A 57,671-nucleotide genomic window follows, 5' to 3' on the forward strand; every position below is an offset into this window, starting at 1 on the left:
CCTAGCATCTGGATTTATTTTTTTCTCAAAATCCCTTGAAAAATCCGTTAAAATCGGTTGCCAGGCCTCCTTGGCGTTAATAAAAATAAAAGCTGCCAACACTAAAACCCCCAGTGTACTGAGGGGTTTTAGTGTTGGCAGTTTTCCATTTAATAAAACAAAATCTACATTCCACTGGCGTAACACTGTTTTACAATCTGTAATAGAATTTATCTAATCCTAATCTATTTAATAATTTGTTACCTCAAACAATATAACAGTCCATCGCCCTCTTCAAACTCCACATTTACGTTGGTGTGCCTGCTTTTTTGGGGGAAAGGATTACAACCGTCTCCACATGTGCTGGAACAGCAGTTCTATACTATATAATGAAAATTGAAATTATGCCATTGACATTTTCATTTTTTTAATAATTTCTTCTAATGACTCCATCAGAACCTTTGCCTTTTCAAATTCATTCGTTTGAAGCAGTTGTTGAATTCTGGTTTCTGTCTCTTTTTTCTTTTGCTCCAGCAGCAGATAATCTTTGTCAAAATGATTGGCATAAATCATCTGTCGGAATTTACGGCTGCTCATTCTGCGCACAGTATTGTTTTCTACCAAAAGTACATAGTCCATGCAATTGGCCACCGTATAATAATCATGGGATACCATAAGAATTGCACCTTTGTACTCTGAAATCGCCTGTTCTAATGCAATCTGCGCATAAACATCCAAATGCCCCGTCGGTTCATCCAGCAGCAGGAAGTTGGCTTTTTTTAATGAGAGCACCGCTAATTGAAACAAATCTTTTTCTCCACCAGATAATTCACTCACTTTCTGGCCAAGCGTATCTCCTTCAAAACCATATTTTTTCAAATAGTCCTCTATATCATTTTTTGTAACAAACCCTTTTTCTTCGAAAATTTCAAGCATCGTTTTCGTGTCGTCATATAATGAGCCCGTAATCTGGGAAAACATGCTGACCTTTGCATCTTCACTAATCCTGATCGTGTCTTTCTTATTTTCAAAGATTTCACATAGCATTGTTGTTTTTCCGGTTCCATTATTCCCCACAATTGCTACATGCTCTGCAGGCTTCATTTCAAAATTCACATGCTCTAAAAGCTGCTCATCAAATGCAACGCTGTAATCCGTCAATTCCAGAATATTTTCATCTGTCACTTCGTTTTCCAGTCCAAAATAAATCTCCGGCTGTTTGATATCCACGAAAGGAGCCTTTGTTTTTCTTGCTTTCAGCCGATCCACCAAGGTCTGTCTTGCGTGTACGGCTCTTCCAAGGGATGCGTTGTCCATTTCCGACGCTCTCGCTCTGGATTTTTGTAAGATTTTACTTTGACGGTCAATCTCAGCTTGGTCTGCAGCTGCTGCTTCTTCTAAATCAATCTTCGTAGCGAGAAGTTCATAATTATATTCTGTATAGGTTCCATCAAATTCCTGAACATCCATATTTTCCATGTGAAGTATCTTGTTAAAGCAATGGTTTAACAAGTACCGGTTATGCGTGATAATAAGAAGCGTTCCTTTGTGGGCATTGATCAGATTTCTTAACGCATTCAGATGTTTAAAATCTAAAAACACATCCGGTTCGTCCATAATAAGAAACCTTGGACTCAGCATCATCTCTCTGATTACCTGAACCAGCTTAAATTCTCCACCACTCAGACTATTGATCTTCTGTTCTTCTAACTTTTGCAGATTAGCTAGTTTTAATTGCTTCTTAATATTGATTTCGTAAGACTCACCATCAATCGCATTCCATTCATCTAATTCTTTTTGATACCCCTCGAAGATCTTTTCCAGATCTACAGCAGTCTCCATTTCCTTACAAAAGTCAAATATTTTCTGCTCATGCTTTACAAACTCATCGCTGATATACTGAAACACGGTCATATCTTCTTTTGGGTCTAATTGCGAAAATTGACTGACATATCCGATTCTGTCTGTGTTGTCAATTACTATTTTTCCATCGTACAGATACTCTTCGGAGTGCATCAGTAAATCGAGTAACGTACTTTTTCCTGTACCGTTGGTACCAATCAATGCACAATGTACATCATCTTCTATTGTAAATGAAACTTTTTTATATAAATCCTTTTGCGGATACGAGTAGGACAAGTTTTGAACTTTAATCATGATTATCTCCTATGGCATTTATTTTTAACATAATTTGACACAAACTTCACAATGCGGGGCAGCCGTTCTTTTATACTTCATATCAAAATCCCTCTTTCCACCACCTACTATTAATTAAACAAGAAATATTTTCAACTTTCCAAATACTTGATTACTATTGTACAACAAAGAACCAAATCTCACAATAAAAAACAAGGCACAGATTATTATTCCTGCCCCTTGTTTAAAATATCGGCTCATAAACATTTCATAAGTAATTTATAATACTATTTTGGTCACAATTCTACTACGCTCTCCACATTCCATGTTACTGCAATTCTGATGACCGTCGTTGATGAGTTCTTCTTGTATTACTTATAAAATATCTTCGTATTCAAAAAAATCAAAATCTGCAAAATGTTGGTGAAGCATTCGATCTGCACAGGTCATACCTACAAATGTTCCTGTAAACTCTCCATATTTACAATATTCATCTGAAAACTTCGTAGTATCAAACTCTTTGCCAATCCGAAAATACTGTTCTCCATCGTAACTCCATTCAAAAAAGGTCTTTCTATTATCAATTCGAAGCCGGAGATAAACAGGCACATCCTTTACCGGAGTTCTAGTATCCAGATACTCTGTTCTTGTTCCGTTTTCCAACTGTATCACGGAAATAGCACTTTGTCCCAATGTCTGACTATAATATTTTCTTAAATTGATATAATTCATATTATCATAATACATAATCAATCCTGCACTATGCTGATATATCTCCGGCTTAAATTCCATTTTAGTGGTTATGACTGCATTTACTGAGGTTAACTTTCTGGCAAGGATGCTCACTTTGTTTAGTGATGTTCTGGATTCCTGACCTCGAATACGCACATATCCTGGCCTTGCTTTGACATCTGTAAAGCTTTCCGGTGAAATTCTTGGTGCACAATACTGGATTCCTAATGTATCACTGTTAAAATCATCAAAGTCCGGGATCTGTGGCATCGGGTATTCCGGAAGCTTGCTTTCTTCAAAATTTTCTTTTGCAAAATTGCTTTTATCTGCCATGCGCAGCCACCCATCATCTGTCCACGTCATTTTCTGCATGGCTGTTTCTCTTCCCAGTGTACACCGCAGCTCTGGTACAAACGGTCTGGCTGTTAAGTGTACCAGATAAACTTCTCCCAATTCATTTTCCACATAGCTTCCATGCCCTGATTTTTGCAGCGCGGACTCTGGATTGTAATATTTCGGTTTTAAATGATCCGGATCTTTTCTTTCGTTAAACTCTCCGGGAATAGAAGTCACGATTGGATTCATGGGATCTTTTTCATAAGGACCCCAGACATTTTCTGAACGTCCCATAGTTACGCTGTGACCATACCCTGTACCGCCTTCCGCACACATGATGTAATAAAATCCTTTGCGCTTATACAAATGGGGTGCTTCAATGCAGCCTCTGTCTGTCCCCCCATGCCAGAAACGTTTGGGATAACCGATAATCTTCTTTTCAACTGGGGAATACTCTGCAATACAGACTGCCCCCGGCTTTTCATATCCTTCCCTCGTCTCCCATTCCAGTGAAACAATATATTTCTTACCGTCATCATCATGAAGGATAGACGCATCAAAGCCTGCCGAATGAAGATAGATTGGTTCACTCCATGGACCCTTTATATCACTGGCTGTAATCAGATAGTTATCTACATCGAAATATCTTGCGTTCATAGAATTCATAACACCATAGATCACATAAAACAGCTTCTCTTCTTCGCAATATGTTAAGCATGGTGCCCAGATTCCTTTCGCGGACGGTAATTTTCTAATATCCGCCTGTTTTTCACTGCGAATGACATGAGTATACAATTCCCAGTTTTTTAAATCTTTAGAATGATAAATGGGAAGTGCCGGCATCCACTCAAAAGAAGATACTATGACATAATAATCATCTCCTGCCTTACATATACAGGGATCGGGATTAAATCCTGGAAATATTGGATTTTTCATCATATGATTCGCCTTCTCCTTCTTTATGCGTGTTCAACGGGAAACCACCCCTGGGCTACTGATTTGTCAAAATCCCAGGAATCCCAGCCAATCCATACCGGTTCATTGACCGTATCCAGCAATAGTTTATAATTCCAGTAAAAATATCCATTTCCGACATTCCATGCATCCAGCTGTACTTTTGCAAGTTCCTCATAGATTTCCTTTTTTTGCTTAGGCGTATAAAATTCCTTTTCCACACCTTCTATGCCATTGAGTACCGATTGTCCGCCTTTGGTGTCATGTCCGCATATAAGCGAATTAAACAAACACCATTCTCCGCAAATTACAGGGCAATACTGCGCCATCTCTTTAATGGGTGCCTCATATTTTTCTTTCACATAAGTGACATATCCTTCCACACTTTGGGGACAACCGTCTATTTCTGCCATCATCAGATATTGGTGGGTATCCAAAATAATATTTTCAAACTCTTCTTTCAGCATGAAATCCTTCCAGACGGAAAAATTAAATCCATCATGAAATACGACTGACTTTTCTGCCGTCATATGTTTCCGAATCCGCCCGTACGCTTCTATATAGAATTGTTTGAGAAACTCCATGGGAACCGGGGCGTTATACTTTGCCATTTCCTTATCTACCGGTTTGTACCTTTCCTCTATATTGAAGGAATCCCATGCCGCTTCCGTTAATGGTTCATTGACAGGCTCTATGCCTAGAAGGCCTTTTCTATTTCCATATCTTTCTGCTAATTTTTCCAAAAGGCCTAATGTGAATTCCACATTTTCTCTGCTGCTTGCCCAAGTACACACCCCGGATAATCCACCATTATCAAATCCGTTCTGGCTGCCTGGCACTGTATGCAGATCAATCAAAATCTGCAATTCATACTTTTCTGCCCAGCCAAACGCCTTATCCAGTTCTTCAATACAACCAATAAACGGGGGGCAGTCACCAAATATAAAATAAGGAACCGGTATTCTAACTGCATTCATATGATGAGATTTAATAAGCGCAAAATCCCTTTCCGTGATATACTCACTTCGATGCACCTTAATTCTTGCCTCATACACTTCTTTTGACAGCTGCCGGGGAAGATAGTATTCATCTTCAGCTGTTGTTCCGGCAAATAATGCCGGACTCATCCATTTCTCCAGCACCAGCCAATTTCCAAGATTTACTCCTTTGATCTGCATTGTTCTCCTCTCCTTCTTCTTATCTTTACTATACAAGAAAATCTCTGAATTTTTCTGTCACTTCTATTTCATCATCACTATCCACCAGTAATGTCAGCGGCTGTTCCAAATCCAAACTGAAAATTCCCATAATAGATTTTGCATCTACATAATATTTTCCAGTCTGTAAATCTACATCACAGCTATATTTTGAACATATATGATTAAACTTCTCTACTTCTTTCATGCTGTTTAATTTTACACTTTTTTTAATCAAAATTTGAACCTCCGGTGTTTTTTTTATTTGACTGCACGTTCTTTTAAGTCTGCAATAATTCCATCAAATTCTTTATCCAGTTTCCAGAACTTCATAATAACCAATCCGATCGCATATACCCCTATTGGTATCAATACAAAGCAGATACGAATAGAGAACAGTGCGGAAGCTGACTGTACTGCCGCTCCTCCTATGTATCCTCCCGCTGCCAGAATCCAGCCAAGCATTGCAGAGCCAAGACCGCTTCCAACCTTATACCCGAAACTGCAGGCGCTGTTCACCAATCCAGCCGTCCGATATCCTGTCTTCCACTCTCCATAATCAATGGTATCCGATACCATTGCCCACATGGTAGCTCCGCCACAGGCTCCACCGATACCACGAATGATACTGGAAATTATAATTAACGTTGCCGAACCACCTGAATAGGTAAGAACCAGCATTCCCGCAATATTTACAACTAACCCTGCCACAAATACATCTCTTTTTCCAAATCTCTTTACAAAGTTTGCTATAAGAAACATACATAAAATCTGAGCTACATTCATTGTGCTGTTAATGGTCGCTACCAAATTAGAATCGCCAAGAATTTCTCTTGCAAAATAAACAGTTGCACCTCCATTGATAGAAAGATTCAGAAAGAAAATGGCAAGCACTACCGTAATCATAATCCAATACTTATTTTTTAACAGTGCTTTAATTCCTTCTTTAAATGAAACGACAGTTACTTCCCCTGTTTTCTCTTCCTCCACCGTTTTTACTCTTTCCTTCGTGCCAAAGAAATTAATTAAAAATGCAATCACTGACAATAGCCCTAACACACAAAATGTCTTTGTCCAGGCACTGGCATTATTTCCAAAGAATTCCACTAACGGCAGGGTAAAAGTGTTAATGATCAATGTCCCTGCTGTTGCCAGCAGATTTCGAAAAATACTAAGTACGGAACGTTCATATGGATCCTGTGTCATTAACGCATTCAATGTAGAATATGGAACATTAATTGCAGTATAGATAATAGTAGAAGCCAAATTGTAAGTAATAAATACATACACTAATTTAGGTGTCTGTGCCCATCCCGTGGGTACTGAAAACAATAAAATTCCCGACACTGCAAATGGGATACACATTCTTAACAGCCAAGGTCTTGCTTTCCCAAAACGAGATTTTGTTCTATCTACAATCACCCCCATAATAATATCACTGATTCCGTCAAAAACTCTGGATACAAGCATAATTGTTCCTACTGCCGCTGCACTTACCCCAGCGTAATCTGTGTAATAAAATAACAGAAAAGCTGTCATTGAAGTGTAAATAATATTACACCCGAAATCTCCACACCCATAGGAAAAACGCTCCACAAATCTTCGCAAAGTTAATTTTGTCTTTATTTCCATAGTTTTCTCCTTATTTTGTACAAAAAACGTTTGCCGTAAAAGTTTATATTAAGTTCCGCGCGCCTTATATTGTGCTTAAAATATAACATAAATACTTTTTTCATCATAGATTTTATCTTGACGATAAGGTAGGTTAATATTGACTTTTTTTCTCCATGCATTATACTTAATTTGAATTTATTCAGAACCGGACTGAAATCATTGATAATAAACTATCAATAAACTATCATAACTTGGTTTAGGAGAGGCGCCTATATGAAAGAACCAGCAGAACAGCTTCGCATACATGAATATGTGGAAATACCATCTACAAAAGATATTTATTTTAAACATTATTTTGATCAGGGGCGTCTGGTATCTAACCACTGGCACAATGAAGTAGAGATTATTTATTTGTTAAAAGGAAATCTGGATGTCTCCATTGGCAGCAAGACCTTGCATTATCAGAAAAACGACCTTGTTCTTATTAATTCCAAAGTAGTTCATTCTACTATATGTACAGCACCTAATGAATCTATATTGGTACAAATCCCTTATACTTTTTTAAAACGGTATATTCCGGACGTCGATAGATATATGTTTTATATAGACTGTTTTTCTACAAATCCGATTGTCCAGACAAAAATTACCCAGCTAAAAGAAACGCTTCAAAAAATGCTCATTGTTACAGAATTTCACCCTGAAGGAGAATGGTTACACTTTGGTTCTCTTCTATTTGAATTGCTATATCTTCTATACCACGATTTTAAAATTACAGATCCTCAGGCCGGGTTTCAACAACAAGCAAAAAACCTAAACAAATTGGATTCTGTATTAGATTACACACAAAAGCATTACAACAAATCGATTTCTCTAGATGAAATTGCCGATATTGCAGGATTCCAGTCCCAATATTTTTGCCGTTTGTTTAAGAAAAATATGGGGGTGACTTATCTGCAATATCTAAACGAAATCCGTTTATCACACATTTATCAAGATTTAATTACAACTGAACTTCCTATCCAGGAAATATTGGAGCAACATGGATTTACCAATTATAAATTATTCCGGAAAGTATTTGCTCAGAAATTCCAAATGACACCTTCAGAGATCAGAAATTTACAAAACAAAAAGCAATAATAACTATACTTACTTGCCGGACAGCTTATCACATTCCCTGCAGATGTATGTATTGATGTTTAATTTAATAAAAAAAGCTGCCAACAATAAAACCCCCTATGTACTGAGGGCTTTAGTCTTAGCAGTTTTTCATTTGATAAAACAAAATCTATATTCTTCTGGCATAACACTATTTTATAATCTATGATAAAATTTATCTGTTCCTAATCCATAATAATTTGGTACACCAAACAATATAACAACCCATCGTTCTCTCCAAACTCCGCATTTACGTTGGTGTGCCACCTTTTTGTGGGAAAGATGTGCAACCGTCTCCACATGCGGTGGCACGGAGTTTTTATACTACTTGGCGAAAGAATTTATTATAACAGCACGGCGAGGTAAATTTTCCTGTTAATTCACCCCACTTACCCCTTTTAAATGAAATCATCCCTTATTTCACACGATTCGTGTGTTCAGGAGGATCACGGCCCATATAAAAAATGGCATTGGTTCTTAATCTCTCCAATGCCATTTTACTCTCTCCACAAACAATCTACTTTGTCACTTATTTTATAGAGGAGATTATAAACACGCTTAATTATCGCAGCCATTTTCGGTAACAATGGCGCTGAGTGTTGCACCACCGATAACAGGACTGACATTAAACGTAACTACAGCCAGATAGGTGCAGCAGTCATTCATGCAGGAATCACAATCACATACATTAAAGCTAAAAGTATCAGATACCGTTGTAGCAACTGATCTGGAATATACATATATTCCGCTAACCGGAATGAGGGCCATCTTATCTGAACACTCTTTAAAGATTTGAAATCTATAACTACCTATTACACCTATAACAACATTCGCAGTAAATGAAAGCAGGATACAAGGATGCTCAAATCCTGAAGTATTAATCTGTAATGTAGCAATAGTTCTCGTTATTTCTACTCCAGTTAAATTAGCAAATGAAACATATCCCGGACTTCCGCATCTTAATACAGCTGCGTTTAATTTTTCTTGTTTCTTCTCACAACAACAGTCATCGCAGTGGTATTCACATTCACAGTCATGATTCATATAAAAGTCTCCTTTGATTAGGATTATATTTAATTAAATTTGATAACAATTTTAATAATTTTTACCTGCATCTTATACATTATTATAGTACGATAATTTTAGAATTGTGAATGGCCCAGGATAATGGACTTTTAAATGGTATCCTTATGAATATATCAGGGCTTAAAGTCCTGCTTGTCTGCAAAGCTGATACTGTCCCAATTGCTCAAAAAACGAAAACCAGGGCGATTCTGCCTAGGCAAATGGCCTTGACATTCAGAATTGCTATTTTAATAGGGAACTAAAAAAAGGCCATAGGCTATCCATATATGGAAAAATCTATGGCCTTAATTTTTAAATTGGCACTGGTGCCTTTTTTAACTTTCAATAATCCTGATTCCAACTATCTTTTGTACTATTCCATATCTCTTGCTGGTCAATCTTTGTTTTCATATCTACATGCTAAGTGCATTTGCTACAATCGGTGCCATTAGCATACCCCTCTTCCTCGATCAATCAATTCGATTGATGCATGGAATCTCTTATCTTCTTTTGATGAAATCCTTCGGATGCTTGATTTCGTATCTATAATGGTATACCTGATAAGAAAACAGCCTGATGGCGTTTCACCATGAGCGGTACGTACGTTTCCTTAATTGTTTTTACGTTCTTCAACCATTTTCACAAACCATTCTACCATAGCAGGATCATAATGGGAAAAGAAGGAACTTTCATTTTTATCAAGTGCAGAAATTATTTCCATATCGCTATCACTCAATTCAAAATCGAATACGTTAAAATTTTCTTTCATTCTCTCATAATGTGTTGATTTTGGAATAACAGCAACGCCGCGTTGAATATGCCAGCGAAGCATAACCTGTGCCGTTGTCTTTCCGTATTTATCTCCGATTTCTTTAAGCGCCTTGTCTTCAAATAAACCGCCTCGTCCCTCGCCAAACGGTGCCCACGCTTCAATCTGAACACCATATTTATCCATATATAGCTTGGCTGCAATCTGCTGATTATATGGGTGTGTTTCAACTTGATTTACCATAGGTCTGATTCTGGCAAAAGAAGCGATATCTACCATGCGATCAGGATAGAAATTTGAAATACCAATTGCAAGAAGCTTTCCCTCCTCGTACAAATCCTCCAAAGCTCTCCACGCACCATAGTAATCCGAGAAAGGCTGATGCAAGAGCATAAGATCAAGATAGTCCGTTTGTAGTTTTTTCAATGATTCTTCCACAGATTTTTTACAGCTTTCATAACCATAATGCTCAATCCAAACCTTTGAAGTCAGAAAAATATCTTCCCTTGGAATACCCGATTTTTTGATTGCACTGCCTACTTCCTCCTCGTTAAAATAGGATTGTGCTGTATCAATGGAACGGTATCCTGCTTTCAGCGCATCCAATACACAGCGTTCGCATTCGTCCTTTGTCACCTGATAAACTCCGTAACCCAGTATTGGCATTTTTATTCCGTTATTAAGCGTTACATATTCCATAATAAACCTCCTCGTATTAATTCAAATTTGTCTTAAAGAATTCTTCCATTTTATTAAATGGAATCGCATCCTTACCACCGCCATCATACAAGTCTGTATGCACGATACCGGGAAGAATTAGCAATTCTTTGTTATCTGCATAAGGATTATCCTTTACCATATTGGAAAAAGCGTCCCTGCTGAAATAGCAAGAATGTGCCTTTTCTCCGTGAATGACCAGAACAGCACTACGGATTTCGTTGCTGTACTGTAAAATCGGCATATTCAAAAAGGACATACCACCCGTAATATTCCATCCCTCGTTGGAGTTCAGCGAGCGCTCATGATAGCCACGCCGGGTCTTATAGTAATCATAATAATCCTTTACAAAGAACGGTGCGTCATCAGGAAACGGATCAACAACACCGCCGCCACGCACATAAACGCCATCGTTGTATTCCTTGGTTCTCTGTTTGTTTAGGGCTTTACGCTTTTCATAACGTGCGGCTTCGTTGTCCTCGGAATCAAAGTAACCATTGGCATTTACTCGACTCATGTCATACATCGTTGAGGTTACGGTTGCTTTAATTCGTGTATCTATTGCAGCAGCATTCAGTGCAAGACCGCCCCAACCGCAGATACCTATAATGCCGATTTTTTCAGGGTCAACATTGTCCTGAACGGACAGAAAATCCACTGCCGCCTGAAAATCCTCTGTGTTTATGTCCGGGGACGCCATATATCTTGGCTCGCCGCCGCTTTCGCCTGTAAATGACGGGTCAAAAGCAACGGTCAGAAAGCCACGCTCCGCCATCGTCTGTGCATACAAGCCTGAGGACTGCTCCTTTACTGCGCCGAAGGGGCCGCATACGGCGATTGCAGATAATTTATTATCCTTTGCATCCTTTGCATCTTTTGGTTCATAAAGGTCTGCTGCAAGTGTAATTCCATAGCGATTATGGAATGTCACCTTACGATGATTTACCTTATTACTTTTAGGGAACACCTTATCCCATTCTTCTGTCATATTCAATTGTACCATCATACACTACCATCCTTACTTAAAATTGTCTTATTTCTTCTGTTTCAATTCTCCATAGTAAAAAGAAGCCGTTGCACCACCGTCAATCAAAAACGTAGAACCAGTAATAAACGCACCCTTGCCGCTCATCAAAAGTTCTGCAACATTTGCAACCTCATCAGCAGTTCCGGGACGTCCGGCAGGACATTTTGCAAACATATTCTTGTAGAAATCTCCTCTCGGTCCGTTGAACTCATCTATTGCCAAAGGAGTCACAATTATCCCCGGTGCTATGGCATTCAGCCTTGAACCTCGTTTTCCCCATTCCACCGCTTGCGCCATTACTCGCTTTTCATTACAGCGTTTTGCAAGCTGATATGCATGAAGTGTATCTTTGATGTTTTCTTTTTGCAGAAGCTCAAGACCTAAAAGCTTCTCTGCAGGTGTGCAGGCAAGTTGTTCATCCTGCTCGGCAGTCAATGCAGGCATACGAAATCCCGATTGACTGGAAATCGTTACGCCAACGCCCCCCTCGCAGATTATTTTTCCAACTTCCTCAAGAAGTACTGCTGTGCCGTATAAATCCACCTTTAGAATCGTTTCAATCGGAGCCTGACTTGGTGATACCCCTGCGGCATTGACAAGCATTTTGATATCGCCATATTTCTGTCCCTCTGCAATCATAGACAGTATGGATTCTCTTGAGGACAAATCCATTTGAACCGGAATAACATCAAAGCCAGCCTCATTCATGATCTTTGCGGTGGACTGTGCATTTTCAACTTTCTTATCACCGACAATAATTTTCATGCCACAGCCCATTCTGCGGGCAATGGCCATGCCAATCTGCCCTGCACCTGCCCAAAGCATTACATTTTTAGAACCCATATTTTATTGCCTTTCCCATCTCATACGCTTCATCATAAGCAGGGCTAGCCTCGATCTCGCCAATCTGCCATGCACCTGTCCCATAGATGATACCAGCTTCCTTTGCGCCATCAAGACAATCCTCCGTAAAGCCACGAAATGCTTCCATTGTACGCTCTAAATTGGCTTTTTCGGTATCTGCTGCGGTCATAATAAAATAAAAATCCTTATTGCTGATTTCTGTATATCTCGGCACCGTTCGATCAATAAAGGTTTTCATCTGTCCGTCCATGGAATAAAAATAAACAGGAGTAGCAAGCACCATAACATCTGCATTTACCATTTTATCAAGGATTTCCGCCATATCGTCCTTCTGAACACATTTGTGAGTATGATTGCACACACCGCATCCATGGCAGTAACCGATATTTTTTGACGCTATAAATACCTTTTCCACATTGTGCCCGCTTTCTCTTGCACCCTGTGCAAAGCGGTCGCACAGCATATCTGAATTGCCGTTTTTTCTCGGACTTGCCGATAGGATCAGTACATTCTTCATTTTGCCGCCTCCTCCCATACCTCTTTTGCCATGGGAAAAGCCGCCCATGCCTTAGGCCAGCCTGCATAAAAAGCAGCATGGGTCAGTATTTCCACAATTTCTTCCTGCGTAACTCCATGACTTTTTGCATTTTGCAAATGAAATTTCAAGGAATTATCCAAAATCCCACTTGCCATAAGTGCTGTAACTGTGACAATACTTCTATCCCTTGCTGATAATTGATCTACTCTTGACCATACCTGGCCAAACAGAACATCATCATTCAGCTCTGCAAACTTCGGAGCAAATACCCCAAGCTCATCCCTTCCTGCTGTTACCTTTGCCAATTTTACACCTCTATCTCCAAATTTTCGTATTCGTTGTCCGAAACCGGCTCGCACCATTCTGTTTTACAGTTCTCTCCAGGTACTTCCATGGCCAAATGCTGAAACCATGAATCAGCCGAAGCGCCATGCCAATGCTTAACACCCGCCGGAATGTGAACCACATCTCCCGGTTTTAGCTTTCTCGGCTTCTGTTCCCACTCCTGATACCAGCCCTCGCCAGCAGTAACAAGCAGCATCTGACCGCCGCCATGATCAGCGTGATGTACATGCCAGTTGTTACGGCACTTCGGCTCAAAGGTTACGTTGCCGATTGCCACCTGTTCGGTGGAAAGCATATTCAAATAGCTCTGTCCGATAAAATACTTTGCAAACATATCATTTGTATTACCAATGGGGAACACACTCATTTCTGTTGGTTTCATTCTTTTGTCCACCTTTCCATCGCTTTTCTTGATTTTTCTACATTACTTCCGTGAATTGCAAGGCCTTTAGCTACATTAGCAGTCGGACACAGCCGTTTTATGTCCCTTTCGCTTACTCCCATACCGCTGCCCTCATGAGTACAAAACGGCTTAATCGTTTTGCCACTGAAATCAAAATGCTCCAGAAACGCAAATACTGCCATGGGCATAGTACTCCAGTAATTCGGAAAGCCAAGATAAATGGTATCGTACTCACTGAGGCTATCGGGATATGTCTTTAGTTCAGGGCGGGCATCTCGTTTTTGATCGGCCTGCGCCTCGGCGATGCACTCGTTATAACCTTTTGAATAGGGCCTTACCTGTTCGACTTTTAATATATCTGCATCCGTAAACTCTTTGATGATAGACGCAGCAACTTCCGTATTTCCAACTGTAAGATATTTCAGTATGCCGCTCACATAGTTTTCATCCGCTCTTGAATAAAATGCTATCAATTTATTAGACATTTCCTGCACCTCTTTCTTTGTTCCTGCCTTTATTATAGAGCGGAATCCCTTGACCGAGAATCTCCGATGTGTTAATGTAGTATAAACCATAAGTTTATACTTTTGATGGAGGTATGACATGTATAATCCACTTTTAAATACATTTATTACTGTTGTCGATTGCGGCAGCTTTGCAAAAGCAGCCGGAGTTCTGTATATTTCCTCGACTGCTGTTATGAAGCAGATGAACTCTTTGGAAAGTCATCTTGATTTGAAGTTAATCGAACGCACTCCTGCCGGAATACATTTAACAGAAGCCGGAGCGGTCATATATCGTGATGCGAAATTTTTGATTGACTATTCCGAAAAATCTGTTTCAGCCGCAAAGGCCGCTTTACACGCAAATGACACAACCTTTTGTGTTGGTACATCCTTACTGAACCCTGCGAAACCCTTTATGGATTTATGGTACCGTGTAAACAAAGAATTTCCCGAATACAAGCTGCACCTTGTCCCCTTTGAGGACAACCACGAGGGCATACTCTCGGAAATTGAAAAGTTAGGAGAAAAATTTGATTTTCTTATTGGCGTATGTGACTCACAGAAATGGCTTTCACGCAGTAATTTTCTGCCGCTTGGGCGATACAAAAAGATGATTGCGGTATCGAGAGAACACCGTCTTGCAGAAAAAAAATGCATAGATATAGAAGATTTGTACGGAGAAACGCTGATGATGGTACAGCGTGGGGATTCCGGCGTAAACGATTTCATCCGCAACGAGTTGGAAAAGCACCACCCGGAAATCCATATTGAGGATACACCGCATTTTTACGATCTATCTGTCTTTAACCGTTGTGCAGAAACAGGAAATGTCCTGCTTACTATTGAATGCTGGCAGGATGTTCACCCCGGACTGATTTCCATTCCAGTCAATTGGGATTACAGTATCCCCTATGGACTACTGTACAGCATGGAGGCACCGGAGGATGTACTGAGATTTGTTCAGGCAGCAAAGAATATCACTGAGAATACTTGATTGAAGATAGCAATATCAATTATACAGTAATAGCCGGAGTACTGTAATATGTACTCCGGCTATTAGATTCTTGTAGAAATTATGGGACAAGTGCACCTACTCAATCATCCTGAAATGCTTCAATGCTCCCTGAATTGCTGCCTCTTTTTCCGGTGGTCAAACCGCATTTTTGCTTAATCCGAGAAATTTACAGACTGGAAACTTTTAGCTGATATTTTCTGATACATAGGCTTTAACTCCCCCTGTACTCAAGTGCCTCTTTTAACCCTTCAAAATCCAAATAATCCTCAATAAATTGTTTGCGTAGTAAGTGAAAAGGAATAAATTCGTTATATTTACCGTCAATCTGTATTTTCTCAGGTAAAGGAAGCTCATATAAATCCAGATCAGATTTTATAATATCGAAAATAATATATTCCAATTCTTCTTTCGTTCCAGTAAAATTTACCTCTAAATAGACACAAGTGATCCAAGGATGTTTACTTTTTATTTTCCTTTTCAACAACGCATAATGAAGAGTTAATAGCTGTCGTGTCCCCACCCAAGGGAACACCGCATATTTTATATCGGAAAGAGGGGTAACCAGATTTTCTAAAATACCGCTATTCCGGGCAATGTATTGTATTTCCGTTAATCGTTCACGGCACCTTTCACTCAAGTACGGATACGTCAAATCACCCTGAAGAATGCTGCGGACCTTTTTTACTAAAACAGTATGCAGCTCCGCATCGAAATCCACGTCCCAGTCAACGACTGAAATTCCTGGAACTTTTTTAACAAAAATAACCTTTGATTTTGTATTGACATCAACCGTTTCCCATGTCATGCCCGCCAATGCAAAGCGAGTTCCAACAGGGTAAATCTTGTCAACAGTACCGATTGTGCGGTTTTCATCTTTAACAAGCAAATATTCCGGTGCAAGAAAAACCGTGAGAAAATGATGACTATTTACAATCTTTTCTCCTTCTCTTCCGATCATCAGGCCCCCATGTTCTGTTCGCTGTAATTGCTCAATGTTAATAAGATGAGTCAATAACTGTTTATAATCCTCCTGGGAAATATGGCGAAAGCAACCCAAAGTAAGGATAGCCTGCGCAAGAGCTGCAGGAGAAAGTTCACCACTGCTTTTTAAGTGGCTCATCGATTGATGATACAGAAGGTTATACGCATGATGATGCGGATATATTGGTTCTATCCAATGGTCCTTTATATACAGCTCAATAATAGCAATTGTTCGGATAAATTCCCAATTGATAGGCCCCAGTGTATCAGCTGGATTAATTCGGATATCTTCAACAAAGGTGAATAGCAGTTGTGGAACCTGACCTCGGCGTCCACATCTGCCAAGCCGCTGTGCAAAGCTGGAAACGCTGAGCGGGGCGCCGACCTGTACTGCCTGATCGAGCGAACCAATGTCAATACCTAACTCCAATGTAACGGTTGCACCGGTGACAATTTTATCATCACTTGATTTCATCTCATCCTCTGTGTATTCGCGAAGCAACGCAGAAACATTTCCGTGATGGACCCGGTAAACATCGGGCGCTTTTTTTTGTAACGCAATTTCACGAAGATTTGCCATAACAAGTTCAGTTTCTTCCCGGCTGTTTGTAAAGATGATAGTCTTTTTATCAAGCGTCATCTTAAATAAATATTCGTAATGCTCACGATCACCCATATTCCCGCCTGTTACAACCTTGTTATCGCTTGCGTCGTTGTCAGCGATATCACGCTCATCGTGCAGGTTAACAAAACGTTCCACATGAAGTTTGATACGCTTCTTTCCATCTTCCGTTATGGGAGCGGCACAGTTACGGCCGGTTCCTGTATTGAGCCAGTTCTGTGCGAAAGACACATCACCGAGCGTTGCCGAAAGGCCGATACGCCTTGGATTTACGCCAGTCAGCTTTTGAAGTCGTTCTAAGATGCACAACAGCTGAACACCGCGTGCATCGCGCATAAACTGATGTACTTCATCAATAATGACAAATCGCAAATCAGAGAACATTTGGAGGCAAGCGCCACGCTTATTGGTTAGAAGGCTTTCAAGTGATTCCGGGGTGATTTGGATAATCCCTTCCGGATGCTTGATTAACTCATTTTTCTTGGTTTGGGATGCGTCACCGTGCCATTTGCATACAGGAATATGTGAATCAGCAAGTAACTGCTCAAGGCGTTTAAACTGGTCGTTAATAAGAGCTTTCAGCGGTGAAATATACATTACGCCTACCGAACGGGAAGGTTTCTCATACAGCTCCGTAAGCACAGGCAAAAAAGCCGCTTCGGTTTTTCCAGAGGCTGTGCCAGAGGAAAGCAGTAAATTGTCATCACTGCCCCAAATGGCCTCGCAAGAGGCAACCTGAATTCCACGCAATTCCTCCCATTTGTTCTGATATATGAAATCTTGTATGAAAGGAGCAAGTCTGTTAAATACATCCATCTTCGTTTACACCTCGAAATCTAAAAAATCACTGTGTATCGTTTCATCGGACAGACCACCCTTGGCCATTTCAAAGCTGTTGCTGCCTAAAATATCAGATACACTTCTCTTTGGGTTCTGATGCAGAATATTAACAAGTTCAATGAAATCACGGATAATTTCTCTCGGAGTGATATGTGTGCCTGCACCAACACGATTATATTCCACGGTCAGAAAGTACAGTAAATCCTCGTGACTCATCGTAGGTGTATAGTTGTATAGCTGTGCATGAATGTCCCGCAGTTTTTCAACGAGAACATACACCTCTTCTTGCGTAAGCATTTGCAGCCTAATAATGGGAGCGGTTAAGTCCTTCATTTCGTCAGTGGCAAAATGTCCTTCCGCAAGGCGTGATCGAAGAGCTTCATAACTGAACAAACCTTTGTATTTATCTTCAATACACTGAGGTGTACCGCCGATTAAAAATCCAATATGCTTTGCTTTGCCCTGTAACACGTCGTTATACATAGTCAGAATTTTTTCATAATTGTTTTGTCTTGTGATGGAGTTTGGAATCTTATAGATATTGACAAGTTCATCAATGAAAACCAATAGCCCTTTATATCCGGCGTTTACTAAAAAAATAGCAAATATTTTCAAAAAATCATACCATGTTTCATCCGTAACAATGAAATTAATATCCAAATCTGCCTTTGCTTCTTTGCGGGATGCATATTCCCCGCGAAACCACTTCAGTACATTTGATTTCATTGCGGCATCATCTTGTTGGTAGGCTCTCCAGTAAGCAGCAACTGCCTTGGCGAACTCAAAACCGTTGACCATACCCTCAAGAGAACCAGCTACGGCATATATCTGTTTTTCAACTAATAGATTGAACGCTTCGCCTTCTACTTCGGACTGTGCTCTTATAGACGCCTGTATGCCTGAGATCCATTTTTCCAGAATCAACGGCAGTGCACCACCATCCGGCTTTGATTTCGTTGAAAGGTTTTGGATAAGTTCTTTGTATGTTGCAAGTCCCTGCCCTTTTGTTCCCGCAAACCGTCGTTCAGGTGAAAGGTCAGCATCGACCACCGCAAAGCCTTTTGCTGTAGCATAATTGCGTATGGTTTGAAGTAAAAAGCTCTTACCGCTGCCATACTTACCAACAATAAATCGAAAAGAAGCACTTCCATCCTCAATCATTTCAATATCATGTAAAATCGCTTCGATTTCCTGAGTTCGCCCTACGGTGATGTATTCAAGTCCTACGCGGGGAACGACACCACCCTTTAATGCATTTATTAGTATATTGGCTATCCTCAACGGCAATTTATTTTCCATTATACACCATTTCCTTAATTTTATTTATATATTCTTCATATATAATCAGACTATTGTCAAGTTCAAGAATGTTATCACCGATTGTGTCAATCGCCTTTTCATTAATACTGTCAGCCAACACTTCTAGCATAACCCCGTTGGCATCTGCAAAATGTTTCAGATTTGTATCCCCTTGAAGTATTAATTTAAGTGCATTCACTTCTGTTTCCTCTAGTATATTAAAAAGACTTGTCCAATTGTCTTGCATTGCTACAGAGGAATCGGCAAAAACAGTTTGAGATATAATAGGACTAGTCTCTACTGTGCTTGATTCAAAATACATCATAGGTTCGGTATCTGGCACGATTAGTTTTTCCTGTGTGTCATCAGCTTCAAGTCTTATTTTATAAAGAGAAGTTTCATCCACGGATACAACAATTTTTGTTGCTTCTTTGTAATACTCATTCACCGCTTCGTGTATTATATTTTTAAGGGAAATGCCCACAGATTCAAGTTTTTTTATAAGATCGCTGCCAACTAAATTAATATCAGCAGACAGCTTGTGTTTGAATTTTGTAACTTTTCGTAACTCAGATTCTGTTTGTTTCATAATATAGCCAATGAGTTGCCGACCGCTATTCATAGCCAGTGTGGAACTAAAAGACCAATTGTTTTGAGAACATATATATATTTCTTTATCGGAGAGCACAACTTTCTTATCCGGTTTCTTAATCGATGAATAAAACAGTGCATCCTTGAAAGGTGTCCATACAGACATCTTATTCGTCGGATAAAAAATCAAATCGTCAAAAATGATACCAGCTCTATTAAAAATAACTCTAAGTTTATGGATTACAGTACAAAAACAATCACTGAGCTGCCTTTTTGTATCATCAGTAAAAAAAATTGATTTTCTGATATCATATTTTGAAACATTGCAAAATAAATCAAAGTTGTCGTTCATGTCTGTTTCGTACATGAATACTTTGGCATAATGTGCTTGTAGATTATTTTCGCAGACAAATACTTTAAATGGCTTCGGAAGATCATAATAAATATGATAGTCCTTTATCCACTTAATCATATATTTATCAATCGAAGAGTCAAAACGCTTGAAAGCTCTCCAGAAAGACATTAGCTTATCAAGTCCTTCCTGAGAATCAACCACTCCGATATTATGAATCAGCTCGTAAATATAAACAAAGGCATATGATAATGAAACGTTTGTGACATTACCTTTTCTTACATCAGTCCGCCATGTAAAATATGTTCTGAGCTGCGCATAGCTCATTTGCTGGTAATAAGGAAAGTAGTTTGAAAACTCTACATAACCATTGTAATCATCCTCGTAATCCTTCATAAAAACAGCTTGTTTATAGAATACTTTGGAATTATTAATCCGTGTTTGTTTGTTATAAAAATGAGAATTGAAATTAATAGGAAGCTGGATATCTCTTGCTATTTTTCTCATTTCATTAAATATCTTACGATTCTCATCAACGATAGGATTTACTACTTGTGGCTGAGGGGTAGAAAATGCCTGATTGCTGTTTGTTCCTCCGTCAATTTCAATCTCAGCAAAAACATCATCTTCTTCAAAGGAAACAGAAGTGACATTTTGTAGAAACTGTTTTAATTGATTTTCCTTTTCTTCAAAAAAAGAAATTTGGCCCGGTATTTTAACAGATTTATATTTCTTGTCAATTTTGTTCATACGCATTTTAATTACGAGAAATACCCGCTACCTCCTTTTTTGATATAAGCTGTCTCACTTAAAGGTCTATTACTTTCAATCTTTGACGGTTGTAAACAAACTTAATCGATCATCATCTTCATCACAATTCTTTTATTGCGATTGATAGAGATAATATACCATATTTTTATGGATAACGCAAACAAATGTTCTTACCGTTGATTTCATTTATGGTAGCTGATTTGATCATAAAAGAAGCCATAAAGCATAGTCAACCTACCACCTTATGACTCCATGATTCCTTATGATATTGTTTCTTATTCTTCCTCTGGTTTCATAATTCCCATCAACCGTTTGATTTCCTCAAACTCAATGGGAGTATAATCAATCCGTTCCACACTAACACAAAAGCTCTGGCTGCTGTAATCGGTATACTGCTTACTGGCATGTACATGACCAAAAATGTTGGCATAGGGCATGTTGGCATTGGTATAAAGCGGTTCATGAGACAGTATCCAAAAGTGATCTAAAATAATAGGAGCATCGTAAACCCGATGAAATCCCATATCATAATAACTTTTCACATTTGGATTGTCATGATTCCCAAGGATCAGATATTTGATTCCCTTCAGCCGTTTTACAATCCCGGCAGTAACCTCATCCTTATAAAAAGAAACATCTCCTAACAGATAGACCTTATCCTGCTTTCCAACTACCCGGTTCCAGTTAGCAATCAGTGTCTCATCCATTTCTTTCACCGTTTCAAATGGACGATTCTCATAAGTCATAATAGCACTGTGACCAAAATGCGGATCGGCAATAAAAAATGTGTTCATAGTTCCTCCATAGCTCTACAAATAATCTAATACCAGCCGTTTGATATCCGGATGGTAATCCTCCAGCCGCACCATTTCTTCAATCAAATATTGCTCCAACTCTTCGGTTCGTGGATACCGCATGATGCAACGTAGGACATGATGATAAAGATCACCATTATGGGACTGTCTCATAAAAAACTGCCCTACCTCAATCCCCCTTGGTGACTTTAATCCGCACAGAGCCGACATCAAGTGGCAAATATCCTCCTCATCACAAGGAACGATCCCATTTAAGATATCATCCAATCGCTGGTCATCAATCACTCCCACCCGATCAATATCTGCCTGATCTGCTACCAGCGGATAAGCATTTGCCAATTCCTTAGAATTGAATGGAAGTGCATCATCTGAGCTTTGGAAAGTCATCTCCTGTTGAAGCTGCTTTACCTGATTTGCTTCCGATATCAATCCACCACCTAGATTCCATAGACGTTTTGTCTCCAATTTCTTCTGATCACTCTTTGTCAGCTGTAAATCCTTACAGGAAAAACTCATATCACCCATCTGATATTCAACACTCACATCATTACCCTGACCACCTTGCGGCCATCTAAACACTAAGGTTCCTGGCATGATAACTAAAGCATTCACATCCTGACTGTCAACAGCAGCCGCTAAGGCTTTATGATGTCCATCCAGTAATGTAGTCAGATAGCCATCCATATAGTATGCAACTGCCCGGCAACCGGGATGCTGCCGATAATATTCCACCCGCTCTTTGTTACATTTTCTGGTTGGTTCTGAAGCAATCGTAAAGTAAGGACGAAGATTTCCCCAGCCCCCATCACCATAATAATACATACAAGTACCTCGAGATACCCCCTCATGTGGAGATTCCCAGAATAAATGGCCACTGCCATCTGTTGGATGCAGGCAGGTATCTAAAATTACATAATAACCGCTTTCCAACAGCCCCAGCAATGGAAATAGATCTTGAACTGCCCTGGAAAGAGACACCTCCTGTTTACACCTGTTGATATCCGGCATGTCAAGATGAAAGCTTTGATCCATTCCATATCCACTGCGAACAATCTTTTCACAAGTCGGGCAAAAATATCCATCACCTTGAAACTGGATCAACGGCTTATCTTCCATTACAAGGCTCCACAACTGATTTCCTTCATACATAGAGTACACCTGCCGCAGCAGCCCCTTGCCATTTTGAACCCGAACCAGAATACCATCCGCATAGAATTCATCATGGGCCTGCCATTGCTTTAGGACATCAATCTGTATATCATTTTCTTTGAATAATTTCTTCCATAACATGTGTTACCCCTTCCGATGATTTCGCTCCATTACCTGAATATCACGACAATAAAAGCAAATCGATTCCTCTTCCATCTTTAACCAATTTTAATATAAACTATTGTATCAGATTCCACTTTAAAAATATACTCCTGAATGATTTCCTTCCCAAGGCTAAATTCCAATGATAGACCAAATGTATAATGTAGAGTCAACATAAATACCAACTCAACCCTGGAACTAATTGGCAGAAATCCAAGCTACCTTAAAAACGCCCATGTCCTGTTCTTGACACAGGAATAGAGATTGGCCAGGTTGGAATTGTAATCATTATACACCTCCATTTCTGCAATTAAATCCTTCTGCAATCCAAAAGTACCCAGCCACCACCGCCAAACACTTCAATGTAACGTCCGTAGTTACTCGGCAACAGCTCGTAAATAACTTTACTAAGAGCCTTTTTACCTCCTAACCTGCAGATAAAGCTATTGATAGTCCATCACCTCCTTCAAAAATTCCCGCACATTATTTCATTCCTATCTCTGAAATCTCCGACATCTCTCTTAACATTTCTTCCTCCGGCTTAATAAAAAAGCGGCTTCCAAACGTCCAGAAGCTAAGATAGAATTCTCCCTCCGGAGTGGTAATCGGACGCTGTTCCAGTACTTCTCCCCAGCCATTAGACAATTGGAGTTGCAAAAATTCCACCAACCTGTGATACTCTTCCTCATCCCGTGTTTCATGAATCTGGACTTCTGTAACGCCCCAGAGCCGGTCGTCCCATTCTTCGATCGAGGGATGAATGCTAACTACCTTTTTCTGCAAAATACCATCCTCCAAATAAACTGCCAGGCCGCATTTCCCCTCATCTGGAAGTTTCAGCAGGTCAATGGCTCCAATATTTTTTCCAGATAGGGTACAATTTCTGCTGCCGATAAATCGGTTGGATATTTTGCAACATGACCATCCTCATCCCGCTCATAGGTTTTGGGAAATAACGGATTCCACAGTCTGATTGTTTGAAGCTCTCTCTTCACCATCTCGCATTCTCTCTTTTCCTTATTTTTTGTGTTTCATAAATGTTTAGCTTTCAACTTACCGGTTTTAAGCAATAAAAAAAGACCCGTCCGTCTTACATAAAATGAAGAATGTGACTAGCCTTATTTGCATTGTCCAGGAATAAGCTGCTCAATATATAGGAAAGAGGATACACGACTTTTTGGTATCATACTTCCTCTGTATTTTCTATTTTTAGTCGGAAATGACCCATGTCATCTGTGAAAAGGTAAAAAAACGAGGGTAAAAAACGGCTTTTTAAGTCTATTTTTTGCCCAATTTTCACCCAAAAATCACTATATCTTGTGGTTTAACTTTTTTTTCCTTCAAGCCACAATTTGTCATTAATATTATCACCTCAACGTTCCCTGTTGTTGTAATTCTGATGACCAGCGAACCCACTCTCCACTTGGTGTCATGATGTATTTTCAATAATTCTAACGCTTATACTTCCTTTTTTAATAATCAGCTATGCTAATTATAGTATGACAACTCCTATTTACTGTTATATTTTTATAAAAATGAAAGCTGCCAACAATAAAGCCTTCAGCATACTGAGGGCTTTAGCCTTAGCATTTTTCGGTAGTAAATACCATCTCCAGATCTACTATCATTTCTTTTTATAAATTTTTGTTTTTCCAATTATTATCTCCTGAAGTGTAACAAAATATCCCTAACCGATTGCTCCGGTGACTGATCTGAGGTGTCGAGCCAAAATCCAATTTTAGGAGTTTCCTTCATGAAGTCCGCATACAGTGCATCCGGCGTAAAACCGATATACCCAACCTTTCCCCGCAATGCCTCACGCTTCTTTACTGTTTTCACATTTGGGCAAAGCACTATTACATGAACACTCCGATCCCCCAGCATATCTAATATGTGGGAAAGCTCTTCGCCGTAGTAATTATCCTGCATAACAACGGAAAACCCGCTATCATAATAGGTTCTGGCCACATCTGCGGCCAAGCGATAGCGCAGATGCAACTGTCGGACTGCTTCGTTGGACGGCTGTACGGACATCTCTGCACGTCCTGATATAATCATTGTACGAAATATATCACCGCGCAGGTGTACGCTGTTTCCAATTTCTGAAGCGAGCAGTTCCGCAACTGTTGATTTTCCAGACGCCATAACACCAGTAATTAAATATATTGCTTTCTCAAGCATAACACACCTCCTATTGATGCTTTTCAAATCCGTAAAGTATTTTATCCCAACGATAAAATCAAATTTGTCACTTTATCACTCTATCTTTCTAATCTAAAGAAATATTGCTTAGCAAGAATCAGAGTAAAAAAGATATTATTCAAATCGTCCCAACTATTTTCACTCTTGTTTTAGTTAATAGCACTAATCACATTATATCATGATATTTATAATTTTTACTATTTTATAGGATTATATATACTAATTCTATAATATTATTCGTAAACACCGACAGAGATAATAAAGACGTGAGCATACTTACTCACGTCTAATTATCTATCATCTATTTTCGATATAATTCGACAGCTGTCTCCACATTCCTTGAACGGTCAATAAAGATGCCCGTTGAACCTGGTGGGGCCTTGGCGGCAGAGTACATTTGCATGAAAATACGCAGTTACAACAATTCTTATCTCATACTTAATACGATACTATTCCATACATTTCTTGTACAACATCGTCAAGCATACATACGAACCCAAGATAATAAAAGAGTTATAAACTCTCTTGAATATCTATGCTCTAAATTATCAAAGTAATTATAAGAACAAGTACCAGGTAATAATTGAGATAAAGATTTTATAGCTTCAGCAGGACAGATATTATCTTTTCCACCTGCAGTTAGTAATACAGGACAATTTAATCTTTTAACATGAGAGATAGTATCTACAAATCCCAAAGCTTGCCATCCACCATCTATATTATCAATTGAACAAAGTGGTTCGTAGTTATAAGTAATAGCTCCCAGACTCTTTGCCATAGGCAAATTAGTAAGGAAAGGTACATCTGCCGCTACACATCTTACTCCCTTATCTTTAAAAATCGAACCTAATAGCAAAGAGCATCCTCCGCCTTGACTGGTTCCAAAAAATGAAACCCTATTTTCTATTACTTCAGTTTGCGCCATTGCCCACTTTATTGCTAAAATACAGTTTACAAGCCATTGTTTATATCCTTTTTCGGCATAGCTTATTACCGTGTCAGCCAATACAGGCCAAGCATTATCCCGTTGTTTGCTTTCATCTGGTCCATTAGGCGTAGCATATCCTAGTGGTGAAATGTGAAGAACATTATATCCTTGTGATACAAGTTCTGGATGAGTACTAATTTCTGCACCATATCCAGGAGTATGGATCAGTAATGGTGCTGGTCCAGACATTACTGGTTGCCAGTACCCATAAAACTCATCCATACCTTCAGGTTTGAATTTTACATATCTAAACTCGTTTTTTACATGTCTAATCCCAAAACTGAAGGAAAATCCATTGTCAGAAAGAACTTCAACATCACATTTTATTGAGTTAGCCATTTTCCATATAGATTCTACCCATTTATCTACCTCTTCAGGTATTGGATAATTTTTAAATTCTTTAAATTCTGAATACATTGTTTATCTCCTTATTTACTTTCCATATTTGTTTTTGTCATAACATTTCGAAAATTAGCTATTGATATGAAAAACTGTTCTAGTTCTTCATCACTAAGGCTTCAAATTCTTCTAATTATATTTAATTTCAAATTCTGTTTGTGATTAAATGTGAACTCTTTACCTTTTTCAGTCAATGCAATATTAATAGATAGCTTTGCTGACAGGCGTTTTACTTAATAATTGTATTCTTTTCTCATCCATTTTTATTTTTACCTTTCATTTCCTTTGCCATAATGTTTAATCTATCATTTTCGGATTCATAATCTCTTAGAATATGAAGCGCTTTTTCATTAAGAGCGCCATATAAAACAGCAGCTTCAACTTGAGGATAGATATATTCTGCGTACGGTAGCATAATCCTGATTAATCTATAATCAAGATCACCTTCTAGGATTTTCTGAAATATTATAGAAATTGAATTTCCGTCAAGAAACGGAATTAATCGTTCAAGCAAATTTTCATTGATTGTGTCATATGTTGCGTTTTCCAGCAGTTTGTCAACTGCTTCATCATTTATGTATTCCGCAAGTGAAACAATACTTGAAATATCTATTCCATGTTTTGCAAGACCTTTTGCCATTTTGTCAAGTAAACTGGGCTTTAGTAACGGTGCGATATTTACAATATCAGATATGCATTGCTTGTCCAATTCACTGCATAAATCTTGCCCTTCCACAGCGCTTTCAAGAATGGCCGCTTCCTTTTCAGTTGGATGGCCGGAACTAATAAGTTCATCAAGAGTGATGCCGAAAACATCTGCAACTTCAATTAAAATAGATATATCGGGGAAACTGTCTCCGCACTCATATTTAGATATTGCTTGACGGGTCAGGTTAAGTCGTTCAGCATTATTGGCGAACTTCGATAAGGTATACGATAAAATCAGCGATGAAGAGAAAAAATCCCTAATTTCTTCGCTTATCAAAGAAATAGAGATTTTCCATGTGACGAGGCTGAATTGCCCCTAAATTCTATTTTATTTAATTTTCCTGTTTATAAAGACGGTCGAGATGTTTGTGGGTTTTTGTGGGACAAAAGTACACACGTCTCAACATTCCTGTCGACGAAAGCTTTATACTACATGGCGAAAACCTATTTACATTTTAAGATGTGGGGTAAGCATATTGGCCCTTCAAACACATTTACTATCGCTCCATCCAGACTTATTTCCACTGACAGTCCGATGCACTCGAACCGGATTTTTTAATTTCTACCATGACAGAATTTGTACTTTTTGCCACTTCCACATGGGCAAAGTTCATTTCGTCCTATCTTCTTCGGCTTACTAATTGGCATTCTGGCCATGACAGGAATCTTTCCATCAAACATGAGTTCCAACTCGCGCAATCTATATAAGTATTCAGAGATGGACAAAATCCCCTGAAACAGATGCACTGCTTCATTCTCAAACTCCAATAAATATTCCGCTTCTTTCTTAGTTCTATCTTTTGGATTTGGAATGTATGTAATAAGCTGCGATGCTGTATTGTAATCCACATCATTATGCCCAATTGCATTACGAAGTTTTGGATTAACAATTATTTTTAGGAAATAAGTATATGCTTCTGCATCAAGACAGAAATGATATCTTTTTGCCTTAGTTAATCCTATAAAATCCTCCATCGATACAGCCTTAGGCTCAACAGGTGATAATTTGTCAAAGTCACCTCTATATTTGATATTATTCAATGCTACTGGAATTACTAACAAATTTCCTAAGGCCTCGTATGCATCTAAGTAAAATTGCTTTACAGTATTAAATGAACTAGTCGTTGTGCCTTCGTTCTCAAAATCAGTTGATCCCTCTTTGCAGTATTGTAAAACTAATGCCGGAATAAGAGCCTGATGAATATCAATAAAATCTCCAAGCATTTTGTATATAAGTGCTTGCATTTCTTCAATATGATATCCATCGTGAGAATTCATGAACTCAATTAACTTTTTTAGTTGAGCACTGTCCAATTTCAAAATATCGCTACTGAATGACAGATTATCAAGTATTTCCCTCTTAAGCGGAGAGTAGAATCCATGAACTTCTATCATATGAACAGCTCTCAAGATTTCCGATTCGTCTCTACATTGGAAAAATTCACCTTCAAACGTTTTCTTTATTTCTTGGACTACATAGTCGCTTTTATTTTGAAAGAGGTCTAATATCTTTTTATATTCTTTCCATTTACCAGCAGTTTTATTTAACTGTGATACCGATTGACAAAAACGTTCATATGAATCCTCATTCTTCATTCGATTCATTACTCTAATAAATGGCGTTATTACAACTCTCTCACCGTTCTTTACTTCACACTGTTTCACAACCGGAAACTCTCCAGAGCATTCAACTAAATAGTGTTCATAATCTTCCTCATCAATAATAGTAGCATTATCAAACTCAAAATCTAACCCCAAAGACTCTTGATCAATTGTCACATGACCTGATAAGGAAGTTCCACATTTGCCGCAAGTAACCACAACAGGATGTTCAGTTTACCAACCAACTTGTAAACGTACTCTTGTTATCCTATCGCATACTTGGCATTTTATAAAGCAATTGTATACCATATATGCACTCCTTCCTAGTGTATTATATTGAAATTTTTATATTCTCCAACTGTCATAGAAAAGTTTCTGCGGACGAATCATCACTTCAAAAAACACACGTCCATTCCTTTCACAAAATCCCTAAATCCTTTGATTTGCAGTGCTTTTCTCTCCAGTAACACCACGGTTTCGCCATTCCTGTGGATTATTAAATAGCAAATTCAAGAACATTCCTTCGTTGATGGGTTAAATTTACCCCTTCCCATTCTATCTATAAAGTATAATGAATACTCTTTAACTTGTCATACTACTAATTCTTCTGCTGCCCTTGCTGAATTATTATCCTGTGCAGCAACTATTTCTTCTTTTGTTTTCCCTCTACTATCAATTATCTTTTTTTGCTCAACTTGTAGTTTATCAAACAAGAAATCATAATTGAGTTCAAATTCTGTAAATATTTCACTCCAGGTTTTTACATATATTTTGAAATTGTCTACTGAATATACAAGAGATTTTTCACCATTATGCTTTAGGTTCCTAATTTCATTTTCTATTTGATTGTTATATTTATTACCAACTAAATAAAATTTCCATTCTATACTAGGTGCATTAAAACGAGCTTCTTTAAGTACAATATCTTTATATCTTTTAACCTGCTCTAGTTCTTTGTAACCTAATGTTATTTTAGGGTGCTTTAATTCGACAATAATGCTACTTTTGACATCACCATTTTTCATTTGGCGCACAGCAAAAATATCCATTTGCTTACGTCTGTCTGGATCATCAATATTTATCTCTTCTTTCGTATATGTGTCGCCGTCAAGAATATAAATATATCTTCTTAACGCTTCTTCAAAATCAGGCTCCTCAGCTGTTACTAAATGATATTGTTCACCAAACAACCAATAATGTTTCTCTATGAAAGGCTGTATTGCATTGATTTCACCCGCCCCGAGTTCCTTATTGAAAACTAATTCCTTTAAATCTGCAACAGCCTGAGCTCGATCTTTTAGCATTATAATAGTTCTAGAAATATTCGACATCGTCGTATATTCCAATGCTTCTGCCAACTCTGCTCTTTCATCTTTTGACATGTTTACAACACTGTCTATTATTTTAACAAAACTGTCTCTTTCCCCTGATTCCATAATTAATGCAAACATCCTTATAATGGTTTTTAATTGTGGCTTATTCAATCCTGATAATATTTTGGGTTCTACATAATACACTGTTGAAATCAATTCATCTAAACATTCTTTTTTAAAGTTATCTACTGGATTACTTTCATCGAAATCTGGATACGCTTCTTTTTCTTCAACTGTCTTTAAGAATCTTTTTGCATATTTTTTTATAAATGGAGTCCTTTTTTCTCTGATTAAATTATCAATTTCCCTTTTTATATATTTAAAAGCTTCATCTTCCCTACTACTTCCAGCAATTTTTAACCGCATTTGTCCAGTCACTGCTGAAAAGTCAAAATCATCAAATAATGTACTGGTTACATATACACTGTGATAAAAATTGTCCCCTTTATTATTTAAAGTTGTATTTTCCTTGAATTTCTCCTTGTTGCTACCATCCAAGTAATAATACTTTGAATATTCACCATTTAATTTTTGTGACCAGCGACAAAAAATAACCTCAAATTCGATATTATTGTACTTATACTTTCTTACGTCACGATCTTCAAGAATTTCGGAATAATCAATTGGTTCATCGTCTATCAGCAATTTGAATTTGTTATTTTTCATCAATTCTAAAAACCAGCAGAATTCAATATTTAAAAAACGTTTCATGATACTAATTTGAAGGTCTTCATTCATTTGAAAAAATCTCACTTTAGTTCCCAACTCAGTATTTTTGTCTACTTCTGTTGGTTCCGTTGCGATATAATCATTTAAACCATCTCTTTCTATTTGAATTGAATATTTATATTTTTTATCCTCCTCCTCATATACAGTCTCCCATACCGCTTTTCCTGCAAAAGTAAAAAATGTCAATCTACCCACACCATTTTTCCCATGATAACTAGAACTATTTGATTCACTATTACGAATAATAATTTTATTCGACTCAAAGAACGGCTTGAATTTTGTATTTAGCTGGCTAAAAGGAATGCCATACCCATTATCGGAGATACTTAATTCTTCTACACCATAAATACTATTCTGTAAAATATTTATACTGACATTGTTAGCCGTTGCATCATATCCATTCCATACATATTCAGCAATAGCTTCCTCTGGCTTATATTTCTTCAATACACGCTTTATGCCCTTTGAGCCAAGTTCAATCTTTTGAATAGCCATTCTTTACCTCCCACCAAAATTCATTGAATTCCTACTTCAAAATAGAAATTTATAATATAATTTATTTTTGCTAAAACGTTCATTTTCCTTACCCCACTACGGTAAACGGAAACATATTTCACTCTAATCAACCACAAAAGCACACCTACATATCCTGTCCAAAACCCGGAAACCCTTTGATTTACCGGGTTTTCCTCTCCAGCAACACCACCGTCTCAACGTGCGGTGAAAGTTGATAATTATACTACATGGCGGAAGTATCAAATTACCCCATTTGTATAAATATACTTTAACCTGACAGGATAGTCCTATGTTTTCTAATTCTAGATTCTCAAGAACATATATAGAAAAGCTTCTGGGAGTATTGAACCACTGCATTGTTAGGTGTTCCAATAATCCAGGTTTATACACACGCCCTTCAAAACAAGGCTTTCAAGTAAGAAAACAAACGTCCACAATATTTTATGATGAAATAAACTAATGCCACAACTATATGTTCTCGCTTATCACTTTCTATATTTCGTGAATAAGCTAATATCAAAATCCTGCACTTTTAAATTGCTTTTTTATTAAGCTGTATATATAATAATGATATACATCCTAGAAAGGAGCATATCCATGGAAATTTTAAACCAACCTTATGATGGTTCTCTTGGAGAAGAATTAAAATCAAACTTAAAAAAAGATTACGACCACCTCTATGTTATTAGTGCATTCGCAAAAACAAGCGGCGTACTTAGACTAAAAAAGTATTTAGAAAATTTTAAAGCCTTAGGGAAAAAATTTGACGCTTACATCGGAATTGATTCCTATGGCACTTCTTATGAGGCTTTAGAAAATCTATTTTACTTATGCGATTCATTATATATTATCCATAATGATAATCCAAGTATAACCTTTCATTCTAAAATATATTTATTCACTAATCATAACAGTGCTTGGCTTTCCCTCGGTTCCAATAATCTTACAGGTGGAGGTCTATGGTCTAATTATGAAAGTTGTACCTTAGGACAATTAACTTCCCCAAAAGATAAGAAAATGCTGAATTCTGTTAAAATGTTTATTAACAGCTTATCGGACAGTAGCAATCCCTGTTCATTTAAAATCAATTCCATCGATGATATAAACCAATTGCAAACTGATGGATATATAAAAAACGAAAGTATACTTAGCTTAGGTTTTTCTTCAACCCAAAAGGCAACACACAAAAAAAGCAGTGTAGCAAAAATTAAGTTTGGCAGAACCTCTGCATCCATGCCCAAAATTACACCCTCAAAACCAGGTGCTCACATTAGTCCTTCACCAACTGTATCTACTTCTCACCCCAGTTTATCAAATGATGATCCTTCAAGAATATGGTTTGCTCCAAGAAAGATGACAAGTGCGTCAAAAAATATTCTTGATTTGTCAATGCAAGGAAAAATTAAAGCAGGAAATGCAATAGGAACAACTTACTATATAAGTCCAACACATATCAAAGGTGGAGTTCACTTTTTCGGTATCAATCCAACTCTGCGATCTGACAAAAATATTAAAATAAACTATAAAGGTAAAGACTACAGCTATAGCACAGTTAAATATCCTACCGGTGGATCTGATCCTAATGGCACATGGCGCCTCCAACTAAAAGGAGAAAACCCAGACGGCAATATACTATCCATTATAGCCAATCATAACAATGAATTTGTATACAAGATACTTATTTTCGAAAAGATAACAGATGATTATTATTCGCTAACTACTGCAGATCCATCACTTCTTGATGATTTCAAGGAAATGAGCTTGGTTGTTGCGGCAAACGGAAAAGCTGGAACAGGAAAAGACTTCGGATTATATTAAAAAGGTGAGGTGCTAATAAGTAGCTTTATTAGCACCTTTACTTCTTAAAAGTTTTTACCATTATATCATATTCATTTTCAGTAAAACCATATAGCTCCACAAAGACTTGATCTAGTTTGAACCTCACACCTTCTCTATTAATACTTTTTGGCAATTTGCTCTGCATCATAGGCTCTATTAATTTATTCACCCGATCCTCTTTTGACAACAATGTTCCAACTAGGTCTATTATATATTGTTCAACGGTTAGTTTAATACCGTTAATTACAAGTTTCCTAGAATAGGCCTCCTTTGGTGGTACCGGAATTTGCTTTATAACTGTTTGTGTTAAATCTATTCCAGGCATTTTCATTCTTACCAAGTAATCAAATGGCATCGAATTAAAAAGTCCCAATAGAACTATTAAATCTTTAATATTATGAGTTTGAAGCATTTGTAAAGATTGACAAGCCGGAATAGTTGGTAAAACCATTGCTATAGTTGTCCTTGCATTTGTATTGGAAGTAAGGCTTCTCCAATATAACGTATATTCTTCATTGTAATTTTTCGATAATTCTTTCCAAAAATCTCTTTTTATAAAAAAACGACTTTGAGGTAATGGTTTATTGGGGCCTTCAGGTATTTTAATCGCAAATGCTTTATTAGAATATTTTTTATCCTCTAATACTCCATCAAAGGTCGCAAATCTTCCATCATACTGTTCAATGAATTTTCCTTCATATATAGGTAAAACACTTTTATCTTCCCTCGTAGTAATAAAATTCGAATGTGTGGTCAAATGAACGATTCTTCCAAAATGGCATTCAGGATATACACTCGTAAATAAAGCATTTTTCTTATGAGCCTTTTCCAATATGTTGAGCTCATGAAAACTTGCTATATTGGGCAGCATATTTGTTAAAGGATTAATAATACTTATGGTTTGTTTATCTACTAATCGCTTTGTTAGAGAAAACATCTCTTCTGGATTATATATTCCCGCAATTAGTTCAAACTCCTTTTTACAAGCACTACCAATTGTAACAACGCAAAATTTCTCTCTTGAATCAATATTGAATATCTTATTCTTATTCTCAAACAAAAAAATCGAGTAAATGTTGTTATTGTCTAAAAAGTAGTTAAATAATTTTCTATTGCCAGGTGATGTAATTAATGCCGTTTTGACTATTAAAGTGGCAATCCCTCTTACTGACAATATTCCATAGGCCAATTCTGTAAATAATATATATGTATTCAATTCACCATGCAAAGAATGTTTTAATAAGGGATTATTCTTTATTAATTGCTTAGCCTCTTCATAATCTTTTGATACCAGTTTATACCAATCGTAGAGATCTGGTTCTAACTTTTCTAATTTAATAATAAGCTTTCGCCGCTGATCTTTCTTTGATAGAAGCGATATTTCAGGTTTGATTGACTTAAAAAACTTCCGCTCTTCAAACCGTACTTTCTCCCATGGCGGGTTTCCAATAACCATATCAAATCCGTTTAAATACTCCGTTATATTTAACCCCATCTCTTTTGCATATATGCGCTTTAAAGCAAAGCAATCAACCTTTTTGTCCATCTCTTTCTCTTGAGCAATATAAAGTAATGGGTTCCCAAGTATGAAATGACTAATAATCTTTGTCCATTTTTCAGTCGATGCATTCATTAAAATATTACAAACTGCTATTTGTAGTGAGATCGGATCTACATCTACTCCCCACAGAAAAGTGCTACTATCATCAAAATTAATATTATATTTGTCTAACAGTAACTCTTGTATATTGTTAAAAAACTCTCCACATCCACAAGATAAATCAATTATCTTAACCTTTTTGTCTAAATCATCTTCAAGTTTTAACTGCTTAACACTTTCCTTAATGACTGCCTTAGACATATTCGTTGGGGTATAATAGGCACCTATTGCATCTTTAGATTCTTTTCCTGAAACAAAGTTAATGTTTTGATCCTTATATGTTATTTCAAAATCTAATAATGTCTCTCGCAGTTGTCCAATATCATTGGTAGATAAACTACTCCAATCATATCTACAATACTCCCTATCAATAATATATTGATGATTCTTATAAAAAATATGAATATTAGAAGGAACTAACTTTAATGAAAACATTTCACTTAACATTAAATCCAATGAAACTGTAGTACTTTTTTTATTTATTCTGTTATAATTAATATTTGAAAATACGATGAATTCTATATATAATCTAAATTTATATATCTCTTCAATACTAAGTTTTCGATTTAGTAAAATAATATTTAATACTTTTTTTTCTAAATAAACTATCTCATTAGCTGCTCTCTTCATAAATACTCCATTAAATTTATTTGTTTTTTTGATTCATCATACGTATACAAGGGGTTTTCTAAAAAAGCCTTCTGATGAAATTGGTTAAAGTTTGTTGTTATCCATAATTGAATCTGGTCTATATCATATACTAAAGATGGATAAGTTCTTACTATTCTATCTAGAATATCCTTAATACAAATATTTTTATATGATGTTTTTATAGTTGGTGAATATTCTAATGCTGTTAATACCAACAAGTGTAAATATACAGCTTTAATTTTTTTATTTAATAAGGGATACTCCTTTATATTGTTTGATATATTTTTATATAAATCTTTGGGATCTATTTCTAAATCTTGTGCAAGATATTCTAGAATCCCATCACACCCTCTGATATTTTTGTTTGGGCTCGTTCTGCTCAACATGCAATTAATAGTAAGATAATTTGAGATATAATTATCCATTTCGTTTGATAAAATTTTAGCCTTTCTTTGCTTATTTTCAAAAACAGCAAAACCAATTAAACTATTAATTACCTCCCTTTCATACCCAGATAAATTGTAAAAATCAAAAATTATCTCATCTATTATATTTTCATATATTAATTGTAATAGCTCCATTTTTAAACTATCCAAAAAAAAATTTTCAGCCCTTTCTTCTAATGACAATCCTTTCAAATCAGGTGTTAGTGGTGTATATTCTATATTAATTGGTACCATCGATAGTCGTTTTGTTTTTAGCTGATAGCATTTTTTTGCATATATCGAGATTTCGCTAGATTCTAGAAGTGATTTGCTAATAGGTATTTTTGAAATATAGCCTGCTGCAATTGTTAATTTCGGAGTTGTGGCTTTTATCCAAAATGTCGACCATCTTGAATTCAAACACCCCATATGTGCAAATTCATCACCATCCAAAAAACGAATGCCAGGACCCGATGCAATAAATATTTGCTGTTTTCTTATCTTTCTTACATTAAGACCAGCAGTACCTGTATCGCTAAAAACCATTCTGGTTTGTGAAAAATACTTCTCATTTCTTACAACTGACCCTTTTGTTTTTTTAACTACTTCACCATCTTTTCCCCAATGCACACAATAATGGTTCAAACCATTCCACCTTGAATACCCCCCACCTTTACTAACCAACTTCCAAGAGGGGTCTTCTAAATGCTTCCAGAAATAATCAACTAATCTTTTAGAGTCACCTGTAGAAGTACCTTGCATTGGACTCGCTGATGCCCCATATTTATGCTCTGACTTTTGAATACTTTTTAGTTTATCAGAATCGATCATGTTGAAAGATGAATTACCATTCTCCAGCATCTCCTTTTGCATAAAACTCAAATTATATTGTGCCATTTTCTGATAATCACTTAGACAACTTTCAATCTCTTTATATGATACTCTTTTTAAATTATAAGCCTGAAAGCAACTAGACTCTGTTGGCATGCTTTTTGAAAGTTGCAGCAAAATCACATTGGTTTTTTCACCATTAATATCATAAAAAGCATTAGTTCCTAACTCAATTATCATTTTGACTCGATAAGTACTCAGGATTTTTTCTCTAAACTCATTAAAACTATCCAAATATAACCAACTATTCTGAGTCACAAGATTACAAATTCCGTTTTTGTTTAAAATTGCAGCACAAAGCTGTATAAACGCATTGCAAACATCACATTTAACTAGTGGATAATTCTTTTTTAAAAACTCCTTTAGTTGCATACCCATTCCTTTTATAGTTTGAAATGGGGGATTCGTAAAAACTAAATCAACATTAGAAAATATCTCATCCATATATTTAATTGTTCTATCATTCACATTAATAACACAATGTTCGTTGAATAAAAACTCCAAACTGCCAATAAAATTGCTATTAACTGATGTATATATATGTGTTTCAAAGATATAAAAATCATATATATTAATATTGTAATTTTTAATTTTTAAAATTGATAATGATTTTAGTTTTAAGTTAATACTTGCTATTATCGCTAAAACTGGATCGATTTCATAACCAATAATTCTTTTTAGTATAAGGTTGATATTATTGATACAAGCTTCCTTAGTTCCACCAGATTTTTCTTCTCTTACTAAAGAATCCAAAATGAATATAAGAAAATTACCGCCCCCACAAGCTGGATCCACTATGTCACCATCAAAATCTTGCAAAGATACATTATTCACTAGAGCATGTATCATATATTTTTCAGTAAAAAACTGTGTATCTTCAAACCCTGTATCTCTTGATTGTTTATTTAGAAATTGATAAGCCCAAGCATAAGCATCATCAATATACTCATTATAATTCTCAATAAATTGTTCGAAATCTCTTGAAAAACTTACATACTTTATAGGATATTCCATTCCAAAAATATCAATAATAGTTTTTCGAACCAATTCGATTTCGTTGAAATAGTGACATAAAAGTTTTTCACCAAATATTTGCATGACATAGATTTTGGCATTGTATGGTGAATCAACTTCATTTACTATTTTTTTATAAGTTTCAATTGTAATCCTTTTTATTTGGTTCCTTGCTTCCCTAGCACCATTTAAAATGCTAAGGTCTTTATTTTTTTTATTGATCACATTCTTTTTTTTTCGTTCATCTTTTGGTTTTAAAACATTATCTGGTATTATCCACATATTACCGATTTTTTTCGCATTGTGTATTCTATTTTCATTACATAAAGTTAATACTCTGCGTTTTGATACTCCCCATCTTTTCGCAGTTTCCTGTGCCGATTTATATTCCATTCAAATCACCTCCAGCTAATTATATTCTTATTCGAGAATAATATCAATATATTTCTCATCATTTTACTATCTTAAAATGCCTATCCAAAATTTAATATCATAGCATGCCTCATTTTACGCTTTATTTACATTCAACCTCTGCCCCATCCAAAAACACAACTAATAACTCTCCATTCTCAAAAACCTTAATACATTGTAGAACTCTCAACATAAAATCCAGATACCCATCACGGTTTTCCTGCATGAATTCCAGAGAATTATGCCGTCTCGTTTCGGCACGGTTTCTCCTGGACTGCATCTTCTCCATTTCGATGATAACTTCACCAATATTTTCATCCACTTCTATTTCCAACCTCTCTCCGGTTAAAAACTCATAATTGATTCTCATGCTGCTCCTTTCTTTACCCGTGAGTAAAGCGGCAGCAGCAGAAATGGAAAAAAGGCAAAAAAATAGCCGGAGTAAGCTGGTATTCCGCTTTACTCCGGCTATTTGGTGTCGCGCTTATGTGGACCCTTTGCTCGGTAGATTTCTTTTAATAGGTTACTAATTCTTCTTTGATCTTTTCATTCTGAATGCTACGAATCCTGTAGCGAACCTGTATGATATTTCTGCAATGGGGGCATTTCAGTTCTACCCATATATCCCCGTTTGCAGATGAGCATATATCAACTGCCCGCTTCCGGCATATCGGGCAGTTCATTTTCTCCTTCATCCTGTTATAGCTCCTTTCCTGTCAATGAGTTAGTTGACATATGATACAAAAAAAATAAGCTGATAAAAAATGTCAACTATGTACTTGACACGCTCCCTTTAAAATCAGCACTCTGTCATTCACAGAGTGCCTGGCATCTGCCGGAATATGTTAAGCTGTCTTTCATTATGATTATTTTGGTTCTTGCCTGCATATTGGGTGAATCCCAACTGGGACAACCGGATACTGGCAGAAATGGGTGATACCTGAAATATCCCTGCAAGTTTCTCTGCTAAATCTGATTCATCAAAATAAGGGGTGGCAGTCAAGTCTAATACTACATTGATAAACGGTGTTTTTGGCATCAATATAGCGGCACTGAAATATTTTGCATGATGTTCCAGCCAGTCAGTATCAGTAACCAGCCTTTTCTTCCCGATTATCTCCAATCCGCCCTCAATATCTGTCTTTTTACATCCTGCGATTCCTGATGCTGATATTTTTTTCTGGTTATTTCTGCTTTTGGCATATGCATAAAAGTCCGAATGAAATACCCAGCGCCCGCATTCATGTCCTATCGTGGAGCGGAGCCGGTACTCCTTCCAGTCTTCCAACACTGTATTGTCGATAAGCATGGTACCTCTCTTTGCATAAAGATAATCCGCACATTTTTCTTCCGAAAGATAAATAGGGACTCGTTCTGTCTCCTGGAACACCATCCTGCCTAAAATCAGCCCGCAATGGGAAAGGTACGTATAATCCAAGGTCAAGTCCAGATAAAATTCTGCAAATTCTTCCATGTTTACTGGCTGTGGGGTCTTTAATAAGGAAGGATTATAATCTTTTAAAAATTCTTCTGCATGAGCATCGATCTCTTCATTACACATGATGGGAACACCATTTCTTTTTTTCCTTAACTTTGGCTGGTACATAATCGGTTCACCCTTTCCTTGCCTTTAATTCATTCAGCAGAACCTGCCACTCTTTTTCCCCTGCACCAGTTTCCATCGACAGCCGCAATGCCTCTATCACATAAGAATTGCAGAGCATATAATCTGCACAATCCTGAGGTGTTGCAATATCATTGGATGACCGAGATTCTGCTGCCATATCATAAAGTATATGGGTTTCCACATCGTCCAGCATTAAAAAATGAGCCAGTGATTTCAGTCTTTCTGACGTAAAGGTACTGCTTCTCCCTTTCTCCACCTCGCTGTAGAACTGTGGTGATACTTTTATTGCTTTTGCCGTTTCCCGCAGAGATTTTCCTTTGCTTTTTCTTAACGTCTCCACGTATTTTCCAAATTTTAATCTATGGTCTGTATTCATAGTTTTTCTCCCTATAAAGAATTTTATATGGTAAGCATTGCCATGAATACAAACATCTATTCGTCAACTTGTTAATTGACAAAAAAATTTTTATTGGTATTGGTATTTTGAATTTTGTAGACAACATCAGATTAAAAAATCCCCTGCTACCTGCTAAATATTAAGCCGACAGTGGGGATATATGATTTGAATTAGAATTGTTACTGTCAGAAATTCAAGACAGGATTCCGCATTTTAAAGCATACTGGCACATCTGCTCTTCTTCGGTGTAGGTTTCATCATATTTACTCTTAATCTTTCCTACTTTGATATCTTCCATTAAGTCTTCCAGGAACTTCTTAAAGTCTGGATTGCTGTCGACCAGACGGTTTATGGTATCCCAGTCAAGGGATTCCTTTTCCTTTGCGGAGAACAGGATTTCACTTTGCATGAAATGCTCCGCATCCAACTGGATTACTCCAATCCCGAATGCATTGTTTAAACGGCGCATTTCATCCATTAATTCCGGATTCTCCGTAATATGTAGTGCTACCAGATATCCTTCATGCGCCCAACTGGAATTAGATACTGCCTGGAAATAATACTCTCGGAGGTTGGCAAGATTGATATTGATTTTCATTTCAAAGGAATACAGTTTATAAGGATTCACTTTTAAAATATCAAATAGCTTAAGGGTATTTGGTGTATAAGATTCAAAAGGGAAATGTACACCTACAAGATCCGGGTGCAGCCATTTGTTCTTTCCACTCTTTTCACGCTTGGAAACTTCATGGTAAATGGTTTTTGTGGAGCATTTAAAATGTTCATCGGAATTAACAAAACTTGAAAGCAGGATGTGTAGATCCCGTTCTGCAAATTTCAGCTTTTTTCCCGCCCGTTCATGCCTGTCCTCATACTCCTGTAATCCTGCCGTTTGTCCTTTCATGAAAAACTTTGCAGGGCGTTTACTTACCTGTTCAAATATCGTATCTTGGTTGTTCTTAAGGTCTACATATATTCTTGCTGACAGGGTGCGGATAGGGGTTTTGCCGGAAGATGACAGTTTCTCCAGTAAGCCATATCTGCCCGCCGCTTCCCACATTTCCTCTACTGACAGTGGTATATTTTCGTGTTCTAATACTTCTTTTGCTAAATCTAAAAAGCTATAACCCATAAATTAACTACCCCTTTCGTATTTCTATATTAATCTATAATTTTAAATATCATGTTTTTGGAAATATTGAGAGAATCCTCGATAAGAATATGAGCTGATTAAATGTACTTTTATTTTATACCAAAGACATACTAAATTCAAGTGTCTTCCCAAAAAATAATCTATCTGGTTAAATGTTTTTTATCTTCTAATAAGGATTTCGCTAATTTATATGTACATTTCAGCGAAACCCCTATATGTTTTGGCAAAAGCAGTACTTTTAACAATCTGGCATTACCCCATCCCCATGAAAAAAATCATAAATTTATCTTTGCCTATATAATAACACAGGTTCATCTTTACTTGATATTCCCTCAACACCGCATAAAATCAAGGTTTCATCGACAGCAAACAAACGGTCTCAACATTCGCCGTCGAAGGAAACATATCCACACAACAAACCTTCTCCACCCGATACCCTCTCTCTTGGAAAACAACCAAATCCCTAACCAAGCTAGTCGGCTTACAAGAAACATAAACCATCCGATCCACACCAAAATCAATAATCTTACCCAACGCCTTAGGATGTATCCCATCTCTCGGCGGATCCAAAATAATCAAATCCGGCTTATCCTTCAACTCGTCAATGATCTTAAGTACATCCCCGTCAATAAATTCACAATTCTCAAGACCATTCAGCCTTGCATTTTCTCTTGCTGCTTCCACCGCCTCTTTAACGATTTCCACACCCACCACCTTTTTGGCTACCGGAGCAATTATCTGAGCAATAGTACCTGTTCCGCTATATAAATCGAATACCACCTTATCCTTTGTCTCCCCCACATATCCTCTGACCGTCTCATACAAAACTTCCGCCCCAAGGGAATTGGTCTGGAAAAAAGAAAACGGGGAAATTTTGAACTTTAGCCCTAAAAGCTCCTCATAAAAATAATCCTGTCCATATAAAATATCAGTCCTGTCACTCTTAACCACATCTGCCAGACTATCATTCAAAATATGGAGAATACCCACAATCTTCCCATTTAAAGAAAGCCCCAGCAACAGATCTGTAAGTGGCTTCAAATCCACCTCTTCCTGCGTTGTGGTAACCAGGGCTACCAGGATCTCACCGGTCTTAACAGCCCGGCGCACCAAAAGATGACGCAGATATCCTGTATGCTGCATCTTCTTATAAAAACCGGTCCCCAATTGTTCGAAATACTCCTTTACTGCCTTCAGGATGTCACAAAAATCCGGATTGACTATCTTACATTCTGTAGTAGTCACCACGTCATAAAAACTTCCCCTTTTATGCATTCCCAAAGCAAGAGGACCATCCTTATATTCATCCCCAAAGGAAAATTCCATCTTATTCCGGTATTCCGCTTCCACAGGGCTTGGCCGAATCCCTTCAAATTCATAATCCTCACAGACTCCGTCAATAAGGGCCTTAACCTGCTGCTCTTTGATCTTAAGCTGCTCCGCATAGGGAATTGTCTGATAAACGCAGCCCCCGCAGCTTCCGAAATGAGGACATGGATTCTCTGCCGATTCCAGGCTTGAATGCTCCAATACCTCAAGAATCCGCCCCTCACAGCGCCCTCCTCTTTTTTTGTTTATCATAACCCGGACCTTCTGGCCGGGAAGTGCATGCTTTACCGTAATTTTCCCCTCCGGAAGTTCAATGATTCCCTTGTCAGGAAAATCAAATCTTCCAATCGTACCCTCGTATATCTCACCCTTTTTCACTATGCGTACTCCTCTTCTATCTTTATTTCTGCAGGCAATGAGCCAGGCGCAGGAATGCTTGCGTTTCTGCATCTGGCAAATGCTGCAGGCTATATGACTTTTTCCTATTCCAATCGAGCAAAAAAGCGTGTCTCACTGTCTGAGGCACGCTCTCTCTTTATAATGCCGATCCTACTCTTCAGAACCTTCGCCCGGTTTGTCGTCTTCAAAGAAATCATCGTCGAAATCATCATCAAAATCGTCTTCGAAATCTTCTAAATAGTCCGGTGTGAAGAAACGGTATACGGTATAGGCAATTCCTGCCACCGCCGCCACTGCACCTATGATAGCCAGTATCCAGAGGATACAGTTTTTCTTCTTCTCTTCCTGTTCCCTTCTATGAAGCAATTCATTCACTCTGCTTGAGCTCATAAGATCTTCCAGCTTACTCATGGCTTCTTTACTCATTGCATCAAATCTGTTCATATCTCCACGTCCTTTCTGAGAGCCCTGCTTTTTTATGCCCATCTTTCGGGGCAGTGCCCACCCCGCTTTAATGGGTTTAAAGGTACGCCTGTAAGGCATTTCCTTCAAATCTTCCGGCTAGGTTTTAGTCTCTCTGCCTATCGCAGTTATTATACCATTATATTGATTCTTTTACTATCATTTTTGCTTTTTTTTAATAAATTATGTATTCTTAGATTAAACTCGTACAAGTTTCAGCTTTGCAAAGGAAGCAAACATTTTTTTGATGCCTGCCTGATCAAACCGGACCGTGACTTCAAAATCCCTTCCACCATCCTTGATCTCCAATACCTCGCCTTCCCCAAACTTCACATGGCTGACCCGGTCCCCTTCTTTATAGTTTAAAGAAGCCGCTTTTTCTACGGTAAATGCTTTTCCAAAGCCGGGTGTTGATGCAGGCGCTGCGGTTTTTGATGCATATGCATTGTTCCCCGGCCCAAAGCTGCTGACACCCGCCGTCCGGCCGGCTGACTTTGCTTTTCCCCATGGCAGGCCGCTGTCATCGTAATCAAGTGTACGTGCAGCTGACAGTCTTGACTCCAGTTTGCTTGAATCCAAAAGCTCGTCAGGAATTTCATCTATGAATCGGCTGACCTTGGAATATCTGGTTTCTCCATTGACCATACGCTGTCTTGCCGCGGTCATCATTAAGAAATTCTGGGCTCTTGTAATTCCTACGTAGCAAAGCCGGCGCTCTTCTTCCACATCCTCTTTATCGTCTGAAGAAATGGACATCATGCTTGGGAACAGTCCGTCTTCCATACCGCTTAAATACACTCTGGGAAACTCAAGTCCCTTGGCGCTGTGCAAGGTCATTAGAGTCACTCTGTTTTCCGAATCATCCATCCGGTCCACATCTGCTACCAAAGCCACCTCTTCCAGAAACTCACTTAAGTTGGGTTGCTCATGCTCCCCTTCAAAACTGACCGCCTTATTGATCAACTCTTCTATATTTTCCAGACGTGTCTGGTACTCGATTTCACCTTCCGCCTCTAATTCCTTCTGATAGCCGGTTTCATCAAGGACATCTTCGATCAGTTCATGGATAGAATACGTTTCTTCTTCAAGCCTTCTCCGGAAATCCTCGATCTGTTCTGTGAACTTAAGAACCTTCTCCGCCGTTTTTCCAAGTCCCGGCACAGCCTTTGCACGGCAAAAAGCATCATAAATGGAAAATCCATGTTCAGAAGCAAAAGCCTGCACTTTTCCCAGACTGGTCGCTCCAATTCCGCGCTTGGGCACATTGATGATTCTTAAAGAGGCTAAATCATCCTGTGCGTTGGCAATGGTCTTTAAATAGGACAGGATATCCTTAATCTCTTTTCTCTGATAGAAATTCACGCCACCCACCATACGGTACGGAACATTATGTTGAAGGCATTTTTCTTCAATCAGACGGGACTGAGCATTGGTCCTGTAAAGGACAGCACAGTCCTGGTAGTCAGAAGAGCTGTTTAAAATATCCCGGACAATGGCATCCGCCTCTTCCGGAGCATTTTCAAACTGCTTAAACTGCACCAGAGGTCCTTCCTCATTGGCGGTCCACAGGGTTTTGTCTTTTCGTCCCCGGTTATGGCGGATCACCTCATTGGCAGCATTTAAAATGCTCTGGCTTGACCGGTAGTTCTGTTCCAGCTTAATCACCCTGGCCCCGGGATAAGCCTTTTCAAAGTTTAAGATATTTTCAACGTTAGCGCCGCGGAATTTATAGATGGACTGGTCGTCATCTCCCACGACACAGAGATTCCTGTATTTTCCTGCAAGCAGGCTTATGAGCTTAAACTGAGCCGTATTGGTATCCTGGTACTCATCTACCATGATGTATTTAAAACGTTCCTGGTAATAATCCACGACTTCCGGATTATTCTGGAACAGCTGCACGGTCTTCATGATCAAATCATCAAAGTCCAGGGCATTGTTCTTTTTTAACTGGCTCTGATATTCTTTGTAAATCTGCGCCACTTTTCTCTGCCTGAAATCACCGCCGGCATTCAGTTCAAATTCCTGGGCCGTCACAAGCTCGTTCTTTGCCGTGGAAATAAATCCCAGCATCGCCCGGTCCTTATAAATCTTTGGATCCATATCAAGACCTTTTAATACATGGCGCATCAGAGTCTTCTGGTCATCGGAATCATATATGGTGAAATTCGTCGAATAGCCAAGGCTTTCAATATGCCGCCTGAGAATGCGCACACAGGATGAATGAAAGGTGGAAACCCAGATGCTGTCAGCACCAAAGCCCACCAAACGGTCTACACGCTCCCGCATCTCTCCCGCCGCCTTATTGGTAAAAGTGATGGCCAGGATATTCCATGGATTGATGTTTTTCTCTTCTATTAAATAGGCAATGCGGTGTGTTAGAACCCTGGTCTTACCTGACCCGGCTCCTGCCAGCACAAGAAGCGGTCCCTCCGTATGGAGTACCGCTTCCTTTTGCATTGGATTTAATGTATCATAAATACTCATAAATTATACCGTACTTTCCTTTCCACTTTATCTCCCATCTTTTCAGGGCATAAAGGTATGCTTGCAAGGTTTTTCTATAGCCTGTAAGGTGTTTCCACTTTATCGCAATCTCTCAAGGGCATAGAGGCATGCCTGTAAGGTATTTCTACTTTATCGCCTATCTTTTCGGAGCATAAAGATATGCCTGCAAGCATTTCCTCACTCTTTAATCTCCAAATACTCTTTCAACTTCCCCAAATGCTCTTCCGCCAGACGCCGCCCCTCCTCGTAAAGGGCCTCCAGCTTCCGCTTATCTTTTTCTGTTCTTTGGACCGTAACATGCTTATCCGGTCGGATGACATAGATCTTCCCTTCTTCTTCCAGACGGTCAATCTCTTCCTGCATCCGGTTATACCGGTCCGGGACGTCATACATGGCCTTTAAAAGCTCAGGCAGAGGAGAAAAATAACGTTCATACCCTCTTTTCGTCCATTTGTCAAGTTGAGGTTTCCGATACCCATGCTCCCTGGTGAGAACCACAACGATCTTATCATACCCAAGATCAATGGCCCTCTGGTAAGCAACGGGTAAGGCGCAGCCCCCATCCAGATATTTTTTCCCTTTTATCGGGATCATGCTGGACATAATGGGAATGCTGCTGGAAGCCTTTACAGCGCTAATAAAATCTTCGCAGGAACTCTTTTCAAAGTATTCCGGTTTTCCCGTCTTACATCGGGTGGCAACCACCTCAAAGGTCTGCTGGGACTTCCAAAAGGTATCATAATCAAAGGGAACCAGTGTATCGCACAATTCCCCAAACAGGAAGTCAAAATTAAAAATGGAGCGGTTTTTTACCATATTCCGAAAGCTCAAAAACCGTTTATCATTGACGTAATCCAAATCCACTTTAATGGTACGGCCGATCTGTTTGCTTACATAGCTCATGCCGCACATAGAACCGGCTGATACCCCGTTTACATAGGACATCTCAATCCCCTGTTCCATGAATACATCCAAAACCCCGGCCGTAAATACACCCCTTAAAGAACCCCCCTCTAAAACCAATGCTCCTTCTGTCATCTTATCTCACCTCGCCTTCTATTCTATTGCATTTCTCCGATCCGGTCAATCCTTTTTCCAAACCATGGAATATTTAAAGGCTCATTTTCTCGACCTGTGTGCCCTACTTTGCAGTATATTTGGCCCAAATTCAGTTGGCACAGTCCACTGCACCCCCTTCATTTGGAACAAATCTCCCACAAAGCATGCGCACATCCTGGAATAAGTATTTTATCAGATACACCTTAGGAAAACTGGCTTTGGTATAGTTTATAGTAGGCACCTTTCAGTTCCATCAGTTCCTCATGGCTTCCGGCTTCCATGATATTCCCCTGGTCAATGACAAAAATGCGGTCGGCCTTGCGGATCGTAGAAAGGCGGTGGGCAATGACAAAGGAAGTCCTGCCCCTTAAAAGGGCATCGATTCCCTTCTGCACCAGAAGCTCGGTATGGGTATCAATGCTGGAGGTCGCCTCATCAAGAATCAGAATCCCTGGCATTGACACCATGGTTCTTGCAAAAGCCAGAAGCTGCCTCTGTCCGATGGAAAGGCCCGCCCCTCTCTCACTGATCACCGTATCGTAACCGTTTTCCAGCTTCATGATAAATTCATGGGCATTGACTGCTTTGGCTGCCTCCATTACCTCCTCATCAGATGCCTCCAGACGCCCGTATTTGATGTTATCCCGTATGGTTCCGGAAAACAGGAAATTATCCTGGGTCATGATCCCCATCTGGCTTCTTAAGCTTTTTAAAGTCACTTCTTTGATTTCATTGCTGTCAATAAAAATCCTCCCGCCGGTCGTTTCATAAAAACGGCTGATCAGGTTTACAATGGTGGTTTTTCCTGCGCCTGTTGGTCCTACCAGTGCAATGGTTTCTCCCGGCTTAACAGAAAAATTCACATCATCAAGAATCAGCCGGTCCGGTTCATCTCCATAAGCAAAGGATACGTGGTCAAAGACCACCTCTCCCTTTATATCCGGCAAGAGCACAGCTCCCTCCTGATCTGTAATTTCCGCTTCCGTATCAATGATATCAAAAATACGTTCTGCAGCGGAAATGTTGGTGGTCAGTTTATTATAAAAGTTAGCCAGATTCCGGATAGGACTCCAGAACATAGCGATATAGGTTGAAAACGCAAGAAATGTACCGATTCCGATATTTTCCACTCCAACAATCCGGATTCCTATAAAATACAGCAGAAAACCGCCCAGTCCCCAGGTTACTTCTACCAGAGGGCCGAAGCCATCCGCTACAATAACCGCATCCATGAAGGACTTATAATGCTGGTTAACCAGGTCATGAAATACCTCTTTTGTCTCCGGTTCAGCCGCAAAGCTCTGTATGATCCGGATGCCGGATAAATCTTCATGCACATAAGCATTTAAGTTTGACGTTTTTTTACGGTAGATCTGCCACCTTCTATGAACCGTGGTCTCAATCAGAAACATACCTACAGCCAATATAGGAAGCGTTAGCAGCGCCGCCATTGCCAGGCGGTAATTCTTTATCAGCATGATGACCGCCACACAGACGACCGTAATCAGATCCGGTATCAGCTGAGTCACACTGTCTGACAACACATCCTTTAAAGCATTCACATCCCCAATTATCCTTGCAAGCACCTTACCCGTAGGCCGGCTGTCAAAAAAGCCAAAGCCAAGGGTCTGAATGTGCTTATAAAGCTCTTCCCGGATATTCAAAAGAACCCGGTTGGATACGTCCGCCATAAGGCGCATGCGCATCTTGGTTCCGGCAAGGAATAAAAGGAACAGCACCATTGCACCAGAACCCAGCCAAACAAGGCCTGTCATATCCTTTTTAACCACGCATGAATTAATGGCATATTCCATCATAAGAGGCGCCGACATGCTGATGGCTATGGTTCCCGCCATGATAAAAAGAACGATGATGATCTCCTTTTTAAAAACAAGGAGATACCGGTACAGGCGAAGCAGGGTATCCTTTTTGAAAACTTCTTTCTGATCTTCATCTATTCTGCTTGAATTGACTGCCATTTCATCTCCTCCTCTCCATACTGCACTTGATAGGTTTTATAATATTGTCCCTGCATTTCCATTAGCTCCTCATGGGTCCCCCGTTCCACGATCCGTCCTTCATCCAGGATCAGGATCTCATCGGCACGGCGCACCGCTGAAATGCGGTGGGCGATAATGATTTTCGAACTGTCCTTTAATTCTGTAAGATGAGCCTCAATCTCCTTCTCCGTCTCCATATCAAGAGCTGAGGTGGAGTCATCAAGGATTAACAGAGGCGTTTCTTTTGCAATGGCTCTGGCTATGCTGATCCTCTGCTTCTGCCCTCCGGAAAGTCCGACTCCCCGCTCCCCGATCACCGTATCATACTGCTCTGAAAGTTTCTGAATGAAGCCGTGGGCTCCTGCCGAGATGGAAGCCTGCTGCACGCTTTCCCATTCCGTCGCATCCTTATTTCCTGTCTTAATGTTTTCCGTAATGCTGTCTGAAAATAGGAATACGTCCTGCATAACAACCGACACCTGCCCTCTTAAGAAGGACAACGGCAGATCCTTTACATTGATCCCGTCTAAAAGAATCTCTCCTTTTGTAACGTCATAGAAACGTTCGATCAAATTGATAATAGAACTTTTTCCGGAACCAGTCACGCCCATGATACCAAGGGTCTTTCCCTTTGTTAAATTAAAATCAATATCACTTAAAATATTCTTTCCGTCCAGTTCAAAATCCACATGGCGGAAGGCCAGTTCTCCCTGGATAGTTTCCGGAAGGACCGGGCTTTCGGGATTGCAGATGACCGGCTGCTCCTCCATGATCTTTTTGATCTTCTTATTGGAAGCCACAGCGGCTGCAATATCATTGCTAAGCCAGCCCACCATTTCCATTGGCCAGATAATGTTATTGGCATACTCTGAAAATGCACCCAGATCTCCTATGGTCATCCTCTCGTTAATAACCAGAATGCCGCCTATGACAATGACCGCCATTAACATGACTTTTGACAAAAAGGATATGTTAGGCTGGTAGCGGACGATCAGTTTGGCCTGCTGCATATTTAATTTATAATACTGCTTGTTGTGCTTCCTGAATTTCTCAATCTCAAAATCTTCTCTTGCAAAGGCCTTCACAGTACGGACCCCGGCCAGGTTTTCCTGAGCCACCGTATTTAGTTCAGCGGTCTGTTCGCTGATCTTATCGTAAACATCTCCCAGGCCGTTTTCCATTTTGATCGCATACCAGGCGATCAGGGGGAGAATAACCAGCGGAATCAGGGTAAGGCTGGGGCTTAAACGGTACATGCAGACCATAACGATGACCGTGTGAATGGAACATTCCAAAATCAGCATTCCCACAAATCCGAAGGCGTTCCAGATACGTTCCGCGTCATCCTTGATCCTGGCCATCAATTCCCCTGTGTTGTGGCTGTCAAAATACCCCATGGACAGGGTCTGGATGTGGTCAAACAAATCCTTCCTCAAGTTGCATCCAATCCCGGATGCGGCATAATCAAAAATAAATTCCTTTGTGTACTGAAGCACAGCTCTGCTAAGTCCAATTCCCACAAGCCCTAAAAGCAGCCTCATGAGAATCTGCATCTGTCCCCCCACAATGACGTCATCAATAATATGTTTTGTGATTTGGGGAGCCATTGCATCCAAAAGGATGCTGACGACCATGGCCACAAGCGCCAAAACATACAAGAAACTATACTTCTTTCCATACTTCCATAGATTTTTCATACTTTTCCTCCTTTATTTACTGCAAGCATGAATGGGTTATCAGCCCTTTTATGTAAAAAAAAACCAAAAAAAACTGCATAGTGCGGTCTTTTTTGGTAAATTGCAAAAAAATAACCGCAGTCAATTCAGACTGCGGAAAAAACTCATTGAAGCAGCTCCTGATTAGAGCCGTCACTCATCCCATGACACTTATGTTCAAGAGATTCTATCTTCACTGAGGCAGACTGAATTAATATAAAATAATTTTCTTATTCTATTCATTCCGATTGCGTAATAGTTACGTTTCATAGTTTCTGCCTCCTTTTCTTAGAATTATTGGTATTTATCGTACAATTACTAGAATACAGCCAATTTTTTATTTTGTCAAGCAATATATCACTTTTCTTTATCTATTACATTTCTTCGATTCGGTCAATCCCTTTTCCATGCAAAAAAGCGGCCTTGGAACTGTGTCCTCCAAAACCGCTTTCTGCCTACTCTCTATTTATTTAACCGGATAAAAACCTGAAGGAGATTCACTTAAATTAATCATGATATTCTTTGTCTGGGTGTAGTGTTCCAGAATGACCTTATGTGTCTCACGGCCGATTCCCGAAGTCTTGTATCCTCCGAAAGGAGCTCCCTCAGGAATGGAATTATAGGTATTAACCCACATACGTCCGGTCTCCACCGCTCTGGCAACCCGTATTGCCCTATTGATGTCCCTGGTCCATACTGCTCCGCCCAGTCCGTACTGGCTGTCATTGGCCATGGCCACAACCTCATCCTCTGTCTTAAACTTAATAATACATGCTACAGGTCCGAAGATCTCTTCTTGTGCCACCCTCATCTCGTTTGTAACATTGCCAAGAAGTGTAGGCCTTAAAAAAGCTCCGTTTTCCAGTCCGCCCTCCAGAATCTGCTCTCCGCCACAAAGTACAGCAGCTCCTTCCGATTTTCCTATCTCTATGTAGCTTAAAATGTCCTTCATATGCCCTTTGCTGATCTGACTTCCCATCTGGGTATTTTCATCCCACGGAAGGCCGACCTTTACTTGGTTAAACCGTTTAACCGCTTCTTCAACAAACTTGTCGTAAATGCTTTCCTGCACAAAGACCCTGGAACCCGCACAGCACACCTGGCCCTGGTTAAAGAGAATACCCAGCTGTAAACCATCCATGGCCATCTCCCAATTACAGTCCTCAAAGAAAATATTAGCTGATTTGCCGCCCAGCTCCAAAGTAGCCGGAATCAGCTTTTCCGCTGCTGCAAGGGCCACGTTCTTTCCTACTTCCGTTGAGCCGGTAAATGCCAGCTTCCGGAAACCTTCATGTTCCAAAATATACTGCCCGGACTTGGAACCTGCTCCGGTAATAACATTGAACACCCCTGCCGGGATCACATCCTGGATCAGCCTTGCCAGTTCCAGAATGCTGAGAGAAGTGGTGCTGGAGGTCTTAAAGACTGAACAGCAGCCGCTTGCCAGTACCGGTGCCAGCTTCCAGGCTGCCATCAGGAAGGGAAAATTCCAGGGAACGATTTGCCCAACCACGCCGATAGGCTCTTTGAGGATCAGACTTAGGGTATTTTCTCCCAGCATATTGGCACTGCCCTCTTCCGCAAGAATGCAGCCTGCAAAATAGCGGAAATGCTGAGCTGCAAGAGGAATATCGACCGACATTGTTTCCCTTATGGGTTTTCCGTTGTCCAGGGTTTCCACCATGGCAAGATGTTCCTTATTTGCATCTATGATATCCGCAATCTTATTCAGAATGGCAGCTCTCTGGTTTACCGGTACATGCTTCCAGGTCTCAAAAGCCTTCCATGCTTCCCGGACCGCCTCATCAACGTCTTCCTTTGTTGCCTCGGCGCACTCAGTCAGCACCCTCCCATCGGCCGGACAGATACTTGGAAATGTTTTTCCATCAGAAGCATCCTTCCACTGTCCGCCTATGAATAACTGATATTTCTTTTGAAGCTCTACGTTCTGCATAATTTTATCTCCTCTCCTTTTATTTTCTTTGGTTCCGGTATCTTTATTTATGGTTCCATTATACCCCAGCATTTTAATCTGTCAATTTAAATATTTTTTTAACATTATTGATATTTAATTATCTTTTTGTGTTTATTTTTTAACATTATGTATTATTTTGGCTTATTAAATAAATTCTTTTAGAAGCCTATATTTTAGACAGGATTCAATTTATCAATGCTGTTATTTTCTTCTATCCCAATTCGAATTAATTTTATTAATAATTTGATATCTTTTTCACATTTTAGTTCTTTTTCAGTATAAGATTTTTAAAGGTATTTTCAGTAATTAAAAAAACCGCAGTTCAGCCAAACTGCGGTCAAAAACTTATAGAAGCAGCTCCTGATTAGAGCCGTCACTCATCCCATGATACCGCTTCTTCGTCCGGATATATTCCTTCCACTTGCAGCAATCATTTAGATGAAGCATGACATGGCGGGTAGGCGGCATCAGTAAAATCCCTGCAACGTCCTTTTTACCCCAAAAATCCAGAAGCCAAACAGAATCTTCCTGTTTTGTCACTCCGCCTTCTGAAAGGATTTTATCAAGCCCTGATGACGGAACTCTCGTTCTCATATCGGCTGATGATAAATTTTTAACTATATTTCTGGTTCTGATTCCGACCTCGTTCCGGTAATGAAGCAGCTCTGCAACATTGATTTTTCTGCTTAGATCCATGATCTCATCGTCTGACAGGGAATTGCCGGTATCTGTAATGGGAGAGTTCATTCTTTGTTTCCACCCACCATCAAAGAGCTGGTTCCCGCCTCCCACCAGGATCCCCATGGTCAGATCCTCGATCCTGGCAATATGCCATAAAACCCATGCTATGGTTTCATCCTTTCCGGTTGGCATGATGGCGTACTCATCTGCTTTCAGATCTCCAAGAAGTCTGTCCACTTCATTTTCTTCCCCTTCCGACACTTCTGAAAGGTGAAGTTCCCTGTGCAGGTCTAAAAAGAGAACTTTTGCCCGCTCGATTTTATCTTCCTTACGGATTATTTTATTTAAAGCCTTATGCGCATCGCTTAAACCTTCTCCAAAGTATTTCATATGTGTACCACCTGTATTCCCCTCTTTACTTACCGGGGAATCCTATATAAAGTTCACTCTCCCAGCAATTCACTTTGTTTCTTCTTCGTCAGCCCGGCTAATACCAGACGGTATGATTTTTCCAGTAAATCCTTCAGCAGATCATCGGGAACGTTCCCATCTGCTTTTATGGAATTCCAGTGAACCTTATTCATATAATAGCCAGGGATGATATCCTCATACTGCTGCCTTAAAAACTGCCCTTCCACCGGTTCCAGCTTCAATGTGATCAGAGAGTCCCTGCCCTGGTCATCCTTGCACACCGCCGCAAACATCTTATCACCAAGAAGATACCTGGTCCAATTCCATTCCTCCTTAAAATCACTGGTTACACCTTTCATTGATTTCAAGTATTCATCAATCCACTGATACCTCATATATTTCCTCCGAATCATTTTTATTACTTTTTATTGGGCCTTCTTTTTATCTTTAACAGCTGCATCATATCATCAAAAAGTGATTGATCCTCTATCATAAACATGATCCATTTTCCATCGTGGTAGGTCGTTGATTCATCGTACACCTTCTGGACCTCCGGGGAATAGTTCTGCCTTTCCCGTTCAAAGGTATCCCGTTCCGCTTGTCCCAGAATTACCATGAATCCAAAGCAGTCCTCTTTGGCATACAATGCACAAAGGGTTTTCCCGCCTCTGCGGTATTTGTACTCGTACTTCCATCTTTTGCCGCCGCTGTTCCACTGGCGTTCCATATCATACTTCTCTTCGATTCTTTCACAAAGGCCTTTCCATGATTCAAATAAAGTCTCCCCTATCAGGGAAGTCATTTCTTCTTGTGATGGTATCTTTTCCAGCATAATATCCCCCTCTTTCAACAAGTTTTCCTACATAGGTTACGGGTGCATCCATTCGCTTTGCCGTTTTCTCCACAGTCAGCACGCTGTTCAGAACCTCTTTATAAAATGCTTTTAATTTCTTGTTACTACCGGCAAAGAACATTGAAACCTCACAGTTCCTTCTTTATTTAGAAATTATACCAAGTCACTCGCGCGACGGCTAGCCCCTTAGGCAATTTTTTTTTAGATACTTGACAGTTTCATTCATTTGCCGCCTCTCCCCACCCAGTATGATTTTTACTGATCTGGTTTCTATGGACAACCGTTTTCCAGTCAGAGCTGTGATTTTAGTAATATCCTGAAACAGGATCTGTCTCTTCCTCCCCAAAATGTCAAATGCGTTGATGCCGGTTTGAGTGAACACATAGCATTTGACTAGAGAATATAACATGAGAAATGAACCCAGCAAAAGGCTTACAAGAAGGAAAATCACTATATTAACAACGGCATTTCTGCTGGTAAATAACCGGCTGCCATCTGCAAAGCTCCAATAAAGAAGGACCGCAGCTTCGCTCCATAGCGCAGCTCCCAATACAGCGGTAAAAAGAGTCTCACGCAGAACGTACACGTCTTTCGCCATTTTCCTGTACCGTCTTTTTCCAACAACCACAAAGGTGGCTGATACAATAGCAAAAGCAAAAAAAGCAATGAGATATAATACAGCTTTCATAATAATCTCCCTATGAAAATTTTCCATTATGCACAAGCAACAAGTCAAGAATGCATGGATGCACATTTAAAGCCAGCAGATCCCTTGCGAAAGCCATGGCAGCTATTTCAGACAGAGCAGACGCCCTGACATGAAGCTTCAGCTTACAAAAGGCTGTAATTCTTATGCGGCTGATACCGTCAGTAAGCTTGCCTTCATAATCAAGAAAATGAAAAAACTCATGTGCCAAAATTATCTGTTCTGCCAAAGAACTGTTGCAGGAACTGGTAAAGGTGTTGTCTGAAAACACCCCCAAATGTTCCTTTTCCAGAAACTGCTGAACTTTTGACACACGTTCTTCATAAACAGTAATCCGATCAGGCTCTTCAAATTCGGCAAACAAATAAGGGCGAAGCTGCTTTAAGGGATCGTCCAGAACCTTTTCTATCCGGCATCCTGCTGCTTCAATCAGGTTTTTTATTGAAACAGCCGAATGTCCTGCAATGATTCTTCTGGATGCGGATATCCCAATCCAAGCGGCAGACTGTGCAGACTGTTTTCTTAATTCAGGTTCGATTCTGTGACAAAGCCGGTCATGGCTCCATAAATATTCATGCCAGACTCGATCGGGTATATCTGCCAAATAGCGATCCAGATAACCATCCATATTACATCTCGCTTCTGGCACCAATCAAAATCACGGATTCCCCAGGAGCCAGACCGGCAAATTCCGTCCCCATAATGATTTTCAATTGCTCCAGGCTTATGGTATTGGCAAAATCCAGGACTTTGCCTTCTATGCATAGGTAAAGATCCGGCGTCCTTTCCATCTCGTTTTTATAAGAAAGCATGGATTTCCACATTTTTTCTACTTCTTCTTCCCAGACGTCTCCTGTAAATGTCACCGCCTTCGCATCGCCTCTTTGTACCTTGATAAAACCTTTCTTATCAAGAAGGCGGAGCTGCGTCTTTTGATTTTTTACGGCGGTAAATACATAGAACAGGTCATTAGATATGGGGCATTCCAAATCAGATTCCGGCAAATTCATGGAAGCCGCCGCCAGCGTTTTAGCTTCTTTTTCATCACAGGCTTTTAAAAGGTCAGTTGTCTGTACTTCTGTGGAACCTAAGGCAATGGCCGTAATCTTATTGGTCTGGGGATCAATCTCTATCTGCACTTCTATAGAATCTGGCACGGCTCCACTCTTTATGGCAAGGGTCTTGGCTTCTTTTTTAATATCCACGATATCCGCACCGGTTGGATTGGGCACGACCCGTTCTACTACATCCCGAACCATAGCCAGGGCTACGCCTATGGATGATATGACTTCCGCATATTCGGGTATGGAATAATTAAGCTTCATCGTCTCAGCGGTAAACGGCAGCAAGGCAGACGCACCGCCGCCACAGCCAACCAAAGAGATCTGATCTGCCTCGATTTTATATTTTTCGGCAAATCCGGTAATGACCGGAGCCACCTTTTCGCAGGATTTTGCCAGAATCTGGCGCGCGCATTCTTCTATGGAGACACCTAAATAGTCCGCCAAAGGCTTCATACAAATGCGTGCAGATTCCACATTTCCCCGGCTGTAATCTCCATCCTTTACATAGCCTAAAATGTTAGCAGCGCATGAGTTGGTTATGGTCACCCGTTCTCCGCTCGCCAGCCTGATTCGCACATAATCCCCGGGATCTCCTGCTTTCGGTGCAAAAAACTCCAGTTCGGGTTCATCAATATCCTTAAACGGAGTATAAACAGCATATTTTGCACCTGCTATGTGGGCGCTTCGCGGCCCCACATCCACCAGCTTCCCGTTTGCAGCTCTTACCATCGATCCCCCTGCTACTCCGAGAACAGTTACATCCAATGAATTGACATAGGTTCGGTGTCCTCCAACCACGGCATACTCCACAGCCGGACGTCCATTTTTGATAACACCTATGTTTGTAGAAGTGCCTCCTACTTCAAAGTAAATACCATTGGATGCCCTCAGATACATTAAGGCTCCGATAACACTGGCTGCCGGACCGGAAAGCATGGTCAAGACCGGTCTTTTTTTCATTTCGCCAATATCCATAACACCTCCGTCGCCG

At 39.2% G+C, this 57,671-nt stretch carries 49 protein-coding genes and 2 pseudogenes (1 of these 51 cut by a window edge); 4 read left to right on the forward strand and 47 right to left on the reverse strand.

The features are described 5' to 3' along the window. Positions 1-381: 381 nt before the first annotated feature. The 5 genes from AC27IJ_RS18915 to AC27IJ_RS18935 form a co-directional block, all read right to left on the reverse strand. Positions 382-2,136, reverse strand: a complete 1,755-nt coding sequence (locus AC27IJ_RS18915; protein ID WP_487150207.1) for an ATP-binding cassette domain-containing protein — start codon at positions 2,134-2,136, stop codon at positions 382-384. Positions 2,137-2,490: 354 nt separating this feature from the next. Further along, positions 2,491-4,122 (reverse strand): glycoside hydrolase family 43 protein, encoded by a 1,632-nt coding sequence (locus tag AC27IJ_RS18920; protein WP_487150209.1) that lies wholly within the window; start codon positions 4,120-4,122, stop codon positions 2,491-2,493. A 20-nt stretch (positions 4,123-4,142) separates the two neighbouring features. Further along, a complete protein-coding gene (locus AC27IJ_RS18925; protein WP_487150211.1) occupies positions 4,143-5,315 on the reverse strand; it encodes a glycoside hydrolase family 5 protein in 1,173 nt (390 codons plus the stop codon). 28 nt (positions 5,316-5,343) lie between these two features. Continuing rightward, positions 5,344-5,571, reverse strand: coding sequence for an HPr family phosphocarrier protein (locus AC27IJ_RS18930; RefSeq protein ID WP_312444519.1), 228 nt, complete (start codon positions 5,569-5,571; stop codon positions 5,344-5,346). A 23-nt stretch (positions 5,572-5,594) separates the two neighbouring features. Next, a complete protein-coding gene (locus tag AC27IJ_RS18935) occupies positions 5,595-6,965 on the reverse strand; it encodes an MFS transporter (protein WP_487150213.1) in 1,371 nt (456 codons plus the stop codon). A 255-nt stretch (positions 6,966-7,220) separates the two neighbouring features. Here AC27IJ_RS18935 and AC27IJ_RS18940 point away from each other — a divergent pair, with 255 nt between their 5' ends. Then, complete coding sequence (locus tag AC27IJ_RS18940) at positions 7,221-8,084, forward strand: AraC family transcriptional regulator (protein ID WP_312444524.1); 864 nt, start codon at positions 7,221-7,223, stop codon at positions 8,082-8,084. A gap of 576 nt (positions 8,085-8,660) precedes the next feature. Here the strand turns inward: AC27IJ_RS18940 and AC27IJ_RS18945 are convergent. The 8 genes from AC27IJ_RS18945 to AC27IJ_RS18980 all read right to left on the reverse strand — a co-directional run bounded on the left by AC27IJ_RS18945 (position 8,661) and on the right by AC27IJ_RS18980 (position 14,315). Then, positions 8,661-9,146 (reverse strand): DUF4489 domain-containing protein, encoded by a 486-nt coding sequence (locus tag AC27IJ_RS18945; protein ID WP_312444525.1) that lies wholly within the window; start codon positions 9,144-9,146, stop codon positions 8,661-8,663. Between the two features lie 631 nt (positions 9,147-9,777). Then, positions 9,778-10,635 carry an aldo/keto reductase gene (locus tag AC27IJ_RS18950; RefSeq protein WP_487150216.1) on the reverse strand — a complete coding sequence of 286 codons (858 nt, stop codon included), beginning with the start codon at positions 10,633-10,635 and terminating at the stop codon, positions 9,778-9,780. Between the two features lie 16 nt (positions 10,636-10,651). Next, complete coding sequence (locus tag AC27IJ_RS18955; RefSeq protein ID WP_487150218.1) at positions 10,652-11,659, reverse strand: alpha/beta hydrolase; 1,008 nt, start codon at positions 11,657-11,659, stop codon at positions 10,652-10,654. 27 nt (positions 11,660-11,686) lie between these two features. Then, the gene (locus tag AC27IJ_RS18960) at positions 11,687-12,523 is read right to left on the reverse strand and encodes an SDR family oxidoreductase (protein WP_487150220.1); all 837 of its coding nucleotides are present in this window, start codon (positions 12,521-12,523) and stop codon (positions 11,687-11,689) included. Beyond that, on the reverse strand, positions 12,513-13,061 hold the full coding sequence (locus tag AC27IJ_RS18965) for a flavodoxin family protein (RefSeq protein WP_487150222.1): 549 nt from the start codon (positions 13,059-13,061) through the stop codon (positions 12,513-12,515). The genes AC27IJ_RS18960 and AC27IJ_RS18965 overlap by 11 nt, the downstream gene beginning before the upstream one ends. Further along, a complete protein-coding gene (locus AC27IJ_RS18970) occupies positions 13,058-13,387 on the reverse strand; it encodes a carboxymuconolactone decarboxylase family protein (RefSeq protein WP_487150224.1) in 330 nt (109 codons plus the stop codon). Before AC27IJ_RS18970 ends, AC27IJ_RS18965 begins: the two co-directional genes overlap by 4 nt. 2 nt (positions 13,388-13,389) lie before the next feature. After that, positions 13,390-13,809 carry a cupin domain-containing protein gene (locus tag AC27IJ_RS18975; protein WP_312444536.1) on the reverse strand — a complete coding sequence of 140 codons (420 nt, stop codon included), beginning with the start codon at positions 13,807-13,809 and terminating at the stop codon, positions 13,390-13,392. Continuing rightward, positions 13,806-14,315, reverse strand: coding sequence for a flavodoxin (locus AC27IJ_RS18980; RefSeq protein ID WP_487150226.1), 510 nt, complete (start codon positions 14,313-14,315; stop codon positions 13,806-13,808). The genes AC27IJ_RS18975 and AC27IJ_RS18980 overlap by 4 nt, the downstream gene beginning before the upstream one ends. Positions 14,316-14,433: 118 nt before the next feature. Here AC27IJ_RS18980 and AC27IJ_RS18985 point away from each other — a divergent pair, with 118 nt between their 5' ends. Continuing rightward, a complete protein-coding gene (locus tag AC27IJ_RS18985) occupies positions 14,434-15,330 on the forward strand; it encodes a LysR family transcriptional regulator (RefSeq protein WP_487150228.1) in 897 nt (298 codons plus the stop codon). Between the two features lie 232 nt (positions 15,331-15,562). On the opposite strand, the gene AC27IJ_RS18990 is transcribed toward AC27IJ_RS18985, so the two are convergent. The 13 genes and pseudogenes from AC27IJ_RS18990 to AC27IJ_RS19050 form a co-directional block, all read right to left on the reverse strand. After that, positions 15,563-17,770, reverse strand: coding sequence for a DEAD/DEAH box helicase (locus AC27IJ_RS18990; protein ID WP_487150229.1), 2,208 nt, complete (start codon positions 17,768-17,770; stop codon positions 15,563-15,565). Positions 17,771-17,776: 6 nt separating this feature from the next. Beyond that, positions 17,777-19,093: an ATP-binding protein gene (locus AC27IJ_RS18995; RefSeq protein ID WP_312444545.1), complete on the reverse strand. Its 1,317-nt coding sequence runs from the start codon at positions 19,091-19,093 to the stop codon at positions 17,777-17,779. Further along, the gene (locus AC27IJ_RS19000; RefSeq protein ID WP_487150232.1) at positions 19,083-20,786 is read right to left on the reverse strand and encodes a TerB N-terminal domain-containing protein; all 1,704 of its coding nucleotides are present in this window, start codon (positions 20,784-20,786) and stop codon (positions 19,083-19,085) included. The genes AC27IJ_RS18995 and AC27IJ_RS19000 overlap by 11 nt, the downstream gene beginning before the upstream one ends. Before the next feature lie 296 nt (positions 20,787-21,082). Next, positions 21,083-21,601, reverse strand: a complete 519-nt coding sequence (locus AC27IJ_RS19005) for a metallophosphoesterase (RefSeq protein WP_487150234.1) — start codon at positions 21,599-21,601, stop codon at positions 21,083-21,085. A gap of 15 nt (positions 21,602-21,616) precedes the next feature. After that, a complete protein-coding gene (locus AC27IJ_RS19010; RefSeq protein ID WP_487150236.1) occupies positions 21,617-22,912 on the reverse strand; it encodes a hypothetical protein in 1,296 nt (431 codons plus the stop codon). 242 nt (positions 22,913-23,154) lie between these two features. Further along, positions 23,155-23,333: pseudogene (locus AC27IJ_RS19015) on the reverse strand (DNA adenine methylase); the annotation flags it as partial. An 83-nt stretch (positions 23,334-23,416) separates the two neighbouring features. Continuing rightward, positions 23,417-23,716: a hypothetical protein gene (locus AC27IJ_RS19020; RefSeq protein ID WP_487150238.1), complete on the reverse strand. Its 300-nt coding sequence runs from the start codon at positions 23,714-23,716 to the stop codon at positions 23,417-23,419. Positions 23,717-23,769: 53 nt separating this feature from the next. Beyond that, a complete protein-coding gene (locus AC27IJ_RS19025; protein WP_487150240.1) occupies positions 23,770-23,931 on the reverse strand; it encodes a hypothetical protein in 162 nt (53 codons plus the stop codon). Positions 23,932-24,592: 661 nt separating this feature from the next. Continuing rightward, positions 24,593-25,114, reverse strand: coding sequence for an AAA family ATPase (locus tag AC27IJ_RS19030; protein WP_312444552.1), 522 nt, complete (start codon positions 25,112-25,114; stop codon positions 24,593-24,595). A 499-nt stretch (positions 25,115-25,613) separates the two neighbouring features. Further along, positions 25,614-26,540 carry an acetylxylan esterase gene (locus AC27IJ_RS19035; RefSeq protein ID WP_487150242.1) on the reverse strand — a complete coding sequence of 309 codons (927 nt, stop codon included), beginning with the start codon at positions 26,538-26,540 and terminating at the stop codon, positions 25,614-25,616. Positions 26,541-26,775: 235 nt separating this feature from the next. Continuing rightward, complete coding sequence (locus AC27IJ_RS19040; RefSeq protein ID WP_487150244.1) at positions 26,776-27,507, reverse strand: helix-turn-helix domain-containing protein; 732 nt, start codon at positions 27,505-27,507, stop codon at positions 26,776-26,778. Positions 27,508-27,785: 278 nt separating this feature from the next. After that, a pseudogene (locus AC27IJ_RS19045) lies at positions 27,786-27,866 on the reverse strand (SEC-C metal-binding domain-containing protein); the annotation flags it as partial. A gap of 1,556 nt (positions 27,867-29,422) precedes the next feature. Next, positions 29,423-31,429 carry an ATP-binding protein gene (locus AC27IJ_RS19050; protein WP_487150246.1) on the reverse strand — a complete coding sequence of 669 codons (2,007 nt, stop codon included), beginning with the start codon at positions 31,427-31,429 and terminating at the stop codon, positions 29,423-29,425. Positions 31,430-32,047: 618 nt separating this feature from the next. Between AC27IJ_RS19050 and AC27IJ_RS19055 the strand changes: the two genes are divergently transcribed. After that, positions 32,048-33,268: a phospholipase D family protein gene (locus tag AC27IJ_RS19055; protein ID WP_487150248.1), complete on the forward strand. Its 1,221-nt coding sequence runs from the start codon at positions 32,048-32,050 to the stop codon at positions 33,266-33,268. Positions 33,269-33,305: 37 nt separating this feature from the next. Here AC27IJ_RS19055 and AC27IJ_RS19060 read toward each other — a convergent pair whose 3' ends face one another. From AC27IJ_RS19060 to AC27IJ_RS19110, 11 genes are all read right to left on the reverse strand, one after another. Then, positions 33,306-35,579 carry an Eco57I restriction-modification methylase domain-containing protein gene (locus AC27IJ_RS19060; RefSeq protein ID WP_487150250.1) on the reverse strand — a complete coding sequence of 758 codons (2,274 nt, stop codon included), beginning with the start codon at positions 35,577-35,579 and terminating at the stop codon, positions 33,306-33,308. Beyond that, positions 35,576-38,323: an Eco57I restriction-modification methylase domain-containing protein gene (locus AC27IJ_RS19065; protein WP_487150252.1), complete on the reverse strand. Its 2,748-nt coding sequence runs from the start codon at positions 38,321-38,323 to the stop codon at positions 35,576-35,578. Before AC27IJ_RS19065 ends, AC27IJ_RS19060 begins: the two co-directional genes overlap by 4 nt. A 121-nt stretch (positions 38,324-38,444) precedes the next feature. After that, on the reverse strand, positions 38,445-38,711 hold the full coding sequence (locus AC27IJ_RS19070) for a hypothetical protein (RefSeq protein WP_487150254.1): 267 nt from the start codon (positions 38,709-38,711) through the stop codon (positions 38,445-38,447). 145 nt (positions 38,712-38,856) lie between these two features. Beyond that, the gene (locus tag AC27IJ_RS19075; RefSeq protein WP_487150256.1) at positions 38,857-39,036 is read right to left on the reverse strand and encodes a hypothetical protein; all 180 of its coding nucleotides are present in this window, start codon (positions 39,034-39,036) and stop codon (positions 38,857-38,859) included. A 119-nt stretch (positions 39,037-39,155) separates the two neighbouring features. Next, the gene (locus AC27IJ_RS19080) at positions 39,156-39,947 is read right to left on the reverse strand and encodes an ImmA/IrrE family metallo-endopeptidase (RefSeq protein ID WP_487150258.1); all 792 of its coding nucleotides are present in this window, start codon (positions 39,945-39,947) and stop codon (positions 39,156-39,158) included. A 7-nt stretch (positions 39,948-39,954) separates the two neighbouring features. Continuing rightward, entirely contained in the window at positions 39,955-40,344 is a 390-nt protein-coding gene (locus AC27IJ_RS19085) for a helix-turn-helix domain-containing protein (protein ID WP_487150260.1), read from the reverse strand. Between the two features lie 214 nt (positions 40,345-40,558). Continuing rightward, positions 40,559-41,497 (reverse strand): COG2958 family protein, encoded by a 939-nt coding sequence (locus tag AC27IJ_RS19090; RefSeq protein WP_487150262.1) that lies wholly within the window; start codon positions 41,495-41,497, stop codon positions 40,559-40,561. A gap of 369 nt (positions 41,498-41,866) precedes the next feature. After that, complete coding sequence (gene rlmD, locus AC27IJ_RS19095) at positions 41,867-43,225, reverse strand: 23S rRNA (uracil(1939)-C(5))-methyltransferase RlmD (RefSeq protein WP_487150264.1); 1,359 nt, start codon at positions 43,223-43,225, stop codon at positions 41,867-41,869. A gap of 171 nt (positions 43,226-43,396) precedes the next feature. Continuing rightward, positions 43,397-43,690: a hypothetical protein gene (locus tag AC27IJ_RS19100; protein WP_054791834.1), complete on the reverse strand. Its 294-nt coding sequence runs from the start codon at positions 43,688-43,690 to the stop codon at positions 43,397-43,399. Between the two features lie 216 nt (positions 43,691-43,906). Next, entirely contained in the window at positions 43,907-46,195 is a 2,289-nt protein-coding gene (gene pcrA, locus AC27IJ_RS19105; RefSeq protein WP_487150266.1) for a DNA helicase PcrA, read from the reverse strand. Positions 46,196-46,393: 198 nt separating this feature from the next. After that, positions 46,394-47,254: a patatin-like phospholipase family protein gene (locus AC27IJ_RS19110; protein WP_313152829.1), complete on the reverse strand. Its 861-nt coding sequence runs from the start codon at positions 47,252-47,254 to the stop codon at positions 46,394-46,396. A gap of 64 nt (positions 47,255-47,318) precedes the next feature. Between AC27IJ_RS19110 and AC27IJ_RS19115 the strand changes: the two genes are divergently transcribed. Then, positions 47,319-47,459 (forward strand): DUF6783 domain-containing protein, encoded by a 141-nt coding sequence (locus tag AC27IJ_RS19115; RefSeq protein ID WP_312444690.1) that lies wholly within the window; start codon positions 47,319-47,321, stop codon positions 47,457-47,459. Positions 47,460-47,478: 19 nt separating this feature from the next. Here AC27IJ_RS19115 and AC27IJ_RS19120 read toward each other — a convergent pair whose 3' ends face one another. From AC27IJ_RS19120 to AC27IJ_RS19165, 10 genes are all read right to left on the reverse strand, one after another. Then, on the reverse strand, positions 47,479-49,254 hold the full coding sequence (locus AC27IJ_RS19120) for an ABC transporter ATP-binding protein (RefSeq protein ID WP_312444693.1): 1,776 nt from the start codon (positions 49,252-49,254) through the stop codon (positions 47,479-47,481). Then, positions 49,230-50,972, reverse strand: a complete 1,743-nt coding sequence (locus AC27IJ_RS19125; RefSeq protein ID WP_487150269.1) for an ABC transporter ATP-binding protein — start codon at positions 50,970-50,972, stop codon at positions 49,230-49,232. The genes AC27IJ_RS19120 and AC27IJ_RS19125 overlap by 25 nt, the downstream gene beginning before the upstream one ends. A gap of 484 nt (positions 50,973-51,456) precedes the next feature. Then, on the reverse strand, positions 51,457-52,944 hold the full coding sequence (locus AC27IJ_RS19130) for an aldehyde dehydrogenase family protein (protein WP_312444698.1): 1,488 nt from the start codon (positions 52,942-52,944) through the stop codon (positions 51,457-51,459). 366 nt (positions 52,945-53,310) lie between these two features. After that, a complete protein-coding gene (locus AC27IJ_RS19135) occupies positions 53,311-54,036 on the reverse strand; it encodes a DinB family protein (RefSeq protein ID WP_487150272.1) in 726 nt (241 codons plus the stop codon). Positions 54,037-54,089: 53 nt separating this feature from the next. Further along, positions 54,090-54,452, reverse strand: coding sequence for an MmcQ/YjbR family DNA-binding protein (locus AC27IJ_RS19140; RefSeq protein ID WP_312444702.1), 363 nt, complete (start codon positions 54,450-54,452; stop codon positions 54,090-54,092). Between the two features lie 23 nt (positions 54,453-54,475). Beyond that, positions 54,476-54,889: a DUF3788 domain-containing protein gene (locus tag AC27IJ_RS19145; RefSeq protein WP_487150274.1), complete on the reverse strand. Its 414-nt coding sequence runs from the start codon at positions 54,887-54,889 to the stop codon at positions 54,476-54,478. Further along, positions 54,828-55,031, reverse strand: a complete 204-nt coding sequence (locus tag AC27IJ_RS19150; protein WP_487150276.1) for a hypothetical protein — start codon at positions 55,029-55,031, stop codon at positions 54,828-54,830. The genes AC27IJ_RS19145 and AC27IJ_RS19150 overlap by 62 nt, the downstream gene beginning before the upstream one ends. 57 nt (positions 55,032-55,088) lie before the next feature. Beyond that, complete coding sequence (locus AC27IJ_RS19155; RefSeq protein WP_487150277.1) at positions 55,089-55,598, reverse strand: hypothetical protein; 510 nt, start codon at positions 55,596-55,598, stop codon at positions 55,089-55,091. 10 nt (positions 55,599-55,608) lie between these two features. Continuing rightward, on the reverse strand, positions 55,609-56,244 hold the full coding sequence (locus AC27IJ_RS19160; RefSeq protein WP_487150278.1) for a hypothetical protein: 636 nt from the start codon (positions 56,242-56,244) through the stop codon (positions 55,609-55,611). 1 nt (position 56,245) lies between these two features. After that, positions 56,246-57,671, reverse strand: the 3' portion of a protein-coding gene (locus AC27IJ_RS19165) for a hydantoinase/oxoprolinase family protein (RefSeq protein ID WP_487150279.1). 698 nt of this gene lie beyond the right edge of the window; only the last 1,426 of its 2,124 coding nucleotides appear in the window; its start codon lies off the right edge, out of view; it ends in the stop codon at positions 56,246-56,248.

The organism is Lacrimispora sp. YZC11 (assembly GCF_057543815.1).

What these genes read in the sequence shown, in the direction of transcription:
- AC27IJ_RS18915 (WP_487150207.1), bottom strand. Translation starts at nt 2,136, where the DNA reads ATGATTAAAGTTCAAAACTTGTCCTACTCGTATCCGCAAAAGGATTTA.
- AC27IJ_RS18920 (WP_487150209.1), bottom strand. Translation starts at nt 4,122, where the DNA reads ATGATGAAAAATCCAATATTTCCAGGATTTAATCCCGATCCCTGTATA.
- AC27IJ_RS18925 (WP_487150211.1), bottom strand. Translation starts at nt 5,315, where the DNA reads ATGCAGATCAAAGGAGTAAATCTTGGAAATTGGCTGGTGCTGGAGAAA.
- AC27IJ_RS18935 (WP_487150213.1), bottom strand. Translation starts at nt 6,965, where the DNA reads ATGGAAATAAAGACAAAATTAACTTTGCGAAGATTTGTGGAGCGTTTT.
- AC27IJ_RS18940 (WP_312444524.1), top strand. Translation starts at nt 7,221, where the DNA reads ATGAAAGAACCAGCAGAACAGCTTCGCATACATGAATATGTGGAAATA.
- AC27IJ_RS18945 (WP_312444525.1), bottom strand. Translation starts at nt 9,146, where the DNA reads ATGAATCATGACTGTGAATGTGAATACCACTGCGATGACTGTTGTTGT.
- AC27IJ_RS18950 (WP_487150216.1), bottom strand. Translation starts at nt 10,635, where the DNA reads ATGGAATATGTAACGCTTAATAACGGAATAAAAATGCCAATACTGGGT.
- AC27IJ_RS18955 (WP_487150218.1), bottom strand. Translation starts at nt 11,659, where the DNA reads ATGATGGTACAATTGAATATGACAGAAGAATGGGATAAGGTGTTCCCT.
- AC27IJ_RS18960 (WP_487150220.1), bottom strand. Translation starts at nt 12,523, where the DNA reads ATGGGTTCTAAAAATGTAATGCTTTGGGCAGGTGCAGGGCAGATTGGC.
- AC27IJ_RS18965 (WP_487150222.1), bottom strand. Translation starts at nt 13,061, where the DNA reads ATGAAGAATGTACTGATCCTATCGGCAAGTCCGAGAAAAAACGGCAAT.
- AC27IJ_RS18975 (WP_312444536.1), bottom strand. Translation starts at nt 13,809, where the DNA reads ATGAAACCAACAGAAATGAGTGTGTTCCCCATTGGTAATACAAATGAT.
- AC27IJ_RS18980 (WP_487150226.1), bottom strand. Translation starts at nt 14,315, where the DNA reads ATGTCTAATAAATTGATAGCATTTTATTCAAGAGCGGATGAAAACTAT.
- AC27IJ_RS18985 (WP_487150228.1), top strand. Translation starts at nt 14,434, where the DNA reads ATGTATAATCCACTTTTAAATACATTTATTACTGTTGTCGATTGCGGC.
- AC27IJ_RS18990 (WP_487150229.1), bottom strand. Translation starts at nt 17,770, where the DNA reads ATGGATGTATTTAACAGACTTGCTCCTTTCATACAAGATTTCATATAT.
- AC27IJ_RS18995 (WP_312444545.1), bottom strand. Translation starts at nt 19,093, where the DNA reads ATGGAAAATAAATTGCCGTTGAGGATAGCCAATATACTAATAAATGCA.
- AC27IJ_RS19000 (WP_487150232.1), bottom strand. Translation starts at nt 20,786, where the DNA reads ATGAACAAAATTGACAAGAAATATAAATCTGTTAAAATACCGGGCCAA.
- AC27IJ_RS19005 (WP_487150234.1), bottom strand. Translation starts at nt 21,601, where the DNA reads ATGAACACATTTTTTATTGCCGATCCGCATTTTGGTCACAGTGCTATT.
- AC27IJ_RS19010 (WP_487150236.1), bottom strand. Translation starts at nt 22,912, where the DNA reads ATGTTATGGAAGAAATTATTCAAAGAAAATGATATACAGATTGATGTC.
- AC27IJ_RS19025 (WP_487150240.1), bottom strand. Translation starts at nt 23,931, where the DNA reads ATGGTGAAGAGAGAGCTTCAAACAATCAGACTGTGGAATCCGTTATTT.
- AC27IJ_RS19030 (WP_312444552.1), bottom strand. Translation starts at nt 25,114, where the DNA reads ATGCTTGAGAAAGCAATATATTTAATTACTGGTGTTATGGCGTCTGGA.
- AC27IJ_RS19035 (WP_487150242.1), bottom strand. Translation starts at nt 26,540, where the DNA reads ATGTATTCAGAATTTAAAGAATTTAAAAATTATCCAATACCTGAAGAG.
- AC27IJ_RS19050 (WP_487150246.1), bottom strand. Translation starts at nt 31,429, where the DNA reads ATGGCTATTCAAAAGATTGAACTTGGCTCAAAGGGCATAAAGCGTGTA.
- AC27IJ_RS19055 (WP_487150248.1), top strand. Translation starts at nt 32,048, where the DNA reads ATGGAAATTTTAAACCAACCTTATGATGGTTCTCTTGGAGAAGAATTA.
- AC27IJ_RS19060 (WP_487150250.1), bottom strand. Translation starts at nt 35,579, where the DNA reads ATGAAGAGAGCAGCTAATGAGATAGTTTATTTAGAAAAAAAAGTATTA.
- AC27IJ_RS19065 (WP_487150252.1), bottom strand. Translation starts at nt 38,323, where the DNA reads ATGGAATATAAATCGGCACAGGAAACTGCGAAAAGATGGGGAGTATCA.
- AC27IJ_RS19070 (WP_487150254.1), bottom strand. Translation starts at nt 38,711, where the DNA reads ATGAGAATCAATTATGAGTTTTTAACCGGAGAGAGGTTGGAAATAGAA.
- AC27IJ_RS19075 (WP_487150256.1), bottom strand. Translation starts at nt 39,036, where the DNA reads ATGAAGGAGAAAATGAACTGCCCGATATGCCGGAAGCGGGCAGTTGAT.
- AC27IJ_RS19080 (WP_487150258.1), bottom strand. Translation starts at nt 39,947, where the DNA reads ATGTACCAGCCAAAGTTAAGGAAAAAAAGAAATGGTGTTCCCATCATG.
- AC27IJ_RS19085 (WP_487150260.1), bottom strand. Translation starts at nt 40,344, where the DNA reads ATGAATACAGACCATAGATTAAAATTTGGAAAATACGTGGAGACGTTA.
- AC27IJ_RS19090 (WP_487150262.1), bottom strand. Translation starts at nt 41,497, where the DNA reads ATGGGTTATAGCTTTTTAGATTTAGCAAAAGAAGTATTAGAACACGAA.
- AC27IJ_RS19100 (WP_054791834.1), bottom strand. Translation starts at nt 43,690, where the DNA reads ATGAACAGATTTGATGCAATGAGTAAAGAAGCCATGAGTAAGCTGGAA.
- pcrA (WP_487150266.1), bottom strand. Translation starts at nt 46,195, where the DNA reads ATGAGTATTTATGATACATTAAATCCAATGCAAAAGGAAGCGGTACTC.
- AC27IJ_RS19110 (WP_313152829.1), bottom strand. Translation starts at nt 47,254, where the DNA reads ATGACAGAAGGAGCATTGGTTTTAGAGGGGGGTTCTTTAAGGGGTGTA.
- AC27IJ_RS19115 (WP_312444690.1), top strand. Translation starts at nt 47,319, where the DNA reads ATGGAATATTTAAAGGCTCATTTTCTCGACCTGTGTGCCCTACTTTGC.
- AC27IJ_RS19120 (WP_312444693.1), bottom strand. Translation starts at nt 49,254, where the DNA reads ATGGCAGTCAATTCAAGCAGAATAGATGAAGATCAGAAAGAAGTTTTC.
- AC27IJ_RS19125 (WP_487150269.1), bottom strand. Translation starts at nt 50,972, where the DNA reads ATGAAAAATCTATGGAAGTATGGAAAGAAGTATAGTTTCTTGTATGTT.
- AC27IJ_RS19130 (WP_312444698.1), bottom strand. Translation starts at nt 52,944, where the DNA reads ATGCAGAACGTAGAGCTTCAAAAGAAATATCAGTTATTCATAGGCGGA.
- AC27IJ_RS19135 (WP_487150272.1), bottom strand. Translation starts at nt 54,036, where the DNA reads ATGAAATACTTTGGAGAAGGTTTAAGCGATGCGCATAAGGCTTTAAAT.
- AC27IJ_RS19140 (WP_312444702.1), bottom strand. Translation starts at nt 54,452, where the DNA reads ATGAGGTATCAGTGGATTGATGAATACTTGAAATCAATGAAAGGTGTA.
- AC27IJ_RS19145 (WP_487150274.1), bottom strand. Translation starts at nt 54,889, where the DNA reads ATGCTGGAAAAGATACCATCACAAGAAGAAATGACTTCCCTGATAGGG.
- AC27IJ_RS19150 (WP_487150276.1), bottom strand. Translation starts at nt 55,031, where the DNA reads ATGTTCTTTGCCGGTAGTAACAAGAAATTAAAAGCATTTTATAAAGAG.
- AC27IJ_RS19155 (WP_487150277.1), bottom strand. Translation starts at nt 55,598, where the DNA reads ATGAAAGCTGTATTATATCTCATTGCTTTTTTTGCTTTTGCTATTGTA.
- AC27IJ_RS19160 (WP_487150278.1), bottom strand. Translation starts at nt 56,244, where the DNA reads ATGGATGGTTATCTGGATCGCTATTTGGCAGATATACCCGATCGAGTC.